Below are 57,186 nucleotides of genomic sequence, written 5' to 3' on the forward strand. Positions count from 1 at the left end.
CGCACGATGCGAGCGGCGGGCCTCCGGAGCGCTGACACGACGCGTCGTGTCAGCGAAGGATCACTTCGCGACGGCCTTCTTCAGCAGCGAGCCGGCGCTGATCTTCACACCGAAGCCGGCCGGGATCTGGATCTCCTCGCCCGTGCGCGGGTTGCGGCCGGTACGGGCCGCGCGCTCGACGCGCTCGACCGAGAGCAGACCGGTGACCTTGACCGCCTCACCCTTGGCGAGCGACTCCTCGAGCACCTCCTGGAAGGCGCTGAGGAACTTGTCCGCGTCCGCCTTGCTGAGCTCAGCCTTGCCGGCGATGGCCGAGACCAGCTCGGACTTGTTCAGCGACATGTGCATCCCTTCTCCGGTTCACGACGCGCGCGACCCGCGCGTCGTCACGTTCGTACGCCACCCCGGCTCGCGCCGGGAGGACGGGGAACACACTAGGGAACATCCGCGGATTCCTGCGACTTTTCCGCGCGTGGCGTGCCGGACACCTCGAAACGGGAACCTTTCGAGCACACGATCTGTCCCGGTATCTGCCCTCATGACGGGACAGACCGCGTGCGCGGCGGCACGTCTCAGGACGTCGGGCCGTCGCCGTCGGGGCCCGCGTCCGGTCCGTGCCGTTCGCCCGTCTCGTCCCCGCCGTCGGCGTCGCGCGCGCCGTCGTCGGCGCGCCGGCGCCGCTGCAGCAGGACGGCGGCCGCCACGCCGACCACCGCGAGCACGGCGACGGGGAACAGCCACGCCGTCGCCCACCCCGCCTCGCCGTCGGCGTTCAGGTCCACGCCGGGCGTGCCGCCGCCGTGCGCGTGCCCGGCCGTCGTCGTGGCGTCCGGCGACGCCGTCGGGCTCGGGGAGGCGCTGGGCATCGTCGGGCTGGACGTCGGGCTGGACGACGGGCTCGCGCTCGGCGACGGCGTCGCGGCGCTCGCCACCGTGAACGCCAGCTCGCCCTCGATCGGGTGGCCGTCGGAGGAGACGACGCGCCACGACACGTCCCAGTCGCCGCCGGGCAGGTCGTCGGGCAGCGCGGCGACGGCCTCGTCGCCGTCGACGGTGACCTCCGCCGGGACCGTGCCGTCCGCAGTCGTGACCGCCACCTGGGCCCCCGCCGCGAGGACGTCGGCGCTGAACACGAGGGTGAGCTCGGCGGGCGTCTCGTCCACGGTGGCGCCGTCCGCGGGGTCCGACGAGAGGAGCCGGTCGTGCGCGCTGGCGGGCTGCGCGAGGGCGAGGCCGAGCACGGGGACCGCCGCGGCGGCGAGCAGGACGGCGAGGGCGCGACGACGGCGCGCGGGTCGAAGGTGCACGGCCCGACCCTAGCGACCCGCCCGCCCGAGCTGTCAGGAGCCTGGCGAGCTGTCAGGGCGAGCGCGAGGTAGACGTGGCGCTGGTCCTGACAAGTCTCGCGGGGACGGGCGGCGTTCCTACACTCGGGGGGTGGACTTCACCTCGGCCTATGCCCACGGCTTCGCCCGCGTGGCGGCCTGCACCGTCCCCGTCACCGTCGCCGACCCCCGCGCGAACGCCGCCGCGATCCTCGCCGAGGCGCGCGCGTGCCACGACGACGGAGTCACGGTCGCCGTCTTCCCCGAGCTGTGCGTCTCCGGGTACGCGATCGACGACCTGCACCTCGCGGACACGCTGCTGGAGGCGACGTCGGACGCGCTCGCGGCGATCGTCGAGGCCAGCGCCGACCTGCGCCCGCTGCTCGTCGTCGGGGCGCCGCTGGAGGTGGGGAACCGCCTGCTGAACTGCGCGGTCGTCGTGCAGGGCGGGCGGGTGCTGGGCGTCGCGCCCAAGTCGTACCTGCCGAACTACCGCGAGTTCTACGAGAAGCGCTGGTTCGCCCCCGGCGACGACCGCCGCGGCTCCACGGTGACGCTGCCGTTCGCCGACGGGCCCGTGCCGTTCGGGCCGGACCTGCTGTTCGCCGCCGACGACGTCGCCGGGCTCGTGGTGCACGTCGAGGTGTGCGAGGACCTGTGGGTGCCGGTGCCCCCGTCGGCCGAGGCCGCGCTGGCGGGCGCGACGGTGCTGCTCAACCTGTCCGCGAGCCCCATCACGGTGGCGCGCGCGGAGGACCGGCGGCTCATGGTCCGCTCCGCGTCGCACCGCGGGCTCGCGGCCTACGCGTACGCGGCGGCGCAGGGCGAGTCGAGCACGGACCTGTCCTGGGACGGCCAGACGATGGTCTACGAGGTGGGCGACCTGCTCGCCGAGACGGAGCGCTTCCCCGACGGCGCGCGACGCTCCGTGGCCGACGTCGACCTGGACCGGCTGCGCCAGGAGCGGCTGCGGCAGGGGTCGTTCGACGACAACCGGCGCGCGCTCGGCGCGCGTGTCGAGGGGTTCCGCACCGTCGGCTGGACCGCCGACCCGCCGTCGGGCGACGTCGGCCTGCGGCGCAAGGTGGACCGCTTCCCGTTCGTCCCGGACGACCCGGAGCGCCTGGCGCAGGACTGCTACGAGGCGTACTCGATCCAGGTGGCCGGGCTGGAGCAGCGGCTGCGGTCGATCGGGCAGCCGAAGATCGTCATCGGCGTCTCGGGCGGCCTGGACTCGACGCACGCGCTGATCGTCGCGGCCCGCGCGATGGACCGGCTCGGCCGGCCCCGCACCGACATCCACGCGATCACGATGCCCGGCTTCGCGACGTCGTCGGAGACGAAGGACCGCGCCACGCGGCTCGCGACGTCGCTCGGCGTGCACTTCGAGGAGCTCGACATCCGGCCCGCCGCGGAGCAGATGCTGCGCGACCTCGGCCACCCGTACGGCGCGGGCGAGAAGGTCTACGACGTCACGTTCGAGAACGTGCAGGCCGGGCTGCGCACCGACTACCTGTTCCGGCTCGCGAACCACCGCGGCGGCATCGTGCTGGGCACGGGCGACCTGTCCGAGCTGGCGCTGGGCTGGTGCACGTACGGCGTGGGCGACCAGATGTCGCACTACGCGGTGAACACCGGCGTGCCGAAGACGCTCATCCAGCACCTCATCCGCTGGGTCGCGGATTCCGGCCAGTTCGAGGCGGACACGAACGCCCTGCTCCTGGAGATCCTGGGGCAGGAGATCTCCCCCGAGCTGGTGCCGGCCGGCGAGGGCGAGGCTCCCCAGTCCACCGAGGCGGCGATCGGCCCGTACGCGCTGCAGGACTTCACCCTGTTCTGGACGCTGCGACACGGCCTGCGGCCGTCGAAGATCGCGTTCCTCGCGTGGCACGCCTGGCGCGACCCGGACTCCGGCGCCTGGCCGCCGAACTTCCCCCACGACGAGCGGTCCGCCTACGACCTGGCGACCATCCGGAAATGGGAGGTCGTCTTCTTCCGGCGGTACTTCTCGTCGCAGTTCAAGCGCTCCGCCATCCCGAACGGCCCCAAGGTCGCCGCCGGCGGCTCGCTCTCGCCCCGCGGGGACTGGCGGATGCCGTCCGACGCGTCCGCCGCCGCCTGGCTCGCCGAGCTGGAGGAGAACGTCCCGACGACGGTCTGAGTCCCGTGCGCGTCAGGGGCGGGCGGCGGGGCCGAACCCGGTCCAGCGCAGCTCGGGCGTCAGGTGGCCCATGTCGTTGTAGACGATCAGGGAGGCGCTGCGGTCGTCGCGGTACTCGATCGTCGTGAGTGCGGCGTTGCCGTAGGGCAGCCCCAGCCAGCTCGCGGGCGGCGCGGCGAGGGCGTCGCGCACCAGCCACGCGACCTGGAACGCGTGGGTGATCAGCACGTCGTGGGTCTCGACGTCGGCGGCGCGGGCGAAGCGGGTGGTGAGCGCGGCGGCGAGCCGCTCGCCCTCGGCCGCGTGGGCGACGTCGTACCCGTCGAAGAACCCGACCCACGCGGCGGGCATCGGGTCGGGCAGGTAGGGCACGTGGTCGATCAGCTCGGCCGCCTCGCGCACCCGCACGCCCGGCAGCTGCCCGCCCAGGACCTGCGCCGACCGCACCGCGCGCGACAGCGGCGAGTGCCAGACGGTGTCGACCGGCACGGCGGCCAGGCGTCGGCCGGCCAGCTCCATCTGCCGCTCCCCGACCTCCGTCAGCTCACCGAACGGGTCCGCAAGACCGTGGCGGAGCACGTGCAGGTGTCGGGTCGGCATCCGCCGACGTTATCGGCTCGGCCGGCGTCGATGCAGGCAGATAGGGTGCTGCGGGCCGTTCCGCCGGGGACGGCGGCGGGAAGCACGGGGAGCACCATGAGCGAGCGACAGCCTTCGGGGACGACGACGGACGGCGTCGCGACGCCCGAGGAGCAGCAGGGCAGGCTCCTGTGGCCGAAGCTCGGCCCGTACCCGACGGAGGTCCGCCAGACGATCCGCGTGCTCGCGGAGATCCTCGGCGCCCCGCGCAAGAAGAAGAAGGGCACCCCGACGTCGAGCTCGGGCTGGGCGGCGCGCAAGCTCGGCGTGAAGAAGTCCCGGATGTCTGAGGTGAAGCGCGCCGTCTCCGACACGCAGCTGCTGCTGCACGGGCACGTCCTGGCCCGGTGGATGGCCGAGCACGAGGGCAGCTACCAGATCCTCGGGCCGCAGGGCCGCACGCCCGAGTGGCGGCCGCTGAGCCTGGGCGAGGACCACACACTCTCCGTGCCCTACCACCTGTCGGCGTTCTTCCCCGCCGGCACCCTGCGCGACGAGCCGGTCGCGATCCACCTGTGCGGCGGGCACCCCGCGGACGTCACCGTCTACACGGGCGAGGGCCGCCGCGACCTCGCCGAGTCGGTGCTCGACGACTTCCTCACCTCCCTCAAGGGCGAGGGGAACCCGTACCGCGGCCGCATCCTGCAGGTGTCGGTGACCAGCTACGGCAACCAGGTCGGCTTCGAGCCCGTGCCAGCGACCCATGAGACGCGCGCCGACCTCGTCCTCGCCGACGCCGTCTGGGGCGAGGTGGACCTGTTCCTGTCGTCGGGCACCACGCGCCGCGACGACCTGCTCTCCCTCGGGCTCCCGACCACGCGCGGGCTGCTGCTCGCGGGCAAGCCCGGCGTCGGCAAGACGAAGCTGGGCCGGATCCTCGCGGCGGAGGTCGCGGGCGCGATGACGGTGATGATCGTGGAGCCGGACGTGCTGCGGCAGGCGTCGGAGAACCTCTACAAGGAGGTCGAGCGGCTCGGCCCCACCCTCGTCGTCATGGAGGACATCGACGGCGTCGCGAACGCGGAGATGCGCAGCTCGTCGGGCTTCTCGGAGTTCCTCAACGCCCTCGACGGCGCACGGGTGCGCAACGACGTCCTCACCCTCGCGACCACCAACGACCCCGGCTCCCTGGACCCGGCGGTGAAGCGGCCCGGGCGGTTCGACACCATCCTCGAGGTGCCGCTGCCGAGCCACGAGGGCCGCGTCGCCATCCTCAAGATCTACCTGCCGCGCCAGGGTGACGGCCTCGACCTCGCCGCCATCGCCGGCAGCCTCGACGGCGCGACGGGCGCGGAGATCCGCGAGGTCGCGCGCCGCGCCGTCCTCGAGCACGGCATCGAGGGCATGACGACGCGCCGCATCCTCGACATCACGTCGACCGGCCGCTGGAAGCCGTCCCCCTCCGTCGGGCACTACCTGTAGCACCCGGCCCCGCCCCACAGGCAGTTGACACCGGTATGACGCCCGCCAGGCCGCCATACCGGTGTCAGGCGTCTGTTCGGCATCCCCGGGCGGCGGCATGATGGCGGGCATGACCTCTCCGATCCGCACCGCCCGCTCGTCCGTCGCGATCACGAACGGCTACGTCGTCCCGGTCGACGGGCTGCCGATCGAGAACGGCACCGTCCTCGTCACGGACGGCGTGATCACCGCCGTGGGCGCGGACGTCGAGGTCCCCGCCGGCGTGCGCACGGTGGACGCGGGGGGCCGGTGGGTGCTGCCGGGCTTCGTCGAGTCGCACGGGCACGTGGGCGTGCACGAGGAGGCCGAGGGCTGGGCCGGCGACGACACCAACGAGAAGACCGGGCCCGACGGGTCGCACCTGCGCGCGCTGGACGCGATCAACGTCGAGGACGAGGGCTTCCGCGACGCGCTCGCGGGCGGCGTGACGTCCGTCGTCGTGAAGCCGGGCTCGGCGAACCCGATCGGCGGCCAGACGGTCGCGATCAAGACGTGGGGCGGGCGCACCGTCGACGAGCAGGTGATCAGCGACGCGGTCTCCGTGAAGTCCGCGCTCGGCGAGAACCCCAAGCGCGTGTACGGCGAGCAGAAGAAGCAGCCGTCCACCCGCCTCGGCGTGGCCGCCGTCATCCGGCAGGCGTTCCTCGACGCGCAGCACTACGCGGCCCAGCGCGACGCCGCCGAGGAGAAGGGCGAGCCGTTCGCCCGCGACCTCGGCAAGGAGACCCTCGCGCGGGTGCTGGCCGGCGAGCTCGCCTGGGATCAGCACACCCACCGGGCCGACGACATCGCCACCGCGCTGCGGCTGGCCGACGAGTTCGGCTACCGGCTCGTCGTCAACCACGGCACGGACGGCGTCGCGATCGCCGACGTCCTCGCCGAGCGCGACGTGCCGGTCATCTACGGCCCGATGCTCACGTCCCGCTCCAAGGTGGAGCTGCGCGACCGCGACGTCGCGAACCTCGCCCGGCTCGCCGAGGCGGGCGTGCGCGTCGCCATCACGACCGACCACCCGGTGGTGCCGATCAACTTCCTCGTGCACCAGGCGTCGTTCGCCGTGAAGGAGGGCCTGGACCCGCAGGTCGCGCTCGAGGCGCTCACCGTCAACCCGGCGTCGTTCCTCGGCCTCGACGACCGCGTCGGCGCGCTGGCGCCCGGCCTCGACGGCGACGTCGTCGTCTGGTCCGGCGACCCGCTCGACGTCGGCTCGCGCGCCGAGCACGTCTTCGTCACCGGCGTCGAGGTGTACACGTGGGACCGCGCCGCCGACGGCGGGCGCGGCGCGGGCCGCGTCGTCGAGCGCTCGGAGCGCTTCGCCCGCTGACCGGCCCGCCCGCCGTCGCCGGAGGGCAGGTCAGTGGATGAAGCCGGTGCGCTGGCCCTCCGAGGGCATCGGTCCGGAGAGGGCGTCGAGGTAGCGGGTCTCCTCCTCGAGGTCGGCGAGGAACGACGCCGCGAGGTCCCGGCTGAGCCCGCTGCGCACGACGACGCGCTGCACGGTGACGTCGGTGAGGTCGTCGGGCATGGGGTACGCCGGCACGAGCCAGCCGCGCGTGCGCAGCCGGTCGGACAGGTGGTAGAGGTTCCAGTTCTCCGTGTGCCCCGGCTTCAGGCGCCACGCGAAGACGGGGATGTCGGAGCCGTCGTTCCACAGCTCGAACGCGGGCAGCCTCCCGACGCCGTCGGCGAGGTACCGCGCGACGTCGGACGAGGCGTTCTGCACCGCCTCGTACCCCGCCCGCCCCAGCCGCAGGAACATGTAGTACTGCAGCAGCACCTGCGACCCCGGTCGGGAGAAGTTCAGCGCGAGGGTGGGCATGTCGCCGCCGAGATAGCTCACGCGGAACACGAGGCTCTCGGGAAGGGCCTCCTCATCGCGCCACACCACCCAGCCGAGGCCCGGGTACACGAGGCCGTACTTGTGGCCGGAGGTGTTGATCGACGCGACCCGCTCCACCTGGAAGTCCCACACCAGGTCGGGCTGCACGAACGGCGCGACCATCGCCCCCGACGCGCCGTCCACGTGGATGGGCACGTCGAGCCCGGTGGTCGCCTGGATGCGGTCGAGGGCGGCGGCGATCTCGGTGACCGGCTCGTACATCCCGGTGTACGTCACGCCGAGGATGGCGACGACGCCGATCGTGTCCTCGTCGACGTAGCTCTCCAGGTCGTGGCCGTCGAGCACCCGGTGCTCCTCGCTGATGGGCACGTACCGGGGCTCGACCTCGAAGTAGTTGCAGAACTTCTCCCAGCACACCTGCACCGCGCTCGACATCACGAGGTTGGGGGTGCCGACGGGCTTGCCGGCGTCGCGCCGGGCCTGCTGCCACCGCCGCTTGAGCGCGAGCCCGGCGAGCATGCACGCCTCGGACGAGCCGATCGTCGAGGTGCCCATCGCGTGGTGCGGGTCGGGGGCGTGCCACAGGTCGGCGAGCATGCGCCAGCACCGGTCCTCGACGGCGGCCGTGGCCGGGTACTCGTCCTTGTCGACCATGTTCTTGTCCGCCGCCTCGAGGTAGAGGCGGCTGGCGTGGTCGTCCATCCACGTGCCGACGAAGGTGGCGAGGTTGAGCCGGGCGTTGCCATCGAGCATCGCCTCGTCGTGGACGATCTGGAACGCCGTCTCCGGAAGTGACTGCCCGGCCGGGAGGCGGTCGCGCGGCACGGAGCGCGTCTCTCCCGGGCGGACGAAGACGGGGTTGAGCTCGACGTCCCCGTGGCGGACGCGGCGGCGGCCGCTCCCTCGGGTCCTGCTGACCATGGCGGTTCCCCTCGTCGGTGGCGGGTGCGGCACTTTCGAGCGTAGGTCGGCCCGTCGCCCCTCACCCGGCCGGCCCGGGTGAAGTGAATTAGGCGACAGGTGTTGCCTAACTCGTCGCCCCGGCGTAGCGTCGAGAGCACCGGACGGCGGAGGTGACAGGGCATGGACAAGCGGGTCGAGCGAACCGCGGAGGCCCTGCGCACCGCCGTCCTGGAGCTGGCCGCGGAGCAGGACGTCGCCGACCTCACCGCGTCCGCCGTCGCCGCCCGCGCCGGCATCAACCGGGCCACGTTCTACGACCACGCCGCCGGCCCGGCCGAGCTGCTGGCACGGGTCCTCGGCACCGAGCTCGACCGCATCCGCGCGGAGTTCGACGCCGCCGTGCGGGAGGTCGCCGGGCACGCCACCCACGGCGACGCCGAGCAGGTCGTCGCCCGGTACACCGGTGCGCTGCAGGCCCACGTCGAGGCGCACCTGCCCGTGTACGAGCGGGCCCTCGAGGGCGGCCTCAGCGCCCCGCTGGCCCGGCTGCTCGCCGACCACGTGGCCGGCACCCTCACCGACCACCTGCGCGCCCACCCCGGCCTCATGCCCCTGGACCCGGGCACCCCCGCCGACCAGGTCGACCGCTACGCCCGCGCGTTCGCGACGTACGTCGGGCTCGGCACCGTCGGCGCGCTCGAGGTCTGGCTCGCCGCTCCCCCGCCCCGCGACCCCGCGTTCTTCGCCCGGGTCGCCCACGACGCCCTGCCCGCCTGGTGGACCACACCGTCCCCCTGACGTCCCCTCCGTCCCGGGACGACCACGGTCCCGGGCGGGCAGGTGCACCCACTCACAGCAGAACCACGAAGGAGGCCAGCATGACCGCCAGCACGGCCGTCAGCACCGGGAACCGAGTCTTCAACAAGGTCGCGATCGTCACCGGCGGGACCGGCGGGATGGGCGTCACCCACGCCCGCGCGCTGGCCGCCGAGGGCGCCAAGGTCGTCGTCGCCGACCTCGACGACGCGAAGGGCGAGGCCCTCGTCGCCGAGCTGGGCGCCGACCGCACCGACGTCGCCCGCTACGTCCACCTCGACGTCACGAACGAGGACGACTGGGCGAAGGCCGTCGCGTTCACGCTCGAGGAGTTCGGACGGATCGACGTGCTCGTGAACAACGCGGGCATCGCGAACGGCGGCCCGATCACCGAGTACGACACCGACGCCTGGCGCCGGATCATCGACATCAACCTCACCGGGGTGTTCCTGGGGATCCGGGCCGTCGCGCCGGTCATGGTGAAGGCCGGCTCCGGGTCGATCATCAACATCTCGTCCGTCGAGGGGCTCCGCGGGAGCCGCGGCCTGCACGGCTACGTGGCCTCCAAGTTCGGCGTCCGCGGGCTCACGAAGTCGGTCGCGCTGGAGCTCGGGCCGCACGGCGTGCGGGTCAACTCCGTGCACCCCGGGTTCATCGAGACGCCGATGACCGCGGGCATCGACGCGGGCGACCTGCTCATCCCGCTCGGCCGCGGCGCGCGGCCGGAAGAGGTCTCCCAGACCATCGTCTTCCTCGCGAGCGACGAGTCCAGCTACTCCACCGGCGCCGAGTTCGTCGTCGACGGCGGGCTCGTGGCGGGCGTGCCGCACAAGCACGGCGCCTGACCGGTCACAGGCCCGCCAGGAAGTCCTTCATGAGCGGGCCCGCGGTGTCCGACCCGCGGTGGCCGTCCTCCACGAAGACGGCCACCGCGAGGTCGTCGACGATCGCGAGCATCCACACGTGCTGCTTCGACCCGTCGCCGTACTGCGCCGTGCCGGTCTTGGCACCGACGATGCCGGGCACTCCCTGCAGCATGTCCGCGCTGCCCTCGGTGACGACGCCGTGCATCAGGTCGCGCACCACCGCCGCCTCGTCGTCCGTCACCCCAGGCGTCGACGGCTTCTTCGGCGCCTCCGCCGACTCCTCGGCCGACGGCGAGGCGGACGCGTCGCCGTCGTCGCCCCCGGCCGGCTCGTCGCGCACCAGCACGGGCTGCACCCGGTGGCCGGCGGCGACGCTCGCCGCGACCGTCGCCATCCCCAGCGGCGACGCCTGCACCTTGGCCTGGCCGATCATCGACGCCGCGTGCTCCGTGCCGTCCGCCTTCGCGGGCACGGCGCCGAGGAAGGCGGGCACGCCCAGCACGGGCGCCGCCACCTCGTCGTCCACGAGCCCGAGGTCGGACGCCGCGGTCGCCAGGTCCGCCTGCGCCACCTTGTCGCGCTGCGCGATCATCGCCGTGTTGCACGAGTGCGCGAACGCCGTGCGCAGCGGCACCTCGCCGGTGGCCGACGACGGGTAGCCGGGGACGTTGCCGAACCTGCGGCCGTCCACGGTGATGGTGTCCGTGCAGGCGACCTTCGTGTCCGGGGTGATCCCCGCCCGCTGCATCGCCAGCGCGTCCACCACCTTGAACGTCGACCCCGGGGGGTACTGCCCCAGCGTCGCGGTGGACCAGCCCTCGCCGCCGGGCCCGCTCGCCGCGGCGAGCACCGCGCCGTCCGACGGCCGGATCGCGACGATCGCGCTGGCCGGGTCGACGTCCTCGAGCACGTTCTCCGCCTGCTTCTGGAGGTGCTGGTCGAGGGTGGTGGCCACCGCGACGCCGTCGACGGCGTCGACGCGGTACAGCTCACGCCCCTCGTCCCCGTCCTCCTCGGGCTCGCCGTCCAGGCCCACGTCACCGTCCCCGGCCGGGACCACGCTGACCAGGACGCCCGGCGAGCCGGTGAGCTGGTCGTCGTAGGCGCGCTGCACCCCCGACAGCCCCACCACGTCGCCGGCCTGCACCGCGCCGTCGGACTCCTCGACGACCTCCTTGGTCGCCTCCCCGACCCGGCCCAGGATCGGCGCGGCGAAGGTGCTCGTCGGTCCGAGCTCGAGGGAGTCCTCGACCGCACGCACGCCGATGATGTCCCGCGCGTCGTCCACCGTGAAGTCCACGCCCGGGTTCTTCTTGCGGATCGTGATCGCCTCGACGAACGCCTTCTCCCCGGCCGCGTCGACGCGCGCGAAGAACTCGTTCGGCTCGAGGCCCACGAGCTGCGCGAGGTCGCGCGCCGCGGACTCCTGCCCGAGCCCCTCGACCGCCGTCTTGTCCACCCCGATGTGCCACACGCCCCGCTCGGTCACCATCGGCTCGCCGTCGCCGTCCAGCAGGTCGCCGCGGTCCGCGTCGAGGGTCCTGACCTTCAGCCGCTCGCCCGGCTCCAGGTCGGGCACCAGCACGTCCGGCCGCCACACGGCGCGCCAGGCGCCCTCGCCGTCGCCGCTCTCCGGCGGCGCATAGGCGAGGTCGACGTCGGTGCTGTACTTCCACGTGACGTCGCGGCCCACCGGCCACGACCAGTCCAGCGTGGCCACCGCCGACGTCGTGCCGTCCTGGGTGACCGGCTTGCCGACGGAGGCCACCGTCACCGTGCGCTCGCGCTCGCCCGAGGCGTCGACGAGCGGCTCGAGCACCTCGGTGAGCTGCGTCTGCACGTCGACCGAGCCGGGCGCCTGCAGCGCCAGGTCGCTCACGTCGCCCGCCCGGAGCGCGGCCGCGAGCGCCTCGGCGGCCGGGTCGGCGGACGGCACGTCGGGCCCGGTGCACGCCACCAGGGACACCCCGACGACCGGGGTCAGCAGGACGGCGAGGGCGAGGCGGTAGCGTCGGCGCACCTTGGCGAGATTATCGGCTTCCTGGCAACCTGGTCGGCATGTCCCCCCGTGTCGTGGTCACGGTCCTGCATAGATTTCGTGGCGCCGTCGTCGCGGGCACCCTGGCGGGCGTCCTGACCGTCGCAGGGGCCGTCGTGCCGGCGGGTGCGGCGACCGCCGCGCTGCCCGACCCGCGGCCGGGCGGCACGTCGATCCTGGGCCGCACGTGGACCCCGGGGCACGACCCCGGGGACCTGACCGTGCTGGTGAACAAGGCCCACCCCGTCACCCCGGAGCGCTGGGCGCCGGACGACCTCGTGCGCCCCGACGTGCCCGCCCTCGGCGAGCACGACCGGCTGCGGGCCGAGGCGGCGCGGGCCCTGGAGCGCCTCGCCGCCGACGCGCAGGACGCCACCGGCCACGAGCTCGTCCTCGCCTCCGGCTTCCGGTCCGCGGACTACCAGCGGCGGCTGTACGCCCGGTACGTCGACGCGCACGGCCGCCGCGCCGCCGACACGTTCTCCGCCCGCCCGGGGTACTCCGAGCACCAGACGGGCCTCGCCGCCGACGTCGCCGAGGCCGGCACCCCGTACACCGACTTCGGGCGCACCAGGACCGGGCGCTGGGTGGACGCGCACGCGTGGCGGTACGGGTTCGTCGTGCGGTACCCGGAGGGCCGGCAGTCCGTCACGGGCTACTCGCCCGAGCCCTGGCACCTGCGCTACGTGGGCACCGGACTGACCGTCCCGATGCACCTCGCCGGCACCACCACCCTGGAGGAGGCCTTCGGCGCCGCCCCGGCGCCGGACTACGCCCCGCCGAAGTAGCACGGGTACTACCTCGGCACGGTCCGTGCTACCTCGGCACGGTCCGGTGCTACCTCGGCACGGCGAGCGCGCGGCCGAGGCGCTCCGCGGCCTCGGTGAGCACGGCCGTGGACGTCGCGAGGTTGAGCCGCAGCCACCCGGCCCCGCCGGCGCCGAACCGCACGCCGTCCTCGAGGGCGAGGCGGCCGCGCTCCAGCACGAGCGCGGCGGCGTCGGCCGCGGGGACGCCACCGGGCAGGGCACCGCGCAGGTCGAGCCAGGCCAGGTAGGTGGCGTCGGCGGGCTGGAGCCGCACGGCGGGGGCGTGCGCCGCCAGCAGGCGCGCGAGCAGCCCTCGGTTCGCGTGCACGCCCGCGAGCAGGGCGTCCAGCCACGGACCGCCGTCGCGGTAGGCCGCCGCGTGCGCCAGCACCGCGAGGTGGTTGACGGCGTGGCCCGCCTCCTCGGGGATCCGGCGCAGGTCGTCGGCCGCGCCCGGCCCGCCGAGCGCGACCGCGGCACGCAGCCCCGCGAGGTGGAACGCCTTGGACGCCGACTGCACGACGACCGCCCGCTCCGCGCCCGCCACCGACAGCAGCGGCACGAACGCGGGCGCGCCGTCGGCCACGCTCTCGAACGTGAACGGGGCGTGCACCTCGTCGGCCACCACCCGCACCCCGTACCGGTCGGCGAGCGTCAGCACCGCCTCGAGCTCCGCGCGGGTGTGCACGGTGCCGGTGGGGTTGTGCGGGTTGCACAGCAGCAGGACGGCGCGCCGGCCGGAGCCGGGCCCGGCGCCGTGGGCGGCGGCGCCCGTGACCCGCGCGAACGCGGCCTCGAGCGCGCCGAGGTCGAGCCGCAGGTCGGCGCCCAGGGGCGCCTCCACGACGTGTCGCCCCTCGTTGCCCGGAAAGCCGTAGAACGGCGGGTACACGGGCGGCGTGACGACGACGGCGTCGCCGGGGGCGGTGAGCACGCGCAGCACCTCGACGATCGCCACCATGACGTCCGGCATCGTGCGGCTGGACGCGACGTCCGGCGCCCACCCCCAGCGCTCCCGCGCGAACGGTGCGAGCGCCTCGGCATAGGCCGTGCCGACGTCGTACCCGGTGTCCCCGAGGGCCAGCGCCCCCTGCACCGCGTCGACGACGGCGGGCGCGACGGGCGTGTCCATCTCGGCGACGAACAGCGGCAGCACGTCCGGCGGGTAGGCCCGCCACTTCACGGACGTGCGACGGCGCAGGTCGTCGAGGGTGAGCTGCTCCAGCGGGTTGTCGGTCACGGCTCCGGTCTACCAGAGGCGCCCGCGTGCTACCTCGGCGCGAGGGGTGCTACCTCGGCGTGGGTCAGGCGGACGGGACCGTCTTCACCACCGGGGCCCACTGCTCCTCGACGAGCGCCGGGCGGTCCTCGTCGGTGTGGCCGGCCCAGCGCCGGGCATCCTCGATGGTGGCGGCGAGCAGGGTGCGCAGCCGGGCGTCCGTGTCGGGCACGAACGCCTCGCTGATGCCCTGCACCGCCGTGGACACGACGGACGGCGCGGCGTCGCGCACGAACCGCTTGGGCCGCACGCGCGTGCCCTCGCAGAACCGGTACGCCCACTCGGCCGTCTTCGGCGACGCGGCGAGCGCGTCGGCGCTGGCCGGGTCGAGCGTGCCCTCGGGGCGCCCGTCCAGGGCGTCGAGCATGCGCTCCGCACCGATGATCGCCACGGCCAGCGTCTGCTGCCGGTCGGCGGGCGCGACGGGCAGCGCCGTCTGCGCGGCGCGCAGCGCGATCTGCACGTCCCACCGCGGGTCGCTGCTGGTCAGCCCGATGACCGAGGGGATGAGCGGCGCGAGCTGCGGCCGGCTCCCGTCGGAGGTCAGGTCGTTCACGGCACGGGCCAGCATCGCGAGCAGCGGGTGCGTGCACTGCGGATGATCGCTCCAGCGTTCACCGGCCAGGAACGACGCCAGCTCCATGAAGCACGCGCCCTTCTTGGGGTTGCGGTGCTTGCCACGCCCGAGCATCGGCAGCGCGTCGAAGGCGCCTGCAACAGATCCAGCCACGAGTCCACCCCCGTATAGGTCCGGTCTTCCCCAGTGTGCGACCGCTGTGACCCAGGTCGCAACGGCTGGCGCGGGCGAAGGCCCGTCCAGCCCCGGCCTCGGTACCCCTCAGCCCCGCCGCGGGGGTACCTCAGACCGGCGGAGGCCCAGGTCGCGGCGTCGTCTGAGGTACCCCCGTCCCGGAAGACGGGGCAGTTGCCCGATGCCCGCCCGGGGGCCTCAGGACGAGCGTGGTCACCACGAGATCGAGGAGCCGGCGGTGGCCGGCACGCAGGGCCGGGGACCCCGGCCGGTGAGGGGACGAGGACATGAACGAGATGACGTCGCGGGACCTGGCCGTCCTGGCCGAGCTGGACTACCGGCGCGAGCGGATGGCCGAGACCTACCAGCGCGGGACGCCGGCGTGGGTGCGCACGGTGGGCCGCGTGGCCGGCGCGGCCGGTCGCGGGGTCCGGGACCTGGCCCGCCGTGCGCGGTCCCGGGCCGCGGACCGCGAGGCCGTGCAGCGGCTCGGCTCGACGCTCGACGCCGTCGCCGCGCGGACCGACGCCCGCGCGTGGGACCTCCAGGTGACCCGCCGGGCCGACCAGATCGCCCACGGGCTGGACGCGCTGCGTCCCCAGGACGGCGCCGGACGCCGGGCCGCCTGACCGTGCGCGGCACGGCGGTCGGCACGGCGGTCGGCACGGCGGCAGACACGGCGACGGCGCGGGTCGGCGAGCACGGAAAACCGGCGGCGGGTGTGGGCGGCCGGTGGGACGATCACCTCGTGCGACGTTCCAGCGAGGTGCCCCTGATCGCCCGCCAGGAGGAGGTCACCGCCTTCCGCGGCGCGCTGGAGCGCGCCGCGGAGGGCGAGCCCGGCGTCCTCCTGCTCGGCGGCGACGCCGGGGTGGGCAAGACGCGCCTGGTCACGCACCTCGCGGACGCCGCGCGCGACGCCGGGGCGCGCGTCGTCGTCGCGCACTGCGTGGACCTGGGTGACGTCGGCATCCCGTACCTGCCGTTCACGGAGGCGCTGACCGAGCTGCGCGGCGTGCCCGCGGTGGCCCAGGTGGTCGCCGAGCGCCCGGCCCTCGCCCGCCTGCTCGACCCGGCGGGCGGCGCCGACGGCGGTGCGGACCACGCGGAGCGGCTCCAGCTCCTCGACGGCGTCGCGGGCAGCCTCGCCGCCGCCGGCCGGGCGGGCTCACCGCTCGTGCTGATCGTCGAGGACGTGCACTGGGCGGACGAGTCCACGCGCGACGTGCTGCGGTTCGTCGTCGCCCGGCTGCGGTCCGAGCACCTGCTGCTCGTCGCCACGTACCGCAGCGACGACCTGCACCGCCGCCACCCCCTGCGCCCCGTCCTCGCGGAGCTGTACCGCCAGCGCCCGGTGACGCACGTCGAGCTGTCGCCCTTCACCCCCGACGAGCTGCGCGAGTTCACCACCGCCACCCGCGGCGAGCCCCTCGGCGAGGCCGAGTTCGACGCCGTGCGCAGCCGGTCGGACGGCAACGCCTTCTTCGCCGAGGAGCTGCTCGACGCGGGCCAGTCCTCGACCGGCCTGCCGTGGTCCCTGGCCGACGTGCTGCACGCCCGCCTGCAGCGCCTCGACCCGGCCGTGCAGCAGCTCGTGCGCCTCGCCGCCGTCGCCGGGCGGCAGGTGGACGAGGCGCTGCTGCGCGCCACCGCGCCCCGCCTGCCCGGGCTCGACGCGCCCGGCGCCACCGACGCCGCCCTGCGCGAGGCCGTGGCACAGCAGGTGCTGCGCGTCGAGGGCCAGCACGTCGCGTTCCGGCACGCCCTCGTCGCCGAGGCGCTCGTCCTCGACCTGCTGCCGGGCGAGCGCACCACCATGCACCGCGCCTACCTCGACGCCCTGACGGCCGACCCCGCCCTCGGGAAGGCGGCGAAGCGCGCCCACCACGCCCTGGAGGGCCACGACCTGCCCGCCGCGCTCGTCGCGTCCCGCGACGCCGCCCGCAGCGCGGCCACGATGCTCGCCCCGGCGGAGGAGGTGCGGCACCTGGAGCAGGTGCTCTCCCTGTGGGAGTCCGTGCCGGACGCCGCGGAGCTGCTCGGCACCGACCGGGTCACCGTCGCCCTCGACACCGCGGCCGCCGCGAGCTCCGCAGGCCAGGCGACGCGGGCGGAGCAGCTGGCCCGGCGTGCCGTCGAGGGGCTCGACGCCGACCCCGAGCGGCAGGCCCGCCTGCGGCACGTGCTGGTGCGGTACGTGCTGGACATGGAGGACCTCGTCGACGCCCTGACCCAGTCCACCCGCGCGCTCGACGTGCTGCTGCCCGGCGCGACCGACGCCGCCTCCGCCCTCGACGTCGAGGTGCCCGACGACGTCGCGACCCCCGAGCTCGCGTGGACGCTCGCCGTGCACTCCCGCGTGCTGCTCAACAACGACCGCGACGACGAGGCGGGCGCGTTCGCCCGGCAGGCGGTCGACGTCGCCCGCCGGGCCGACGCCCCCGACGCCGAGGCCGACGCCCTCACGACGCTCGCCATGCTGGAGGTCGGCACGCCGGACACCGCGGCCGACCTGCTCGAACGTGCCCGGGAGCGCGCCGTCGTGGCGGGCGACCTGCGCACCGAGATGCGCTGCTGGTACAACCTGGCCGCCACCCACTTCTACGCGGGCCACCTCGACCTGTCCGCCCAGGTGCTCGACGCCGGCATGGCGCGCGCCCGCTCGACCGGCGTCACGTGGGGCGCGTACGGCCTGGAGATGGTCGACCTCGCGCAGATCCGCGCCTACCTCACGGGTGACCTGTCCCGCTGGCCGGTGCCCGAGGGCGCCCCCGCGAGCGTGGTGCCGTACCTCGCCGCGGGCGGGCTGTACGCGCAGGTCGCCCGCGAGGGCGGCGACGCGATCGGCGCGGCGCAGGACATGCGCGTGCACTGGGGGAACGACGGGCAGATCGCCCTCATCGCCGGGGGCACCCACGCCGACGCGCTCACGTGGGCCGGCCGCTACGGCGAGGCGGTCACGACGGCCGAGGAGGTCGCCACCCACCTGGGCGCCACCTGGTCCGAGTTCTTCCTCGGCCGCATCTGGCTGTCCGCGCTGGCGCTGGCGGCGCTCGCGGAGGACGCGGAGGGCGGCCCCCACGCCGCCGACGCCGCGCAGGAGCTGCTCGACCGCGGCGACGCCCTCCTCGCCGTCGCGCAGGAGACCGCCCGGCGCGGGCGCCCCCGCGGCGGCCGTCTCGGCCCCGAGGGCCGGGCGTGGCTGAGCCGCGCGGCGGCGGAGCACTCCCGGCTGCGGGCCGCGCTCACCGACGCCCCCGCCGACCCCGGGCTGTGGGAGGCGACGGTCAAGGAGTTCGACTTCGGGTACCGCTACGAGGTGGCGCGGTCCCGGTTCCGCTGGGCGCAGGCGCTGCGGGCGTCCGGCGACGTGCCGGCGGCCGAGGTCGAGGCCGCCGAGGCGCTCGGCGAGGCCGTCGACATGGGCGCCGCACCCCTCGCCGACGCGATCCACGCGTGGGGCCGCCGCACCCGCGTGCCGCTGCCCGGCGGCCGCCGCACGTCCTCGGTCCTCACGGAGCGCGAGGAGGAGGTGCTGGTGCTGGTGGCGCAGGGGCTGAGCAACCGGCAGATCGGAGAACGGCTGTACATCTCCACGAAGACGGTCAGCGTGCACGTGTCGAACCTGCTCGCGAAGCTGGGCGTGTCCGGGCGGGCGGAGGCGGTCGCGGTCGCGCACCGGCGCGGGCTGATCGGCGTCTGACCGTTCGAGGTCCATACTGGGCCCGTGCCGGAAGCCCAGGCTGTCGGCTCCCTGTCCGGCCCGTCGCCCGGCCCCGTGCCCGGTCCCGCCTCCGACCGCGTGCCCGGCCCGTCGCCCGGCCCGGCCAACGGTGAGCCCGTCGCAGACGAGGTGTTCGACCGCATCGCGCGGCTCGTGCACCGACAGCTCGGCGTGCCCGCGGCCGCCGTCGTCATGCTCACCGACGACGGCGACGTCAAGACGCTCCCCGGCGCCGTCGGGTTCCCCGCGGACGCGCAGCGCAGCCGCCGCCTCGAGCTCCCCCGGCCCCTGACGGCGACCGTCGCGCGCACCCGCACCCCCCTCGTCGTGGGCGACGCCGACGACGACCCGCGCGTGGCCGGCCGGCACACGATCGGCGACCTGGTGCTCGCCGCGTACGCGGGCTACCCGATCGAGGACGCCCGCGGACACGTGGTGGGCGCGCTGTGGGCGGTGTCGTCCGTGCCGCGGACCTGGACCGAGACGGATCTCGCCACCCTCGCCGACCTGTCCGCCGCGGCGTCGGGCGAGCTGCGGCTGCGCGCGGAGCGGGAGCGCGCACGGCTGGCCGAGCAGGTGGCGTTCCGCGCGCACCGCCGGTCGCGGTTCCTGCTCGGGCTGTCGGAGCGGTTCGCGCGCGTCACCACGCTGGACGAGGTCGAGGACGCCATCGCGCACGTCATCGGCACCGGCACGGGCGCCCGCTGGGTGTCGCTGGCGCTGGTCGACGCCGACCGGCGGCACCTGTCGTTCTTCACCGTGGGGCACCACCACCCCGGCGAGCCGGCCCTGCGCAGCACGCGTCTCGACGCGCCCCGGCCCGACACGCACGTCGTGCGCAGCCGCGCCGCCCTGCGGTTCCGCGACCACGCCGAGATGGTCGCGACGTACCCCGAGATGGGTCCCGTGGGCTCCGTGTCGGAGGGCGCGCGGTCGTTCCTGCCCGTGATGTCGAACGGCATGGTCGTGGGCGTCATCGCCTGCGTGTGGGACCAGGCCCGCGAGCACGACGCCGAGACGGCGGCCCTCGAGTCGACGATCAGCAGGTACGTGGCGCTCGCGCTCGAGCGGGTGGCGCTGCTGGAGGCACGGCGGCGGGTCGCGACCACGCTGCAGGAGTCGATGCTCACCGCGCCGCCCACGGTGGCGCACCTCGACATCGCGACCACCTACTCCCCCGCCGCGCGCACCGACCAGGTGGGCGGCGACTGGTACGACGCGGTGGTGCGCGACGACGGCACCGCGATCGTCATGATCGGCGACGTCGCGGGCCACGACGTGCACGCCGCCGCCCAGATGGGCCAGCTGCGCTCCATGCTGCGGGCGCTCGCGTGGAGCCACGACGAGTCGCCGGCCGGGCTGCTGACCCGCCTCGACAAGGCGAACGCGCGGCTCGGCCCGCGGGCGATGGCGACCGCCGTCGTCGCGCGCCTGGACCGCGACCCGGCGCCGTGCCCGAAGGAGGCCCTCGAGGGTTCCCCGCCGGCCGAGCGGCCCGAGCGCGCCTACACGCTCACGTGGTCGGTGGCGGGGCACCCGCCGCCGATGGTGCTGCGCCGCGACGGCCGGGTCGAGCGCCTGTCCGAGACCCCCGACCTGCTGCTGGGCGTGGTGCCCACGACGCCCCGCGTGGACCGCACCTCCCGCCTCCTGCCGGGCGACACCCTCGTGCTCTACACGGACGGGCTGGTGGAGCGCCGCGGCGTCCCGAGCGACGAGCGGCTGTCCGACCTGGAGACGGTGCTGCGCTCCGCGCACGGCGAGGCGACGTCCGCCGTCCCCCGCGCTCTGGTGCGCGGCCTCGTGGGCGACGCGCAGCGCGACGACGTCGCGGTGCTGGCCCTGCGCGTGCGCGTCCCCGCCCCGTCCGGGCCGCCGTCGTCGGCCGGGCCCGCGAAGGCGGAGCGGCGCGTCGCCGACGACGACCTCAGCGACCTCGGCCCGGCGCGCCGGTGGGTGGACGACGTGCTCGAGTCGTGCGACGTGTCGGACGAGCAGCGGCGGACCGCGATGCTCCTGACCAGCGAGGTGCTGACCAACGCGCTGGAGCACGGCGACGGGCCGATCACGGCGACGGTCGAGGTGGACGGCCGCCGCCTGCGCGTGGGCGTCCGCGACGGCAGCATCGCCGAGCCGGAGCTGCAGTCCCCCCGGCCGCAGGACCTGTCGGGCCGCGGCGTGCTCTTCCTGGACCGCCTCGCGTCCCGGTGGGGCGTGCAGCTGCACGACGGCTCCGACGCCGTGGGGCGGCACTCGGGCGTCGTCGAGGGCAAGACGGTGTGGTTCGAGATCGACCGCGAGGCCCGGCCGCTCACCGGCACGGTGTCGCGCGTGCGCCCGCCGACACCCGCCACCGGCGCCGTCCCCCTGGTCGAGCGCGTGCTGCGCGACGACCGGCGCTGAGCGAGCCCCCGCCCGCCGTCCCTGGGCCGCTCGGTCGCCCCGGGCGACACCCCTCCCGGGTGTCGGCGGTCCGTCGTACGGTGTGAGACGTGACACACACCGCCCAGCGCTCCGACGCGCCGCCCCGACCCCGGGCGACGGCGACCGGTGCCCCCACCCCGTCCACGTCCGGCGGCGAGGGCGAGGACGTCGGCGCCCTGCTCGAGCCGTACCGGCGCGAGCTCACCGGCTACTGCTACCGCATGCTCGGCGGCGCGTTCGAGGCCGACGACGCGGTGCAGGAGACGCTGCTGCGCGCCTGGCGCTCGTACGACCGGTTCGAGGGCCGGTCGTCGCTGCGGTCGTGGCTGTACCGCATCGCGACCAACGTGTGCTTCGACCACCTCGGGTCGTCCAAGCGGCGGGAGCGCCCGATGGGGCTGGGCGGGCCGCAGCCCGCGGAGGAGCAGTACTTCGGCGACGTGCTCGCCGAGGACCGGTGGCTCGAGCCCGTGCCGGACGACGCCGTCCTGCCGCGCGAGGGCGACCCGGCCGACGTCGCGGTGGGCCGCGAGTCGATCCGCCTGGCGTTCGTGGCCGCGCTCCAGCACCTGCCGGCCAGGCAGCGCGCCGTCCTGGTGCTGCGCGAGGTGCTGCGCTGGTCGGCGGCGGAGGTCGCCGCGCTCCTCGACACCACGGTCGCGTCCGTGAACAGCGCCCTGCAGCGGGCCCGTGCCACCCTCGGCAGCAAGGGCCTGCGCCGGGCGGGCGGCCACGGCGAGGGTGCGGACCTCCCGGAGCCGCAGTGGGCCGAGATCGACCAGCAGCTGCTCGAGCGGTACCTGGACGCGTTCGAGCGCTACGACATGGACGCCCTGGTGGCGCTGCTGCACGAGGACGCCGTCCTCAACATGCCGCCGTACACGATGTGGGTGCACGGGCGCTCCGAGGTGATCCGCTGGATGACGGGCCCCGGCGCCGGCTGCCGGGGGTCCCGCTGCGTGCCCGTGCAGGCGAACGGCTCGATGGCGTACGGCCAGTACCGGCGCGACCCGACCGGCGGCTGGTCGCCGTGGGGGCTCGCCGTGCTGGAGGACGACGGCAGCGGCCGCATCACCGGCATCACGACGTTCCTCGACACCGCCACCTGGTTCCCCCGGTTCGGCCTGCCCGACCGGCTGCCCGCCCTCTGACCTGCGGCCCAGCGCGCCCTGCGGGCCGCGCTGGGCTACGTTGCCCGCATGACCACGGACGCCCCGCACCCCGAGGGCGTGCCCCCCACCGGGACGCCCGCGCCCCCGCCGGACGATCGCGTCGACCGCGAGGTCGACGACGAGGTCGATGACGAGGTCGACGACTCCGTCCGTCCCGTCCAGCACGACAGCAAGAACCCGCCGCGGTGGCTGCCGCGGGCGCTGGCGATGGTCGTGGTGGCCGTGTTCGTCGCCACCTTCCTCTCGTACGCGTTCGGCCAGCTCGGCGGGCTGGCCGTCAACGTGCTCATCTCCTTCTTCGTCGCGCTCGCGCTCGAGCCGATCGTCGTGTGGCTGGTGCGGCACGGGTGGCGCCGCGGCGCGGCCGCGGGCGTGTCGCTGGGCGGGGCGATCGTCGTCGTGCTCGGGGTGTTCGCGCTGTTCGGCAACCTGTTCGTGCAGCAGCTGATCCAGCTCGTCGCGTCGCTGCCCGACCTCTACACGAGCATCCAGCAGGGCATCGAGGCGCGCTGGGACGTCACGGTCCCCGACTCGGACGACCTCGTCGCGCAGGCTCTCGACCAGTGGGGGCAGGACGTCGCCACGGGTGCCCTCAGCATCGGGGCGTCGATCGTGGGGGTCCTGTTCGCGATCACCACGATCCTGCTGATCACGTACTACGTCATGGCGGCGGGCCCCAAGTTCCGCGCCGCGATCTGCGCGTGGCTGCGGCCCGACCGGCAGCAGGAGGTGCTGACCCTGTGGGAGATCACGCAGGTGAAGGTCTCCGACTTCATCAGCTCCCGCGTCGTGCTTGCCGCCCTGTCGAGCGTCTTCACGTTCGTCTTTCTGCTGATCGTGCAGACGCCGTACGCGCTGCCGCTGGCCGTCTTCACCGGCGTCGTGTCGCAGTTCGTGCCCACCATCGGCACGTACATCGGCGGCGCGCTGCCCGTGGCGGTCGCGCTCGCCGCGCAGGGGCTGCCGCAGGCGATCGCCGTGCTGGTCTTCATCGTCGCGTACCAGCAGGTGGAGAACCTCATCTTCTCCCCGAAGGTCAGCGCCCGGGCGCTGGAGATGAACCCGGCCGTGTCGTTCGTCGGCGTCCTCGGGTTCGGCGCCGTCTTCGGCGCCCTCGGCGCCTTCCTCGCCCTGCCGATCCTCGCGACCGTGCAGGCCCTCGGGAACACCTACCTGCAGCGGCACGAGCTCGTGGACTCGACGCTGCTGCACGACCCTGACGAACCGTCCGGCCGCGGCGAGGGCGTGTGGTCGTCGCGGCGTCGACGCAACCTCGAGGCCGGCGAGCGCGCCGCCCGCGAGGCCGAGGCCCGCCGGCGCGACGGCGCGGAGGAGTGAGCATGGACCTCGTCGGAGGGATCGCGCTGGTCGTCGCCGTGGGCGTGGCCGGCCAGGTCGCGGCCAAGCGCCTGCGGGTGCCGTCCATCCTGCTGCTGCTCGTGCTGGGCCTCCTCGTGGGACCCGTGCTCGGGTGGCTCGACCCGGACGAGGTCTTCGGCGACTCCCTCTTCCCCCTGGTCTCGATGGCCGTGGGCCTGCTGCTCTTCGAGGAGTCGCTCAAGCTCGACTTCGCCCGTCTGCGGGGCGGCGCGCGCCGCCCCGTCCTCGGGCTCGTCACCACCGGCGCGCTGCTCACCGGCCTGGGCGCGACGGTGATCGCCCACCTGTTCCTCGACCTGTCGTGGGGACGGTCCGCGGTGATCGGCGCCATCCTCATCGTCTCCGGGCCCACCGTCGTCGGGCCGCTGCTCGCGATCATCCGCCCCAAGCAGCCCGCGGAGTCGGTGCTCGCGTTCGAGGGCATCTTCATCGACCCCATCGGGGCGACCGTCGCGCTCGCCGTGGCGAACGTCGTCCTGCACGCCGAGACCACCAGCCTGCTGCTGACGTCCGCGTGGGGGCTCGTCGTCGGCGGCGTCGCGGCAGCGCTGCTCGTGCTGCTCATCCGCTTCGGCAGGGTCCCGAAGGAGACCGAGGTGGTGCTCGCGGTCGCGTTCGCGCTCGGGGCCTACGCGCTCGCCGAGGCCGGGCAGGACGAGGCGGGGCTGTTCGCCACCACCGCACTCGGCGCCGCCCTGGCGAACCAGCGGGTGGCGCGCACCGAGCCGCTGCACGAGTTCGGCACCCACGTCGGGCTGCTGCTCATCGGCTCGTTGTTCGTGGTGCTGTCGGCACGGATCGACCTGGACGCCCTGGCGCGGTACGCGCTGCCGACCATCGGGATCGTCGCGCTGCTGGTGCTGGTGCTGCGACCGCTCGTGGCATCGGTGTCCACGCTGGGCACCAGCCTCCCCTGGTCGCAGCGCGCGATGATCGGCTGGATGGCGCCGCGCGGCATCGTCGCCGCGTCCACCGCCTCCGTGTTCGCGCTGCGGTTCGAGGACGCCGACGAGCCGTTCCCCCAGCTCGTGCCCGTGATCTTCGGCGTCGTGCTGCTCACCGCGATCGTCTACGGGTTCACCGGCACGCCCGTGGCGAAGCTCCTCGGCGTGCGCTCCGACGACCTGGAGCGGCTGGACGACGACGGGCTGCCGGTCCTGGACCGGTCGGGCTGACCGCCCGCACGCTGCCTACGATGGCGGCATGACCGGTCCGGTGCTGGTGGGGGTGCCCCACGACCACCATCCGAGCGTGCCCCGGCGCGCCGCCGACCTGGCGGCCGCGCTCGGCACGGAGCTGGTGTGCGTGGCCGTGGACGAGGCGTCGGTGCGCCAGCCGTCCGGCGCCGTCGTGCCGGTGGACCCCGACGCCGGCTCCCCCGCCGACGACGGCGAGCTGAGCGCCGCCGTCGCCGCCGCGCTGGCCGACAGCCCCGTGCGCTGGCGGCTCGAGCGCACCGCCGGCGACCCCGCTGCCGAGCTGGCCCGGCTCGCGGCCGCCCACGACGCCGTCCTGATCGTCGTGGGCGCCCGGCGGCCCGGCGTGCGCGGCTGGGCCACGCACCTGGTCGGCGGCACCGTCGCGGGGCACCTCGTCCACGACCAGCCGCGGCCGGTGGTCGTGCTGCCCGACCAGCACGCGGGCGACGCGTCGTGACGGCGGGCAGCCCGCCCGCCCGCACCAGGCCCGCGCACCGGCGGCCCGGGCTGGTCGCGCTGGTCGCGGCCGGAGGCGCCGTCGGCACCGCGGCCCGGTTCGGCCTGTCGCAGGCGTGGCCCGCCGTCGACGGGTGGCCGGTCGCGACCTTCGCCGCCAACGTGCTCGGCGCCTTCGTGCTGGGCTGGCTGCTGGAGTCCCTCGCCGCCCGCGGGCCGGAGACGCCCGCCGTGCAGCGGGTCCGCCTGGCCGTGGGCACCGGCGTGCTGGGCGGGTTCACGACCTTCTCGTCGCTCGCGCTCGAGACGGAGCGTCTGCTCGCCGCCGGCGACGTCGCCCAGGGGTTCGCGTACGCGGGCGGCACGCTCGTGCTCGGGTACCTCGCCTGCCTCGGCGGCGTGCTGCTCGGCTCGGGCCGGCGCTCGGGTCGGAGCTCGCGATGAGCGCCGCCGTGACCCTGCTGCTCGTCGCCGTGGCGGGCGGGCTGGGCGCGGCCGCCCGGTTCGTCGTCGACGGCGCGGTGCGAGCCCGGACCCCCGGTGCCGCGTTCCCGTGGGCCACGGTGGTGGTGAACGTGTCCGGCTCGCTGCTCATCGGGCTGGTCACCGGCGTGCTGCTCGGCGCCGGCGACCCGGAGCACCTCGAACCCTGGCGCCTCGGCGTCGCGACCGGGTTCTGCGGCGGCTACACCACCTTCTCGACGGCGATGGTCGAGACCGTCCGCCTCGCCCGCTCCGGCCGGCGTCGGCTGGCCGTGGCCAACGCGCTCGGCACCATGGCGCTCACGCTCGCCGCCGTCGTCGTCGGCATCGGCCTCGGCCTCCTGCTCTGAGGCGTCGCGGTCGGGGGCCTGTGGCACGCTGACCCGGTGAGCCTCATGCTGCTGGACTCCGCGAGGGAGGACTTCCCTCAAACCCAACCTAGATCCACCTGATGACGAGGACCATACACTAGACCAATGGCTACAACTAGCCCGCGAGTCGTCGGCTACGCCCGACTCTCCCGGTACAGCGACGAGTCCGCATCGATCGCCAAACAACGCAAGATCATCTCGGACACCGTCGCCAACCGTGACTGGACCCTCGTGGAGATCGTCGAAGACGTCGATGTCTCAGCGACCAAGCGACGGCTCGACCGACCTGGGCTCGACCGGGTACGGCGGCTCGTCGCGGACGGGATCGCGGATCACGTCGTCGTCTGGAAGCTCGACCGACTCGCACGCTCGGTTGCCGACTTCAGCACGCTCCTCGACGAGGGCATCTCCGTCGTCTCCGCCACCGAGCCGATCGACGCCAGCAACAGCATGGGGCGCGCCATGGCTGAGATGGTCCAGGTCTTCGCAGGCCTCGAGGCGCGCACCATCGCCGAACGGACCGCATCCGGCATCGCGTACCGAGTGAGCCAAGGCGACCGCTGGCGCGGCGGACCCACACCGTACGGCTACCGGTCGATCCCCCACCCCTCCGGTGACGGCCGGACGCTCGAGATCGAACCGTCAGAAGCAGAACACGTACGCAACGCCGTCCGAATCGTTCTCGACGGCGGATCCCTCTACCGAGCGATGCAAGTGATCGATGCTGCCGGCTCGCGCCCGCGCCGTGCGGCCGCGTGGTCACTCTCGTCTCTTCGGGTCGTCCTTACCGGCGACGCGATCCTCGGTCGTCAGACGCGGCAAGGCGACGTCCTGCGGGACTCGAACGGCCTCGCCCTCACTCCCTGGGAGCCGATCGTGACCCTCGACGAGTCGTCCCGGCTCCGTGAGGCTCTCGCAGCGAAGCCCCTTGGCCACAGCCGGCGGAAGGCGGCACGCCTGCTGTCTGGCCTCCTTCAATGCGATGGTTGCGGCCGCGCCCTGCGAGTGAACTCCCGACGCACGAAGACGGCGTCCGTCGAGTCCTATGGATGCCGTGCCAACGGCGACGGTGCCCGTTGCGAGAAGCCCGTAAGCGTCGCCGCCGCGAAGATCGAAGCCTGGGTCTCGACCAGCTTCATCGACAACTTCGGCGACGTCATGTTCTACCGCACGATCGCTGAAACTGATCCCGATGCTGTCGACCAGCTCGCGGCCATCCAGGAGGCCCTAGAGCAGATATCTGGGGGACTGACCGACGCAGAGCCCGGCTCAGAGGCACAGGCCTCCCTCCTTGAGCGGCACCGCACGCTGTACCGCCTCCGAGAGGACGCGCGCACCATTGCGGACACCGCTAGCACGCGGCGCGAACCGCTCGGCTTGGTCCGCGACCTCTGGGAAGCCGCTTCGATCGAGCAACGGCGCACCCTCCTGACGGCGTATGTCGAGCGGATCAGGGTGAGAAAGGGAGTTCGCGGAAGCAGGACCTTTGATCCTGCAAGATTCACGATCACCTGGGCTGAGCCGGTCATCCCTGCCAGCGGCTCCGCCCGTGCGGCAGCACCCTCTTTCGGGTTCACGAGCATTGACATGGAGCGCGCGATCGAAGAGGCAGGACTTCAGAGAGCGCTGCGGCCTGTGAACCCCTGGCAGCCCGGCGACTGATGCCGGAGCCGAGAGGACCCCGCGCAGCCGCGCCGGGGTCCTCTCGAGCCGCCTACATGCCGACCTTGGCGGCTTCGCCCGTCGCCTTCTCGTATGCCTCGACAAGAGCGCGACTCGGCCGGCCACGGTCAGCCACGTCAAAGCCATTGGCACGGCCCCAGTCCTTCACTCGCCCGTAGACGCCAAGGTTCCCGGCGGAGCCCTTGCGGTTGAGTCGGGACGAGGGAACGCTGCGCGACGCACGTCGGGAGGTCTTGCGGCCGGCCTTGACGTAAGGGTCGAGCAGACGGAACAGCTCGGCGGCTTCGTCCTTCGTCAGGTCGACCTCATAGGACGAGCCCAGTATGGCGAAGGTGTACTGCTCAGCATCTTCAGCGCCGGAAAGGTCGCTGAAGATTGTGGTCTCGATCCGTTGGGCCATGACACAAAGGCTAACCGAGGCATAGGGCCATCCTCGCTGGGAGTGCGCGAGGCCTGAGCTTTCAGCGCATGCCAGACGCTCGCTGTCCGGGTCAGTTGCCTGTCGGCACGAACAGCGACGGCTGCGGGCGAAATTTGCCCTACCCGCCCGGCAGCGTCAAGGGACCTGGCACGCGGCATTCGCCACATTCCGATTCCCGCACGCGCCCCGTCGACTAGGTGTAGGGTCAGGCGTCGCCCAGAACCGACTGGTTACATCAACTAGTTCTGGGGTTAGCCAAGCCCGCCGACAACGAATGTCGTGCGATTCATCGAAGAGAAGAACACGAGGAAACCATGCACCCCGCACCGGCCGGGAGCCAGCGCAACGTTCGCGCTGCCTTTCTTTCCCCTGGAGCTTCTGCATGGACTCTGTCTCGCCTGTTCTTGGCAACTGGGCAGCCCTTGGCGACGTCGCGCCCTGGATCACGCACGTCCCACTCGTAACGCCCACTGATGCGGCGAAGCCGCACGTCCTTCGGTCTCGGCTCACGCGACTGTCGCGTGGAACGCGCAGTGCCCCGAGCGACCCGGCCGCCGTACGGGAGCGGCTGAGCCTGGCGATCCTGGCGAGAGTGCCCGTGGTGCGCATGCGCGGCACCGACCTCGCAACGGAGGTGGGCATCTCCTCTGAGACGCTAATGGGCTGGCTCGATCTGCTACGTCAGGAGGGATGGATCGCCGAGCACTCGACGGCTCAGCGCATCGACGTCCTGGGATCGAAGGTGCTCGACACGTTCGGTGCCGCCGCTGGCTGGGGGACACCCAATCCTCGGCTTGCCGCGTGAGGAAGCCCCGTCAGGGTGTGAACTTCGGTGCCGGTGTTCCTTGGCGTGGCGTCAGCGCTGTTGCGGACGAGAAGCTCGCGAACAACGTCGAGGCGTCCATGGACGTCCGAATCGTGGCGTTCGCCCGTGCCCGCCTGGAGTTCTCTGGCCACGCCCACTTCGGTCGCGGCGAGCTACGCGAGGTTCTGGCGTACGTCGTGAAGTCCGGGCCGGGCGCGGGTGAGATTCGCAAGCCGACACGTCACGGGGTCACGAAGGCGATCCAACGGCTCACCGACTGGGGCGTCTTTGCCCCGGGGTCGTGGAGCGAGTGCATCGCCTTCCCTGGGATGAGTGTGCAGAACGGCAGCAAGGTCCAGGGCGAGACGCCGTGCCCTGGCCGCCCACCCGGTTCCTGACATTCACCGATCCCGCGTGTTCGGTGACCGAGAGTTGCCGAGCCAGCGGATTCGGTGACCGTCCGTCACCACCCTGACTCTCTGACCTGCACAAACAGGTCGCAACCTTTCTTTCTTTCCACGGGGAAGAAGGAAGGGGAACAAGATCTAGGAATCAAGGTCCAAGGAGCATGCCCAGATCCAGGACCTCTGTTCGAGATCACTCGTCAACTGCCGCGCGTCCGCGCGGCCACCACCACACAACATCAATGCAAGGAGATTCATCCAAGTGCCCATCAAGGCTAAGAACACCAAGGCCGCAGCCATCGCCCAGCACGAGGCGAAGGTTGCAGCCACTGAGCAGACCATCCAGCACCGGACCGCCGCCCACGAGGAGGCGGAACAGCAGCACGAGAAGTTCCAGACGCGACTGGGGGCCGGCGACGAGGGCGTGACGACGGAGCAGTTCGCTACGTCGCAGGCGAACATCGAGCGTGCCCGGATTCTGCTCGAGGGAGCTCAGGAGGAGCTTAAGCGACTCAAGGCGGGTGCACCGTTCCTGCCGATCGTGGCGGACGCGATGGCCGAAGCCCTCAGGGACGAACTGGGCGTGACGGTGAAGGTCGTCGACGACCTGCCTGACGACCCGGGCAAGGAGCTCCCCGTTCTGTACCTCCTCCAGCCTCACGCTGCGGAGCCTGCCCGACACCCCCAGCCCTGGGGATCGCTCGCGGGCACGGTCAAGGCACACTTCCACCGGCCACGTTTCATGCGAACGCCGATCAACGCGAACGACGTCAAGAGTGCTCTGACCTCCGCCGCAGTCCAGGGAAGTTTCAACGTCCACCCCGTGGCGACGTCGGGACAGCGGGACGCCTTCACGATCGTGGCCACCGGCGTCTGGCCTGCGATGCCGACCCTGCCCGGCAAGGTGCAGGACCACATGGTTCGCAGCTTCGCAGAAGGGCTCCTGTTCACCATGCTGGCGAACACCAAGGAACCCGAGCGCCAGGTCATCATGGGAGCCGACGGGTACAAGGCTGTCGACGTGAACGGGCTTGGAGCCAAGGTGATCTGCTCTGCCGTTACCGAGAGCACCGTCGCCGCCGGCATCCGTACGGTCACGATCCAGGTTCGCTTCGACGCATGGGTCACGCCCGGGTACGAGCACCGCATCCCGGCCACGTACCCGGAGCGCTGCGCCGAAACTGTCGTCAAGGGGCGGGTCGGGAAGGTCATCGAGGGGATCGGGCGCATCCGCGCTGCCAACCTCACCCGCGAGTCCATGAACGTCGGGGACGTCCTCCAGCAGACAAGCACCGGCTACCACCGCACGAGGGACCGGGGCACGGTCAGCATCTTCCTGGCCACCTTCACCTTCGAGGCTGCCGCATGATCGCAGCGGATCCGATCCTCAACGGCAGCAGGTTCGGCAAGCGCACGGTCCTTGGGGAGCCCGAGCAGGGAAACGATGGACGCCGCTACGTCCAAGTCATCTGCGACTGCGGCAGCGAGTCGCGAGTCCAACTCGCACACCTCAAGGCTGGTCGCGCCAACCAGTGTCGAATTTGCTCCGGGAAGTTCGTGCGCCACTCCGATGACACTCTGACGTACGACGCCATGCACCAAAGGCTTCGTAAGTCTCTTGGCAGCGCTGGCGTGCATGAGTGCTACGACTGCGGGAAGAGGGCCAGCCAGTGGTCGTACGCCCACTACAGCGGCGATCGTGAGCGACTCGAAGCCCGTGGTGGGTATCTGCTGCGATACAGCGTCGACCTGACCGACTACTACCCACGTTGCCCTGGATGCCACCGGAGATACGACGCGGAGATCTCAGCCGAACGAGGACTATCTGCCCTAGCGGCCGAGCATCCGCGTAGCAGGTAAGTGCGGTTCCGCGCACCGTCCAGCAACGATCACGAAGCAGTTGGACGGTGCGCATGCCCGGTGGGCGCCACTGCGCATGCGAGATAACGCTGAAACCTCCAAACGCGAGCGGCGATCCGGACGCGCAGCCCTGCCGAAGGCGAGCGGATCCAGTAGAGTCGCCGCACGACTGTACGAGCCAAGGAGACACGAACATGACGAATCCCGGCAAGTCTCCGGATTTCGTGTATCGAAACCTCGCTCCAAATTTCGACCTGGACCCGCTGCCGCCTGTATACGATGGCCCCGTATATCACTACACCCATGCAGCCTCCGCCGCACTAATCGCAGAGTCCGGTGTGATGCACGCGCTAGACGTGAGCGTGATGAACGATCCCTCGGAGCGGCTTTTTGGCTGGGAGATCATCCGGCAGAGCATTCTCGATCTTCGAAGCGAGTTCAGTCCGCGAGCCGAGAGAGAACTCACGAGTCTAACCAGCTCAGACCTTGAGTCGTTGAACGTGCTGCCCATCGCCTACGTCGTTTGTGGTTCTGAACTGCCGGACTCGCTAAACCAGTACCGCCTTTACGGTGACATTCAGCTCGAACTAGCGAATCCCGGAGCATGGCTCCAGCAAGCGAGAGAAGGCTGGCAATGGATCGCTGACCACGCATCGTGGGACAACGATTATCTGCAACGCTTTGGATTCGTTGGCGCATGGCGCCGCGTCCAGTATGGTATCGAGGATTGTCGTCGCGCGGCCGAATCCATGGTTCGCGCAACGGCGAGAATGATTGAGGCGATTGATCCGTCCGAGTATGCCGATGAAACCCTGATCGCGGCGCACATGCTTGAGGTCGCTTCGCTATATATGAAGCACCAGGCGTACGCCGAGGAGAAGGAAGTGCGCCTCGTCTTTCAAGACGGCTTCACCACGCAGGCAAGCCCTAAGATCAGAAGCCGGGGCCGAGGCCTGACGACCTACGTAGAGACGGCTCCTCTATTCAGCCCGCTGGTCAAAGCGGCGTGCCTTGGCCCGCTGGCGGGCGGTGAGGCATCGGCCAGGGCAATGCAGAAGCTGATAAGTGAACAAATGCCAATGCTCGCCGACCCGTCCGGTGTTCCTGATTGGCAGAACCAACCGACCGTCACAGCAAGCACCGTTCCTTATCGGGATTTTTCCTAGCCCGCCCCGCCTCGCGATCGATCGCGATGATGCGGGACAAAACTTCGAAACCCGTACAGGACCTCGTCTGCTATACGCTGGCGGACCACGTGGGTCTGGAGCGGGGTCATACCCCCACGTTGACGTAGGCAAGCTGGCATCCGTTCGCCGCTGTACTATGTCCCGCAGGTATCAGATCTAAGGGGGCACAATGGGATTCATGGCAGCCGTGCTGCCTGGGGTACGGGAGTTTAGAACCCCGTTCGTGGCAGGCTGTCTTTGGACGGCCGTGGTTCTCGTGTTCGTTCAGGCGTTTGCGCCTTCAGCATTCTCGGAGTGGCGCCTGGTGTCCGAGTTGGGTGAGATCGTTAAGCATCTACCGGGCGCCGCCACGCTTGGGGTACTTGCCTTCGCAATATATCTCTTCGGTGTGTTTGCGACTTCGCTTTCCGCATTTTCCACCAACTTCGGTTATAGGGCTTTCTGGCGGCGCACCGGCAAGCCGCACAAGAGAAGCCATAGCGACGTCGATCTCCTCGGGGCTACTTACTTGCGGGACGCGGTGCGCGAGCAGCTCAGCAGCTACCCCGTTGTCGTGCGAGAAGTCGCCTTGAACTTGGTGCTTGCCGAGTACCGAATCGCCGACGTGAGCCTCGCGTCGAAGTCTGCTGAGCAGTTTCAGGAGTACGACCGCGTACGAAGTGAGGCCGAGTTTCGGCGCGTTGCCTGGCTGCCAATCTCGATTCTGGCAGTCGGACTGTCTTTGCTTGCGCCTTCCTACGGTTCGTTCGCGGCTACGCTAGTTGGCCTACTCATCGGAGCCGTTCTCTATCTTCAGGCGCGCCAGAAGCAGAATGAGGCTAACGACAGGCTAGCAAGCGCGATCTATTTTGGTTTGGCAACGACGCCTCTCTTCGATTCCCTGGTGCGCGAGCTACTTGAAAAGAGTGCGGCGGCGGCGAACGGGAAAGGGGTAATCGGGATGGCGGATCACCACGCTTGGCTGATTGACTTTCTTGTGATTCGGGAACTCTGGCGCGAGATGCCCAGAGTCATGGCTCGTGTTGAGGACGAGGAGATGCTGACGGCATCTCTAGACCGAGTTGCTCCCGCGGTCTGGAGAGTGCTGGTAAGGCGAGAGGACCTGACCCATTTCCTAGCTGTTGCCTACGCGAATCTTGAGGCCATAACCGAGGGCATTGGAAAAGCGGGCAACGCTGATGAGCTACGAGGGTTCCTCAGCCCGCGGGAGGTTGTGGAGAGTGTCCGGCGAATCGACAAATTCCTGTCGGTCGAGGTTGAGATCGGCAACATCGCCGCGGGGGAGATTGAGCAGCGTGGCGTTTTGGCGGCTATTGGACAAAAGAAGCAGAGCGAGTTGCAGGGCGGCCTGTCGGACACGAGTTGGAGGGTTGCATCGGAGATTCTTGACGGCTGGCGCGATGCGCATCGCCTGTAGAGGAGCGGCGAGGGTGATACTCGAGTCTGACGGTGGTGGACGGCGGTGCTCGCAACTAGAATCCTGGGCATGGGAAGTGTCGTCGAAGACCTGACCGTAGTGAGTGCCACCAGTCGCCACGGCGCGGACGACTCGTCGTACTGGTTCGAGGTAAGCTGCCATGCGTGTGGTCGGGCTCAACATCTCGTGATCGCCGCGGCAGAGAGTTTGGATGACCGATACCGTGGCTTTGTGACGCTGTGGCTCCGATGCGTAAGCTGCCGCCAGGGTAGTGTGGTGAACCAGGGTGTGCTTTCTCCTGGAGGGACGCCTCTCGGAGCTGTCGGTGGCCTTCCGGACGACATCGAGAGCGCGTGGAACGAGGTACGCAATTGCCATGCCAATGGCGCCTACACTTCGTCCGTGTTGATGTGCCGCAAGATCCTCCTTCACGTCGCTGTGGAGCGCGGTCTGCCTGCAAAGGACGGCGGCGGTCGTGCGCCGTCGTTTGAGCAGGCAGTGAGGCACCTTCAAGACAACGGCCTCATCTCAGGAGAGATGCAGCCGTGGGTGGACCAAATTCGGAAGTCCGGGAACGGTGCAACGCACGACCTACCAGCTATCGAGAAGGATATGGCTACAATGATTGGTACGTTTACGTACCTTCTTTTGCAGGTCGCGTACGAGGCTCGGGCTACTATGGCGAAGATGCTTGGCCAGGTTCCACCTTCGGATTCGGCCTCCTAGGGGGCGGCCCGAGGGGTGTGGCAAGCCGGGCTGTAGCCTGAGTGGCTGGTGGGCTGGCTGCTCGTATTCGACAGTCGGAGTCTGCGCCGAGCCTCGCCTAGATATAGTCTGCTCACTCCCGCTCCCCACTCATGCGGCGGAGAACGCCGGTGCGAACGTCTCCCCACCATAGCTGGGCTCGCTCTCGGCGGCTGACGCTTCTCGCGATCGGGATGCCGGCCAGCTCGTCTGACATGACCTGCGCCATGCGTCTCGCGTAGGCTCGATGGAGGTCGTAAAGCCGAAGCCATTCGTCGTCCGGATTTACGTCCGCAGTGTTTGGGCTTTCGATGCGCCGCAAGGTTGCTCGCGCCGTGTCGGCCAGCGCGTCCTGGAAGCCTGTGGCCAATTCGTTCACGTGCGCCGAGGCATAGGCCGCGAGCCCGACCTGAATTTCAAGAGGGAACGGTGCGTCGTGATCGAGAAATCCCTGGATTGCCTCGGGGACGTCGTCGTCGACGGCGTCCTGGGCGATACATACAAACTTTTCGCGGGCCTCGCCAGACCATCGGAGGATCTCTTCGTAGAGCGCTGCGCGCTTGATCCATAGGCGTTCGTCATTTGCCATCTGGCGCTGGGCGGAGAGGGTGCGTCGCTGTGTGCGAGCGTTCACGAACGGCCCGGTGAGTCCTACCAGCAACGCAACTCCCGCCGCGGCGAGGGCAACCCAGGTCTCTGGCTCAAGGTCAGGCACGTCCATCACCACAGGATGAAGCACCGGGGGCGCGGGGCCGCTGCCTCGGCGGCTTTGAGCCCAGGTTTGCCCTGGCGAGTGGGTGGGGGCATCGTCAGTACGGACCTATGAGACCTTGCCATAGCTAGCGCCACCGCGGTGGAACCGTTCACGTCGCGCTTGGCGTTCAGCTGCCGTCATAGTGAGTCCATTCGGTCGCGTAGAGACGTCTCCTGCTGAGGCAATCGGATCGAGGTTCCAACCAACAATCTTGGCGATATGTTCTCCGACTGCACGCGCGAGTGGCGGGGGCACCGCGTTACCGACTTGTCGGTACTGCTGAAGCCGCGAAAGCGAGTCGGGCCAGATGAAATCATCCGAGAAGCCCTGGATGCGAGCGGATTCACGGACCGTGATCACGCGATCGTGCTCGTAATGCACGGGGCGAAGCGGAGAGAAATTGCCGGAGCCAGCTCGGAGCGTGTAACTGGGGCGATCTGGGTGGAGGCGGTCGTGAAACGATCCCTTTTCCCGCTTGCCGGGCACGAGAGTTGCAAAGCGCTTGAGCATCTGATCTGTGTGATTTGTAGGCTCATGATTTGGCACGTCGTGACTTTCTGGCTGATCCACATTAGGCAGATCTCCGATTGCCATTCGCGAGGTGATTATAGGCTGGGTGAGCAGCGTGTCGTCGCCGTGAGTGGGCATCGGTGGAAAGTCGAACGGATCCACACCCTTAATGCCTACGATGATCAACCGACGACGATTCTGCGGTACTCCGTAATGTGCGCCATTCAGGATCGCAGATCGAGTGGTGTAACCAAGCTCTGACAGCGTCGATTCGATTGTACGAAGGACATAGCCATCATGGCTCGTCGCGAGTGCGGGGACGTTCTCGATAAGGACGGCCCGTGGATCAGATTCCTTCACCAAACGCAGGAACTCTTGGACGAGGAACCCTCTGGGGTCGTTCAAGCCCTGCCGCTTACCTGCAACGCTGAACGGCTGACACGGTGGGCCGCCTACCAGCAGGTCCACGCGGTCGACACCCGCAATTTCGAGAAGTTCGTTCCCATTCAAAACGGATACATCTCCGACGACGCCTTTAGAACCGCGATACTCGTGGTTGTGCCTAAACGCGACGATGCTCGGCGCGTCGAAATCGACCCCGAGTCGGACATCGAATCCCGCATCGAGCAATCCGGTGCTCGTGCCGCCACATCCAGAGAAAAGCTCGATAGCGATCGGTCGATCGCTCATAGCACGACCGACTTGGTATCGCGAACGAGTGCAAGTTGCGCGTCGGACAACTTTAAACGATAGGATTCCGCTCTGGTCACCGATACCTCACTTGGCTCCGTGGTTACATTGAACTCCAAGAAGTGGAGTATCCCGCGCTCGTCGACCTTGATGGCAAGTGGCCGCACCTCATGCCTGGGGAAGTAGTGCTTGCAGAATGCGACCTGAGTTGCAATTTGAACACGGTTCACCGGATCCGCGACTGCCTTTGCTTCGATCGGGATCACCACGGGCAACTCATCGTCGCGAACGGCGACGCCCACGTCGAGTTCATCAAGTTCGGCCTGGCCGATCTGGTTGACGCTCTTGCGGACGTGGGAGCGCAGGCGGAACACTCGCAGTGCGGTGAAGTGATCGAGAAGTTGACAGTATGTGACGACGGATAGCAATGCTTGCTCGTCAACGTCGGCTAAGTTCTCGGGTAGAAGTCGACGCACCGGTAGAGGCGTCAAGTCGAGCGCCTCGGTCGGGATCGTGTCGGGCAGTTCGATAATCGCGCTGCTGGCCTTTTCGAGGCTGTAACTACCTCGGCCGATCTGGCGGATGATGTAGAAGCCGTGGGCGGTTATTTCGGCCGGAATTACCGTTCGTGAGCGCATCCTGTAAACAAGGTCAGCCGGATTGCGGACGGTAATGTCAAGTGCGAGCGCTGCGTCCCGGACGTCGTCGAGTGTGAATGGGATGGCCCGCATTCCCTCTGCGTACTTGGCGCGGAAAATGTGGAGAAGGATTGGGACGTAGACGCGGCTCGACAAGCCATGTGACTGGAGACTTCTACGTGGCGCAGCGGGCATGGCGCCAGGGTACCGGGAGGGGCGGACATGGCCCGGTCTGTCGCGGCGCGGGGCTAGCTCTCGCCCGTTGCACGTGGCAGCGCGCTCGCGGGGAACATGCGTGTGGGGTGGCTCCTTGGCGGCGGTCGGGCGGGATCTCTTGTCGCTCACGGCTGTCATGCCGCGCGCACCAGCCCTACCGCCTGCATGTCACGCACTGCCCGGTCGACGAGAGTTCTGGACATGCCCACGGCCCTCGCGATGCTCTGGTGGCGTTCGCCGCGCCTGTGCATGTCGAGGATGACGGCGAGGTTGTCGCGTGTGCGCTTGGACTGGGGATGGGGGCTGGCGAGGGTGCCGAGAATGTCGAGCTCGTTGGCCTCGGTCGCGGTCAGCTCGCGGAGCATGACCATATTGTCCGTGTGCTGCACGTCGCCGTCCACGCTAGCCGCAGGGATTGTCCGGGCGTCAGGGCGCGCTACGACCAGGCCTGCGAGGTTCTCAAGGGCTGCAAGTGCGGCGACCGGAGCCATGGCCGCGACGACTGTGCCGACGAACGGCTGAGCGGCCTCAGAGACACCGAGCGAATGCGCAGCGTTTCCCAGGAGCGAGACCAGCGTGAACGCGGCGAGCAGGCACCAGGAGAACCAAGCCGACTGTCCACGAGCCCGCCTCACGAGCGCTGAGAGGCTGTAGACGACTAGGGCGACGTCGAGCATGACGGGGACGGCCCAGGCGAGCCCCTGCGGGACATGCGCCCATCCCGCCACGTCGTAGAGTGCGACGGACGACAGGGCAAAAGACGCGAGGAAGACGATGGTGGTGCCCATCGCGATGGTCCACAGGACGGGCCGCGAGTCTGGGTTGAGGCGCTGGCTGCTCACTCGTCGTCCTTCCGCGCTGAGCTGATGGCGACGTGGGTGGCAACAACCCACGTCGTAGTGGTGGAGACCGTGAGTTCCGCGAGGACGGCTGCGAGCTGGCGGGCGGCGAGGTGCGCCGGCACGTCGGCAAGGATGCGCTCGTAGGCCTTCTCCGCGCGCCTCACGATCCTGTCCGAGGCGTGCTGGGCGGCGTCGCGGTCGATGACGCCGGAGTTGAGGCTGGCAAACGTGATCTCGCGGACGGCGCTGCTCATGATCTCGTCGAGATGGATGAACGCAGCGTTGACCTCGTCAGTAAACGTCCGGGTCTGATGGGTGCTCATATGGCTGCTCCTTGTTGTTGGTTGGTCAGGCAGGGATGCCACGGCGGCAGAGGGCGCAGTAGGCGGAGCCACGCGGCTCGCCGTGCGAGCACTCGTGGTGAGGAGAAGCGTCACGACGGGGAATCGTCGGGAGACTTCCCCGTGAGGGCGAGGAGGCTTGCAGCGAGTTCCGGATGGCAGAGCGACGACGTTTGCCGAGCACGAACGACACGCCCTCAACACGACGTTGTGTCACTGCCCGTCGCGCGTCGACGGCGGCGTCCTTCATCGAGCGAGCCAGGCCCACGAGAGCCAGGACCGCGCCTTTGGCGATGCGCACGTGCGATGGGACGCATTTACCGGCGACGACGCCGCCACGGCGCCAGATGATGAGCCCTCGCGCCTCGAGCTCGGACAGGCGGGACCGGACCCAGCGCTCGGAGTAGCCGGAGGCGTCCGCGAGTTGTGGAGCGGTCACCAGCCCCTCGCCGGAGCCGTATGGGAGCAGGTCAACCAGGGCGCGCAGCATCGCCCGCGTGCCCTTGTGCTCGGAACCGGAAATGTCACCCCAGCCCGCACGGGCGAGGCTCGTCAGGATGTCGCGCGTTGGCGCGTGTGCAGTGAGGGTCACGCAGCACCACCGAGAACGGGCACGAGCGCGAGAACGGCGACATCCTCAGGAGTGCTCTGCCCATCGACCCGCCATCGCGCGGCGACCTCTTCGGCCTCGGCCAGCGTCGTGCAGGTGCGAGACCATTCATCTCCGATGATCCAGTTGCGGTTCCCGGTCCAGGGCCGGCGCTCCGCGACCATGTACGCGATGGGGGCCGTGCGAGTAGGGTTCTTCAACGTCGGGGCTCCATCCCGGCCATGCCCCGGACCTGTTGCAGCAGGTGCCGGGGCGTACTCGTGGCTAGGGTGTGGGCGTGAGTTCTCGGAGCGGCAAGTTGCTTTTACTCGACACCGCGAGCCTGTACTTCCGTGCCTTCTACGGCCTGCCCGACTCGCTGCGCTCCCCCGACGGCAAGCCCGTCAACGCGGTGCGCGGCCTGCTCGACATGATCGCGTTCCTCGTCACGGAGCACGGGCCGGACCGGCTCGTGGCGTGCTGGGACGAGGACTGGCGGCCGGCGTTCCGCGTCGACGCGATCGGGTCCTACAAGGAGCACCGGGTCGCCGCGGTCACGCCCGCCGGCGAGCCGGACGTCGAGGAGGTGCCCGACGCGCTCACCCCGCAGGTCCCCGTGATCGTCGACGTGCTGGCCGCGCTCGGCATCGCCCGCGTGGGCGCGCCGGGCTTCGAGGCCGACGACGTCATCGGCACCCTGGTCACCCGCGAGGTGGCCCGCAGCGCCGCGACCGCGCTTCCCGTGGCGGGCGCCGTCGGGATGGTGATGCCCGCCAGCGTCGACATCGTCACCGGCGACCGCGACCTGTTCCAGCTCGTCGACGACGCGGCCGGCGTGCGCGTGCTGTACCCAGCGCGGGGCGTGCGCGACCCCGACGTCGTCGACCAGGCGAGGCTCGCCGAGAAGTACGGCGTGCCGAGCGGGCAGGCGTACGCCGACATGGCGACGCTGCGCGGCGACCCGTCCGACGGCCTACCCGGCGTGCCCGGCATCGGGGAGAAGACGGCCGCCAAGCTGCTCGCCGCGTTCGGCGACCTGGCCGGCCTCCGCGCCGCCGCCGAGCACGGCGCGAAGGGGATCACCCCGACCCAGCGGCAGAAGCTGCTCGACGCCGCGGCCTACCTCGACGTCGCCCCCACGGTGGTGCAGGTCGCGCACGACGCCCCCGTCGGCGAGGTCGACGACACCCTGCCGCGGGAGCCGAAGGACCCCGAGGCGCTGGACGCCCTCGCCGAGCGGTGGGGCATCCGGTCCAGCGTGGACCGCGTGCTCACCGCGCTCGCCGCGCGCCCCTGACGCCCGTCCCGGACCTCACGAGCACCAGGCGGCGGTCGCGGCGGTCCGCACGTCGGCGGCGAGGGTCGACGGGTCGGCGTGCCACAGCAGCACGGACACCCCGAGCGACCCCGACGCTCCCTCGTGGGTCCTGGTCGCCGCACGACGCACGTGCACAAGCCGCCCGCTCGTCGTCGCCGGCGTGCGGCGGTACCGTTCGCCGGGCATCACGGGGATCCATACCCAGGCGGCCTGCGTGCCCGTCGGGCCCGCCTCCGGGACGGGGAGCCCGGCCTGCAACGCCAGGTTGGCCCGTTCCAGGTGCACGGCCGCGTGCAGGCGGGCCAGCTCGGAGACCAGGGCACCCGGTGCCCTGGCGGCGACCTCGATGACGACCAGCTCGTCGTCGGTGGTGCGGGCGAACTCCGTGTGGACGACGAACGCGCCCTCGCCCCCGAGGGCGGCGACCACGGCGGCGTCGAGCGCATGGGCCCGCCGCGCGAGCTCGTCGTCGTGCGGGACGGTCCAGCCCCCGAGGCGGCGTCCCGACGGCAGGTCGAGCAGCGGACCAAGGTAGGTGCCGGCCTGCACCGGGGTGACCTCGCCGTCCCGGACGAGGGCGTTGACGTGGTGGAACGTGCCGTCCAGGTACTCCTCGACCTGCCAGCCGTGGTCTCCCTCGTGGTCGGCGAGCCAGGCCCGCAGGTCGGCCTCCTCGCGCAGGACGCGCACGCCGCGGGAGTTGGCCTCCGTCCGTGGCTTGGCCACGACCGGGAGACCCACGCGTCCGACGATCCACGGGACGCCGTGCTCCGGTCCCGGCACGCCGTCGCGCAGCGCCTCGAACCGCGGCACGCGCACCCCCGCCGCGGCGAGGCGCTCCTTTGTCACGACCTTGTCGAGGTAGTGCTCCGGCCGGGAGGGGTGCCGCTGCGGCAGCCCGAACTGCTCACGCAGCCGGGCGCACGCCGCGACGCAGTACTCGTCGTTGGCGACGATCTGGACCGGCCGACCCGCCGCCAGGCCCCGGATCGTGCCGGCCCAGGCCTCCCGCGAGGCCCGGAGCACCTGCGGCGTCTCCGCGTCGACGTCCTCGCGCAGCACGTCGCCGGCCTCGGCGTCGGTGAGGACGACGACGTCCCAGGCCGCCGGGTCGAACGTGTCCGCGGGGTCCGTCGTCAGCGGCTGGCGCGAGTGGAGGACGACGGCCAGCGGCCGCACCGGCACGCCGTCAGCGGGCACGGTCGAACACGCAGAACTCGTTGCCCTCGGGGTCGGCCATGACGGTCCAGCCGATCTCGTCGTCCTGCGCGCGCAGCACGCGCGCGCCGCGGGCGACGAGGTCGTCGAGGGTGGCCCCGTCGTCCAGCGTGACGTCCCAGTGCCAGCGGTTCTTGGCCGTCTTGGCCTCGGGCACGGGGACGAAGTCGAACGACTCGAACGGGACGCCCGCCCCCTCGTCGAGGTAGGCGTAGTCCATGTCGTCGTCCTGCGTGAGCGTGCCGCCCAGCAGCTCGTGCCAGAACGCCGCGACCCTCCGGTAGTCCGCGCAGTCGACGACGACGTCCTTGAGCCGGTAGTCCGGCACCTCGTCGTCCGTGAAGACGCAGAACTCGCCGCCCTCGGGGTCGGCCAGCGTCGTGTAGTGGTACCGACCGGGCTCGGTCAGGCGCGGCTGGTCGGGGAGCTCGTCGAGCGACCGGGCCCGCACGTCGGGGTGCACGCGGTGCTTCACCGACTTCGCCTCCGGCACGGTGTTGACCCAGATCGTCCGCGCCGGCACGGGGTCGGGGCCTGGGTCGCGCAGGACAACGTCACCGTTGTCCAGAGGCTCCGCCCGCAGCCCCAGGGTGCCGGCCCAGAACGCCCCCAGCGTGGCCGCGTCCACGGCGTCGACGCACAGGTCCTTGAACGTCACCAGGCTCATGACCGGCAGCGTAGCCGCGCCTCAGCCCAGCGCGGACTCGACGAGGTCGGCGGCCCGCCGGGTGCCGCCCTCGGCCCGTGCGTCCGCCTGCAGCGCGGCCGAGCGGCGCGCGACCTCGGGGTCGGAGGTGAGCTCGAGCAGGGCGGCGCGCAGCTCGTCGGCGGTCGAGTCGGCGGAGCTCAGCCGGCGAGCGACACCGAGCTCGACCAGCCGGTCCGCGTTCATGAACTGGTCGACCGCCTGCGGCACCGCGATCATCGGCACCCCGGCGAGCAGCCCCTCGCTGCTGCCGCCCATCCCGGCATGGGTGACGAAGGCGTCGGCCTGCTCCAGGATCGCCCGCTGCGGCACCCAGGCGTGGACCTCGACGTGCGGCGGGAGCTCGCCGAGGTCGGCCGGGTCCACGTGCTTCCCCACCTGCAGCACGACGTGCCAGCCGGGCAGGTCGCCGAAGGCCACGAGGCACCGGCGGTAGAACTCCGGCTGCCGCGTGTAGGCGGAGCCGAGGGAGACCAGCAGCACCTTCTCCGCGCCCGCCGGCCGGCTCCACCCGGCGCCGTCGTCGCGGATGTCGAAGCACGGTCCGACGAACGTGACCACGCCGGTGTCGACCCGGTCCGCCTGCGGCTGCATCGCCTTCGGGATCGTCGCGAGCACCGTGCCGGGCGCGCCCGGGAAGGCATCGACGTCGGTGGTGGTGGCCCCGTTCGTCGCGAGCCAGCGGGCGAGCTTCTCCCGGTACGCGTCCGCGCCGGGAAGCTGCCACAGCGGCGCCGCGACCTCCTCGGCGTAGCCGTCCCACGCGACGAACGTCGGCGACACCTGGATCACGGGCCGCCCCTGGGACTCGCCGAGCGCCCGCGCCGAGTACCCGCCGATGTCGTACAGGTAGAGGTCGGCCGGGTCGTCGTCGTAGAAGGCGTGCAGCTGCGGCAGCACCTGGATCTGGTCGTCGAGGAACGTCTCCATCGCGCCGATGGCGTCCTCGGGCCAGTCGTTGTCGGCGACCGGCAGCGTGGACGTGACGGGCACCAGCTCCGCGCCCGTGGCCACGACGAGGTCGGCCACCGGGGCGTCGTTCGCGTACGTCACCCGGTGCCCGCGCGCCACCAGCTCGCGGATGACCTCCAGGCTCGGGAGGACGTGGCTGACGGCGGGGACACCGACCATCGCGATGTGGGCAGGGCGGCGAGACATGCAGGAATCACTCCAGGTCGGTGGGGGCGTGCTGCCCATCGTGACCGGGCGCGGGGCCGCCGTGCCAGCGCATTTCCCGACGTCTCGGTCGGTCAGCCCGTGTTCTGCAGACCGGCGGAGACGCCGTTCACGGTGAGCAGCAGCAGGTGCTGCCAGCGGTCCTTGTGGCCGCCGTCCACCCACTCGCCGTCGTCCACCGTGAGGCCCTCGCTGACGCCCTGGCTGCGCAGCGCGCGCAGGGCGCGGACCTGGAGCAGCGACAGCGCGTCGACGTACGGCGAGCGCAGCTGCACCGCGCGGCCGAGGACACGGCGGTTGGCGAGCGGCCACTCGTTGCCGGTGACGCGCAGCACCCACTCGCGGGTGAGCCGCAGCTCGCCGAGCACGAGCTCCGCGAGGTCGTCACGGTCGCCGAGGCCCAGGTACTGCGCGGCGATGTCCTCCTGCGTCTTGGCGAGGCCCATCTCCACGGTGTCGAGCAGCGTGGTGAACAGGGGCCACTCGCGGTACGCGGCCTGGAGCTCCTCCAGCCCGCCCGGCTGCTCGCCGGCCGAGCGCAGCGCCGTGCCGAGGCCGAACCAGCCCGCGAGGTTGATGCGCGCCTGCGACCAGGAGAACACCCACGGGATGGCGCGCAGGTCGTCGAGCGAGTTGACCGACAGGCCGCGCTTGGCGGGACGGGAGCCGATCGGCAGCAGGCCGACCTCCTCCAGCGGCGTGACCTGCGAGAACCACTGCGGGAAGCCCTCGGACTTCACGAGGCCGTGGAACGCGGCGCGCGACGTCTCGTCGAGGGTGGCGGCCAGGGGCGCGAACCGCTCCCGGGCGTCGGCGTTGCGCTTCTCCACCGTCGGCGCCGAGGCGAGCAGCGTCGCCGCGGCGACCTGCTCGATGTGGCGCGCGGCGATGGTCGGGTCGCCGTAGCGGGCGAGGATGACCTCGCCCTGCTCCGTGAGCTTGAACCGGCCGTCCACCGAGTGCGGCGGCTGCGCGAGCACCGCGCGGTTGGCGGGGCCGCCGCCGCGGCCGAGCGAGCCGCCGCGGCCGTGGAACTGGGTGAGCGTGATGTCGTGGCGCTGGGCCCACTCGGCGATCCGCGACTGCGCCTTGTGCAGGGCGAGGGTCGCGGCGACCGGGCCGACGTCCTTCGACGAGTCGGAGTAGCCGAGCATGACCTCGACGCGGCGACCGTTCTCCGCGAGGCGGCGCTGCACCTCGGGGAACTCCAGGATCGCCTCGAGGATGTCGACCGAGTTCTCCAGGTCGTCGAAGGTCTCGAACAGCGGGACGGCGTCGACGACGGGGGCGTCGTCGGAGCCCTCGAACGCGAGCGCGGCGAGCCGGTAGACGGCGGCCAGGTGCTCGGGCGCCTGGGTGAAGGACACGATGTAGCGGCGCGCGGCGCGGATGCCGAACCGCTTCTGCACGGCGCCGAGGGCGCGGTAGGTGTCGAGCACCTCGACCGTGCGCTCGGAGAGGTCGCCGTGGATGCCCTTCTCGTCGATCTCGGCGAGGGCGGCGGCGTGCACCTGCGAGTGCTGGCGCACCTCCAGCTCGGCGAGGTGGAACCCGAAGGTCTGCACCTGCCACACGAGCTTCTGCAGGTCGCCGTACGCGGCGCGCGGGGCGCCGGCCTCGACGAGCGAGCGCTGCACGACCTCCAGGTCGGCGACGAGCTCCTCCGGCTCCCGGTACCCGAGGTCGGCGTCGCGGCGGCGGGTCGCGGCGACCCGACCGGCGATCGCGAGGACGGCGGCCCGGTGCGGCTCGTTGGGCGAGTCGGCGGCCGCGCGGGTGACGAGCTCGTCGGAGAGCTGCCGCATCCGCTGCCACAGCGACCTGAGCTCGGCCGACGCCGGCGTGCCCTCCTCGTCGAGCGTGAGCTTGCGCCCCGTCTCGACCGCCGCCTTCTCGAGCGCGCCGAGCGCGTGCTCGGCGGCGAGGGTCGCGGCCTGGCGGGTGACCTCGGCGGTGACGTTCGGGTTGCCGTCGCGGTCGCCGCCGATCCAGGAACCGAGGTGGACGAACGGGCGGGCGACGGGCGGGACGCTGCCGGCCTCGCCGTCGAGCAGCCAGTCGTCGAGGCGGCGGTACACCTCGGGGAAGGTGGAGAACATCGTGGCGTCGAAGACGCCCATCGCGGTCTTCACCTCGTCCAGCACGGACGGCTTGTGGGCGCGGATCGGCGACGTGCGCCACATGGTGTCGATCTCGGCGAGCAGGCGGCGCTCGTTCTCGGCGAGCGTGGTGCCGCCGGGGCGCATCGTGTCGCGGTCCGCGACCAGCGCGGAGATGCGGCGGACGGCGCCCGAGACGGCGCGGCGGCGGGCCTCGGTGGGGTGCGCGGTCAGCACGGGGCGGAACTCGATCTCGCCCAGGCGCCGCAGCGCCTCGTCGCGGCCGACCTCCTCCGCGAGCTGGGTGAACGCCTGCGGCAGGGAGTCCTCGATGACGACGCCCGACGCGGCGTCCGACTCCCGCGCCCGCAGCACGCGGACCCGGTGGTACTCCTCCGCGAGGTTCGCCAGGTGGAAGTAGCAGGTGAAGGCACGCGCCACCTGCTCGGCGCGCTCCGGCGTGAAGCCGGCCACGACCTCGGCCGCCTCCGCCAGCGTCGCGCCGCCGTCGTCCGCCCCGTAGGCGCGGATGGTCAGGCCGCGGAGACGCTCGACGTCGTCGAGCAGGCTCTGCCCGCCCGCCTCCTTCAGCACGGAACCGAGCAGCCCGCCCAGGAGGCGGATGTCGTCCCGCAGCGGGTCGGGCATCTCGTGGCGCGCCACCACGCGTTCGATCGAGCCGGTGGATCCCAGGTTCTCGCTCACGGGACTAGAGGGTAAGCCGTCTCGCCGACCGGGCGCCCGGCCGTCCGGCAGGTGACCCCCTGGAGTGTGGCTCAGCCCACCCACGACGGGTCGCCGAGGAGGTCCTGCAGCTCGTTCACCAGGCGCGCCGTGTGGAAGCCGTCGGCGGCCGCATGGTGGACCTGCACCGCGACGGGCAGCAGCAGCCGGCCGTCCCGCTCGACGTACCGGCCCAGGGTGACGATCGGCGCGAGGTGGTTCCAGGCGTCCCGGATGTTCAGGGTGAAGCCGGTGAACGACGCCCACGGCAGGCTGGACACGTCGAACGCGTTCGGCGGCGGCGCGCCCTGCGGGAAGAGCTCCGTCGAGTCCCCGTGCTCGGCCAGCACCGCGGCCGCCGCGTCGTGGAACGCGCCGAAGTCGGCGTCGTAGGGCGCCCAGACGCACGAGAACGTCTCCCGTTCCACGTGGAACACCGTGAACGCCGGGTGCACCGTCGGCCAGACCGCGGGCGCGCCGTCGTCCGTGAGGACCAGGCGGAACTCGTCGTGCCGGTTCACGACCGACGCCAGCGCCCACACCTGAGCGAGGTACGTCCGGCGCGACGACGCGCGCAGCTCCGCCGCGAACGCCGTCACGTCCAGCTCCACCGTCATCGCGTACGTGCACGGCGACGCCCGGTAGTGCTCGAAGTGCTGTCGGCGCGGCCAGGTGTCCAGGTCGATCGGCGCGGGGGTCTCCATGCGCCCAGCGTCTCAGCGGGGCCGCCCTGCGGCGCAGGTCTTTTCGCGGGCGCCCGGCCTACAGCTCGACGACGACCTTGCCCTTGGCACGCCCGCGCTCCAGGTAGGCGAACGCGCGGGCGATGTCGGCGAACGGGAAGGTCCGGTCGACGACGGGGCGCACGTGGCCGCCGTCGACCAGGTCGGCCAGGGTGGCGAGGTCCGCACCGCTCGGGTGCATGAAGAGATAGCGGTAGCGCACGCCCGCGTGCCGGGCCCGGCGGCGGATCGCGGTGCTGGCCGCCCACAGGAGGGCCGCCTTGAGGGGTCCGGCGTCCAGGTCGACGCGCGCCGTCGTCGCGTCCGGGAGGCCGGCGACCGAGACGACCGTGCGGCCCGGCCGGAGGATGGTGAAGGCGTCGGTGAGGTCCTGGCCGCCGCTGAGGTCGAGCACGCCGTCGTAGTCGTGCAGGACGTCGGCGAACCGCTCGGCGCGGTAGTCCACCACCCGTGCGGCGCCGAGCGAGCGCACGAGGGCCGCGCCGCGGGCGGACGCCGTCGTCGTCACCTCGGCGCCGAGCCATACCGCGAGCTGGATCGCGAGGGTGCCGACGCCGCCCGCCCCGCCGGTGACGAGCACCCGGTCGCCGGGCGCCACCTTCAGCTCGTCACGCAGGGCCTGCAACGCGGTCAGCCCCGCGAGGGGCAGCGACGCGGCCTCGACGAACCCGAGCGACGCGGGCATCGCCGCCACCAGGCTCTCGTGCACGGCGGCGTACTCGGCGAACGCGCCCAGCCGCCGCTTGTCGACCCGCGCGAAGACCCGGTCCCCCACCGCGAACCGGGTGACCCTGGCGCCCACGGCCGCCACCTCACCGGCCAGCTCGCTGCCCGCCACCAGAGGCAGGCGGAGCCGGGTGATGACCCGCAGGCCGCCGTCGCGCGTCTTGAAGTCGATCGGGTTCAGGCCCGCGGCGCGCACCCGGACCAGCACCTCGCCGGGCCCTGCGACCGGGCGCGGCACCTCGCGCATCTCCATCACGCCCGGGTGGCCGTAGCGCCTCAGCACGTACCCCTGCATCCTTCGTCCCCCTCCGTCGGTGGCCCGGCCCTCGCCACCGGGCGACCGCCCCCGGCGTCCGGCGCGCGCCGCGGGCCGCGCCCCCATAGCGTGACACCGCGACCAGGCAGCGCCACCTGCGGCGGGGCCCGGCCGTCGTGACGCACCCCACGTCCCGCAGCTCCCCGCGGGACGTCGCCCGCACCCCCGAGGAGGTACGGCCATGGCCGTCCAGGTCAGCATCGACAACTTCGCCCGCGCGGAGACGGACACGATGATCGCGAGGATGCTGCCGATGGTGGGCGGCCTCGGCATCTTCCACCACGACCGCGCCCTCGCTCCGCTCGACGAGCAGCCGGTGATCCGGCAGAACCGGGACACGCTGTACTCGGTGGCGGTCGTCGACCTGGGCGCGGGAGACGCGACGCTGACGGTGCCCGAGGTCGGCGACCGGTACCTGTCGGTGATGGTGATCAACCAGGACCACTACATCAACCGGGTTTTTCACAAGGCTGGCTCGTCCGTCCTCTCCCGTGACGAGTTCGGCACGGACTACGTGGTCGTGGCGGCGCGGACGCTCTTCGACCCGACGAGCCCCGCCGACGTCGAGGAGGTGCACCGCCTCCAGGACGGGCTCGCCCTCGCCACCGCCGAGCAGCGCGAGTTCGTGCGCCCCGACTACGACCCGGCCAGCCATCAGGAGGTGCGCGGGGCCCTGCTCACCCTCGGCCGCACGATGGGCGGCCTCGAGCACTGCTTCGGCCGGGCGGAGGACGTCGACCCGGTGCGGCACCTCGTCGGCACGGCGCTCGGGTGGGGCGGCCTGCCCGACGCCGAGGCGTCGTACCTGAACGTCGAGCCGCGGCTCCCGGTGGGCCGGTACACGATCATGTTCGACGACGTCCCCGCCGATGCGTTCTGGTCCCTCAGCGTCTACAACGCCGACGGCTACTTCGAGCCCGGCCCGAGCGGCCTGACCAACGTGAACTCCGTCTTCGCGACGCCGGACCCGGACGGCCGCGTCACGATCCACCTCGGCGACTGGCCCGACGACACGCCCCACCGCATCCCGCTGCCCGAGGGGTGGAACTTCACCGTCCGCCTGTACCGGCCGCGGCTCGACGAGCTCGCCACCTGGACGGTCCCGCCCGTCGTGCCCGCCTGACTCCCGCCGAGGCCCGCGGTCCGGGTCGGCCGCTCAGCCGACCCGGACCCGGCCGTAGCCGACGGCGATGGCGGCGCCGGCGAGCGCGAACCCCGCCCACGCCCAGCCGCCGTGGGAGAGCGGCCCGGCGAGCAGCGCACCCACGACGGACGACCCGACGACGCCGCCCACGGCGAGCGCCAGGCCGTTGACGCCGAACCGGGTGGCGACGGACGCGGCGGGCGCGCCCGCGGCGACGACCGCGCTCATCGCGGGCTGGAACACCATCTGCCCGAGCGTGAACACGACCATCCCCGCGACGAGCGACGCGACGCCCGGGCCGCCGCCGAGCACGGCGATGCCCGTCCCCATCGTCGCGACCCCGAGCGCGAGCACCAGGGGCAGCCGCAGCCGCGCCTGCAGCCATCGCGTGACGGGCACGGTGAGGACCAGGACGAGGACGGCCGCCGCCGCGTAGACCGCGCCGACCCCGACGCTGCTGCCGAGCACGGCGTCCAGCCGCAGCGGCACGACGAGCTGGAGCTGCGTGAAGACCGCCCACGCGGCGGCGTTGAGCAGGCACAGCGCGACGAGCGCGCGCCGCGCCTCGCGGCGCATCCCGCCGGTGGCCGGCGCGGGGGCGGCGTCGGGCTCGGCGGCCCGCCCGAGCCCGAACCAGGTGAGCGGCGCGGCGGCGAGGAACAGGCCCGCCGCGACCCAGCACACGACGTCGAACCCGGTGGCCACGAGCAGCCCGCCGAGCAGCGGCCCGACGACGAACCCGGCGTTGCTCAACGCCTCGCGCCGAGCGAAGACGTCGGGCCGGGCGCCGCCGAGCCGCGCGTACGCGGCGTACGACGCGGGATGGAACAGCGCGCCCCCGAGGCCGACGGCGACCCCCGCGGCGCCCACCGCGAGCGGCGTCGTCGCGAGGGCCAGCGCGCCGAAGCCGGCGGCCCGCACGAGCACGCCCGCCACGATGGTGCGGCGCACGCCCCACCGGTCCGCGAGGATCCCGGCCGGGAGCTGGAGCCCCTGCTGGGCACCGGCGCGGATCCCGGCGAGCAGCCCGACGAGGGCCAGGCCGAAACCCAGCCCGTCGGCCAGGTGCACGGCGAGCAGCGGCACGAGCACGTAGAAGCCCGTCGCCATGACGAACGTGTTGCCGTACAGGGCGAGCATCGCGCCCCGGGGAGGTGTCACCGCGGGCCGAGCACCCCCGCGAGCGCCGCGAGCTTGCGCGGCATGTCGTACGCCGCGCCGCCCTCGTGCCCGTTGTACGGGAAGACCTCGATCTCCGCCGGGCCGCCGTAGCGGTGGTAGGCCGCGAACACGGTGGACGGCGGGCAGATCTTGTCCATGAGCGCGACGGAGAACCAGCCGGGGCAGCGGGCGCGCGCGGCGAAGTTGGTGGCGTCGAAGTACGAGAGCGTGCGCATCACGTCCTCGACCTCGAACCGGTGCCCCTTGAGGTAGCGGGCGATCTCGGAGTACGGGCCCTCGTCGGTGATCTGCGACGCCCGCCGGTAGTGGCTGAGGAAGGGGACGTCGGCGATCACCCCGGCGAGGTCGTCGCGCAGGCCGGCGACGGCGAGCGCGAGCCCGCCCCCCTGGCTGCCGCCGAGCACCGCGACCCGGGTGGGGTCGACCTCGGGCAGCGCCTTGACGGCGTCGACGGCGCGCACGGCGTCGGTGATGAGGCGCCGGTAGAAGTGCTTGGCCGGGTCCTCGATGCCGCGGGTGAGGAAGCCGGGCGACGACGACCCGTGCCCCTCGGGCGCGACGTCCGCGGTGTCGGCGGTCGTCTTGCCGCCGCCCCCCTGGCCCCGGTTGTCCATGACCAGGTGCGCGTACCCGGCCGCGGACCACGTGAGCCACTCCCACGGGACGCCGCGCCCGCCGTTGTACCCGATGTACTGCACGACGGCGGGCAGCGGCCCGGAGCGCTCGCGCGGGAGCAGCAGCCACGCCTTGACCGGCTGGCCCGCCCACCCGGAGAACGTCACGTCGCGCACCTCGACGGTGGCGAGCCCGGCGTCGAACGGCACCTGCTCCGGCGCGGTGGCGGCGGCCGCCGCGGTATCGAGCGTCTGCTTCCAGAACGCGTCGAAGTCCGCGGGCTCCTCGGGCTCCGGGCGGTAGGCACGCAGGTCGTCGAGGGGCTTGTCGAAGAAGGCCATGCGGGTGCTCCTGGGTCGTGGTGGTGCGGGTCGTGGCTGGTGCGGGTCGGCGCGGCGGTTCCGGCGTCAGGGGGCGGCGGGGCCGACGTCGGACCGCTCGAGGGGCGTCCGGGTGACCGGCGCGCCGGACACCTCGTCGGCGCCGACGTCGGGCCGCCGGTCGCGGGGCTGGCCGTCCATGTCCTCGGTGAGGAACGGGTACGAGCCGACCGCCGTGTTCACGGCGGGGCCGGGGCGCAGCCGCCACAGCCCGTCGGCGCGCACGAGCCGAGGGTCGGCGACGCGGACCTCGCGCGGCCCGACGTCGAGCCCGACGGTCGCGGCACCGGTCGGGTACGCGAGGTTCCCGGAGTACGTGATCCCCGCGGGCTGCTTGTGCTCCACGAAGAGCGGGCCGGCCGAGCCGACGACGAGGTTGTCGGCCACGAGGGAGTCGACCGGCGGGTAGAGGTAGTTCGCGCCGACCTCGATGGTCGCGGCGTTGTCCACGAAGGTGTTGTGGACGACGGTCGCGCGGTGCACCCGCCAGTGCGCCGACGTCGCGCCGGAGCCGTCCACGTCGCCGCCGTCGATCTGGAGGGCGGCCGTGTACCCGGACCCGCGGAGGCCCTCGAAGTAGTTGTCGAACACGAGCTGGTCGTCGCCGTACAGCCGCACACCGCCGGTGCCGGGCTTGCCCTCGCCGAGGAAGACGTTGCCCTGGATGACGTTGCGGTCGCCGCGCCGGGCGACGAACGCGCCGGCCGACCGGCGCACCGTGTTGAACCGCACGGTGTTGTCGTCGCTCTTGATCGAGACGATCTCCGGGTCGGAGTCGGTGTTCTCGAACAGGTTGTGCTCGACGACGGCGAACGAGCTGGAGTCCGACAGCGCGGAGACGCCGAGCCGGATCGCCTCGCCGCCGTTGACCGGCTGCGCGGGGCTGTCCCCGAACCAGTTGTGGTCGATGCGGTCGTGCTGGGAGATCTGCGTGGCCCCGCCGTACACGGTGACGTAGTTGCCCATCAGCGTCTTGTCGTGGAAGGAGTTGTGGTCGATGCGGTGGTAGCCGCTGCCCTCCCCCGAGATCTGCAGCCAGTGCCGCGACGACGTCGGGTCGGCCGGCGGCTCGAACGTCAGCGCGACGTCGTTGCGCGTGAACCGCACGTGGGTGGACGCCGTGATCTTCAGCGTGGTGGCGTTCCGGAAGGTCAGCCCGCGCACCACGACGTGGCTGGACCGCGCGACCTCCAGCTGGCCGCTCGTGACGACCGCGCCGCCGAGGGCGGCGGCCTCCACGACGACCGGCGCGTCGGCGGTGCCCGCCTTGTCGGCCAGCTTGACCATCGTGTACTCGCCGTCGGCCAGCACGATGCGGTCGCCGGGCAGGGCCGCCTTGAACGCGGCCGCCAGCTCGGCGCTGGTGCCCACGCGGACGGTGCGCAGCGGCGCGGGGTCGGCGTCGTCCGCGGCTGCGGGCGAGGAGCCCGCGCCGACGGCGGGGGCCGGGGTCTCGGCGAGCGCGGGCGCCGCGCAGCCGAGGGAGAGCCCGAGCGCGAGGGCGAGAGGCAGCGCGAGGTGCTTCTTCATGGTTCCTCCAGGAGTCTCGGGACGGTCAGACGAACGAGGCGGTGACGGTGGCGCCGGCCAGGCCGGCGGTGGCGGCGGCGATCCGCCATCCCGCGCCGCGCCGGGTGACGGTCACGCCCGGGTCGGCGGACACGAACCGCAGCCCGCCGCGGTTGAGGTCGACGACGACCTGGTCGCGGGTCTGGGTGGGGTCGCTCAGCGCGACGGTCGTGGGCCGGGTCCACTCGGTGCCGCCCGTCTCGTGCACGACGACGGAGGCGGGGCCGTCGGCGTGCAGCGACCCGCCCTCCCCCGGCACTCCCGCGCCGACCGGCACCGACGCGGGGGCCCAGAAGTTGGCGGCGATGGTGCCGCCGAGCGCGAGGGCGTGCACGTCGTCGTCCTGCCCGAGGATCCGCAGCCCTGGGGCGGTGCCGCAGGCCTCCGCGAACGCGCGGGTGCCGTCGGCGTCGGCCGCGGGGAGCATGACGTAGGCGTACGCGGCGTCCGCGGGCGCGGCGCCGTGGTCGAGCCACGCCGTGACGTACGGGCGGGTCACCGGGGTGTCCGTGCCGTACTTGATGTTGATCTCGCGCCAGGTGTGCGTGCGGTCCTCGCGCAGGGCGTGCAGCCGGGCGCCGCCGGGGAACACGTAGCCCGCCGTGCCGGACAGGTGGCACCAGCGCACGTCGTCGAGCGTCACCGACCACCCGTTGCCGATCGGCTGGGCCGCGCCGTCGATCACCAGCGCGGCCCCGTCGCGGACCTTGCGGTTCTCGACGACCGTCTCGACGCCGCCCGCCGCGGGCGCCGTGATGCCGGAGCCGACGCAGACCACGACGTCGTCGATGAGGAACCAGCTCTTGAGGGCCCGCAGGTCGGAGCCGCGGGCGCGCAGGTCCTGCCCGTACGCGCCGACCGTGGCGCCCGGCACGGCGGCCCCGCCCACCCAGGTGGCCTCGCTCGTCTCGCGGAAGTTCGCGCTGTTCGCGAGGCGCGCCGTGTCGACGGTGGTGCCGGGCAGGCGGTACGGGTCGACGGTGGGCCAGTAGTCCTCGCTGTAGTGGCCGAGGTCGTCGGTGTACAGCAGCACCATGCCGTCGGACAGGTGCCAGCCGTGCAGGTTCTCGTTCTGGATGGACTCGTAGTTGTACACGCGGGCCGAGTACGCGCTGACGCTCAGCGCGAAGCCCGGCCGGTGGTGCACCGCCTTGTCCATCGCGGGGTACTGCCGGTGCGCCACCAGCGCGCCGCGCGGCGTCGGCGACGCCGCGAGCAGCGCGTTCGCGGCGACGACGGACGCGGGCGTCGTGGCGGCGAGGAAGTCGCGGTAGGTGTCCTCGGCGATCCACTGCGCCACCAGCGACGTGAGGGTCGCGGCCTGCGCCGCGGGCGCGGAGGGGATGAGCCGCAGCGTGCCCTCGACGACGGTCTGCGTGGCCGCGTGCCCCTGCTTGCTGGGCCGCGCGATCTCGCGCCCGCAGACCGACGCGACCATGTCGCCGCGCACCATCAGCGGGTCGAAGGCGTCGGTGACCCACGCGTAGACGTTGTCCAGCGCCGGGTCGGTGACCTGCCAGGGCGAGTCACCGAGCAGGTGCAGCAGCGACGACAGCGTGCCCAGCAGCTCCTTGCCGTAGCCGCCGTTGTACGGATGCTTCCAGTGCTGGAGGAACGAGCCGTCGCGGAAGAAGCCCTCCCCCGTGCCCTCGCCCTCGGCGGTGCCGCCGTCGACGAACGCCAGCACGCTGTTGGCGCCGCCGCCCTCGACGTCGCTGAGCGCGTCGCGCACGCGCCCGAGGGCCGTCTCGTCGCCGTCGAGGCTCGCCCGGACGGCGACGACGGTCGCGATCCACACCCGGTTGGCGCCCGTGGCGATCTGCCGGTCCGCGCGCCACAGGTTCGGGTCGGGCGTGTAGTGGTCGATGGCGGCGGTGCTGCGGGCCAGCGCGTCGCCCAGGTGCCCGCGCAGCACGACGAGCGCGTCGGCGAGCGCCGACGCCGAGCCGATCTCCCAGTCCCAGTCGTTGTCGAAGCGCGGGATGCCGGGCCCGTAGACGTGGTCGTGCATCCAGGAGATGCCGTCGGCGACGGCGTCCGCCACGGCGGCGTCGCCCGCGACCGACGTCCCCGGCGTCGCCCACGCGACCGCGATCGATCGCAGCCGCTTGAACGTCGTGGTGACGGTGTTGGACCTCGTCCAGTCCGCCAGGTCGGGCCACAGGGACGCGCGGCCGGCGGAGCGGTCGAGCGTCGCGAGGACGGTCGTGGCCGCCCGGTCGACGCGGCGTACGGCGGCCTTGACGTGCGCGTCCGCCAGGTCGAGGCCCGGGCCGCCGGTCTGCAGCGCCGCCCAGCGCTCGACGAGTTCCGTGGTGGTCGAGGCGGGCACGGCGCGGGCGGGCAGGGGCAGCGCGGGGGCCAGCGCGGCGGCCCCGGCGAGGGCGCCGAAGCCGCGCAGCACCGACCGGCGGCTGGGTGCGGGCGCCCGGTGGGCAGGCGTGGTCACGGTGTCGTTCTCCATCACGGTCCCTCTCGTCGTCGAGCAGGTGGGTGGAACGGCGGTGCGGGTGGGTGGTGCAGAGAAGGTCGGGCGTCAGGTCGGGCGTCAGCCCAGGAGGGCGCGGTGGGTGACGGTGGCGGCCATCGCCGCGGCACCCGCGGAGGTGGGGTGCAGTCCGTCGCCGCTGTCGAAGGCGGACGCGAGGCGCGCCGCGTCGGCGGGGTCGGCGAGCGCGGAGGCCAGGTCGGCGACGGCGTCGAAGGCGCCCGCGCCGCGGCCCGCCTCGGCGAGGAGGGTCGCGTTGACGACCCGGCGCTCGTCCTCGAGCGCCGGGGTCCAGCGCTGCCAGCCGCCGAACGGCGTGATGGTCGTGCCGACCACGCGCAGCCCCCGGTCGCGGGCGCGCAGCACGAGCTGGCGGTACCCGGCGAGGAGCACCGCGGGGTCGGTCTGGCTGGGCGGCTGCTGCAGGTCGTTGACGCCGAGCACCACGAGCAGCGTGTCGACCCCGGGCAGGGCCAGGGCGTCGCGGTCCAGGCGGGCCTGCCCGCTCGGGCCGAACCGCTCGTCGTCGAGCAGCACGCGGTTGCCGCTGATGCCGAGGTTCGCGACGCCCACCGGGCCGCCGCGCTCCGCGAGACGCCGGGCGAGGTGGTCGGTGAACCGCTCGTCGGCGTCGTCGGGCGTGCCCACGCCCTCCGTGATCGAGTCGCCCAGCACGGCGACGCCGGGCACGCCGGGCCGCTCGACGTCCACGCCGACCAGCAGCACGGCCGACCGCGTCGTCTCCGCGCCGTCGTAGCCCGGGCCCGGGTCGCCGGTGAGGTCGCCCGGGCCGACGTACCCCGTCGCGTGCGTGTTGCGGTGGAAGCTGAGCGGGCCGGTGGGGCCGGGCAGGTGCACGCTGACGACCAGGTCGCCGCCGTCCGGGACGGCGATCCGCGCCGGGTCGCTGACGAGCGTCGCGCCCGCGGCGAGCAGCGCGCCGGGCTCTCCGCCGAAGGTGAGCGTGGTGACGGTGGCCGGGTCGACGGCGGCGCCCGGTCCCGTGAGGCCCGCCGCACGACGCGCGACGGTCACCGCCCCGATCCGCACCGGCGCCGTGGAGAAGGTGCCGGCGAGGCGCACGCGCAGCGCACCCGTCCGGCGGGTGCCGGCGCTGAGCCGCAGCACGTGCCGCACGGTGCGGTCGGTGACGCCGCCCAGCACGAGCGGGTCGGTCGCCGTGGGGCGGGTGTGCGCGGTGGTCCACGACGGCACCCACGTCGTCGTGCGCGGCCGGGCCGCGGCGGTGTCCGCGAGCGCGGCGACGCCGTCGAGCGCCGTGGCGCGCGGCGCGAGGAGCAGCGCGCCGGTGGTGGCGAGCGCGCCGGCGAGCAGCGAGCGCCGGGCGACGGCGCCGGGGCGAGGAACGGCCTGGGCGGTGGTGCCGGTCATGCGTCGTCCTCCGTCTGGTCGAGGATCACGAGCCCCACCAGGACGGGGACGCTCGCGCACAGCAGCAGGGGGCCCGCGGGGACCACGAGCGAGAACACGGGCGTCGCGACGGCGGCGCCCAGCAGGGCGGTGCCGCGCGGCACCGAGGCGAACGCGAACCACAGCGCGCCGGGCACCCAGGTGCGGACGCTGC

The 57,186-nt window shown here is 72.2% G+C and carries 50 protein-coding genes (1 of these 50 only partly in view); 24 read left to right on the top strand and 26 right to left on the bottom strand.

Features of this window, described 5'->3' with window-relative positions:
* Positions 1-60: 60 nt before the first annotated feature.
* Together ACFQ8E_RS02725 and ACFQ8E_RS02730 are read right to left on the bottom strand one after the other, a co-directional pair.
* On the bottom strand, positions 61-342 hold the full coding sequence (locus tag ACFQ8E_RS02725) for an HU family DNA-binding protein (protein ID WP_430549040.1): 282 nt from the start codon (positions 340-342) through the stop codon (positions 61-63).
* A 230-nt stretch (positions 343-572) separates the two neighbouring features.
* Positions 573-1,307: a copper resistance protein CopC gene (locus ACFQ8E_RS02730; RefSeq protein ID WP_430549041.1), complete on the bottom strand. Its 735-nt coding sequence runs from the start codon at positions 1,305-1,307 to the stop codon at positions 573-575.
* 130 nt (positions 1,308-1,437) lie between these two features.
* Here ACFQ8E_RS02730 and ACFQ8E_RS02735 point away from each other — a divergent pair, with 130 nt between their 5' ends.
* Positions 1,438-3,486, top strand: coding sequence for an NAD(+) synthase (locus ACFQ8E_RS02735; RefSeq protein ID WP_430549042.1), 2,049 nt, complete (start codon positions 1,438-1,440; stop codon positions 3,484-3,486).
* Between the two features lie 12 nt (positions 3,487-3,498).
* Here the strand turns inward: ACFQ8E_RS02735 and ACFQ8E_RS02740 are convergent, their stop codons facing one another.
* Entirely contained in the window at positions 3,499-4,086 is a 588-nt protein-coding gene (locus ACFQ8E_RS02740; protein ID WP_430549043.1) for a histidine phosphatase family protein, read from the bottom strand.
* A gap of 96 nt (positions 4,087-4,182) precedes the next feature.
* Here ACFQ8E_RS02740 and ACFQ8E_RS02745 point away from each other — a divergent pair, with 96 nt between their 5' ends.
* Both ACFQ8E_RS02745 and ACFQ8E_RS02750 read left to right on the top strand, forming a co-directional pair.
* A complete protein-coding gene (locus ACFQ8E_RS02745) occupies positions 4,183-5,547 on the top strand; it encodes an AAA family ATPase (RefSeq protein WP_430549044.1) in 1,365 nt (454 codons plus the stop codon).
* 109 nt (positions 5,548-5,656) lie between these two features.
* On the top strand, positions 5,657-6,910 hold the full coding sequence (locus ACFQ8E_RS02750; RefSeq protein WP_430549045.1) for an amidohydrolase: 1,254 nt from the start codon (positions 5,657-5,659) through the stop codon (positions 6,908-6,910).
* A gap of 30 nt (positions 6,911-6,940) precedes the next feature.
* On the opposite strand, the gene ACFQ8E_RS02755 is transcribed toward ACFQ8E_RS02750, so the two are convergent.
* A complete protein-coding gene (locus ACFQ8E_RS02755) occupies positions 6,941-8,347 on the bottom strand; it encodes a glutamate decarboxylase (RefSeq protein WP_430549046.1) in 1,407 nt (468 codons plus the stop codon).
* Positions 8,348-8,509: 162 nt separating this feature from the next.
* On the opposite strand from ACFQ8E_RS02755, the gene ACFQ8E_RS02760 reads away from it, so the two are divergent.
* Together ACFQ8E_RS02760 and ACFQ8E_RS02765 are read left to right on the top strand one after the other, a co-directional pair.
* Positions 8,510-9,127, top strand: a complete 618-nt coding sequence (locus ACFQ8E_RS02760) for a TetR/AcrR family transcriptional regulator (protein ID WP_430549047.1) — start codon at positions 8,510-8,512, stop codon at positions 9,125-9,127.
* A gap of 80 nt (positions 9,128-9,207) precedes the next feature.
* Positions 9,208-9,990 (top strand): glucose 1-dehydrogenase, encoded by a 783-nt coding sequence (locus ACFQ8E_RS02765; RefSeq protein WP_430549048.1) that lies wholly within the window; start codon positions 9,208-9,210, stop codon positions 9,988-9,990.
* A 4-nt stretch (positions 9,991-9,994) separates the two neighbouring features.
* Here the strand turns inward: ACFQ8E_RS02765 and ACFQ8E_RS02770 are convergent, their stop codons facing one another.
* Entirely contained in the window at positions 9,995-12,031 is a 2,037-nt protein-coding gene (locus ACFQ8E_RS02770) for a penicillin-binding transpeptidase domain-containing protein (RefSeq protein ID WP_430549049.1), read from the bottom strand.
* 38 nt (positions 12,032-12,069) lie between these two features.
* Here ACFQ8E_RS02770 and ACFQ8E_RS02775 point away from each other — a divergent pair, with 38 nt between their 5' ends.
* The gene (locus ACFQ8E_RS02775; protein ID WP_430549050.1) at positions 12,070-12,837 is read left to right on the top strand and encodes a M15 family metallopeptidase; all 768 of its coding nucleotides are present in this window, start codon (positions 12,070-12,072) and stop codon (positions 12,835-12,837) included.
* A 49-nt stretch (positions 12,838-12,886) separates the two neighbouring features.
* On the opposite strand, the gene ACFQ8E_RS02780 is transcribed toward ACFQ8E_RS02775, so the two are convergent.
* Positions 12,887-14,098, bottom strand: a complete 1,212-nt coding sequence (locus tag ACFQ8E_RS02780; protein ID WP_430549051.1) for a MalY/PatB family protein — start codon at positions 14,096-14,098, stop codon at positions 12,887-12,889.
* 64 nt (positions 14,099-14,162) lie between these two features.
* Positions 14,163-14,867: a hypothetical protein gene (locus ACFQ8E_RS02785; RefSeq protein ID WP_430549052.1), complete on the bottom strand. Its 705-nt coding sequence runs from the start codon at positions 14,865-14,867 to the stop codon at positions 14,163-14,165.
* A gap of 308 nt (positions 14,868-15,175) precedes the next feature.
* On the opposite strand from ACFQ8E_RS02785, the gene ACFQ8E_RS02790 reads away from it, so the two are divergent.
* From ACFQ8E_RS02790 to ACFQ8E_RS02835, 10 genes are all read left to right on the top strand, one after another.
* Positions 15,176-15,517 carry a hypothetical protein gene (locus ACFQ8E_RS02790; RefSeq protein WP_430549053.1) on the top strand — a complete coding sequence of 114 codons (342 nt, stop codon included), beginning with the start codon at positions 15,176-15,178 and terminating at the stop codon, positions 15,515-15,517.
* 119 nt (positions 15,518-15,636) lie between these two features.
* Complete coding sequence (locus ACFQ8E_RS02795) at positions 15,637-18,591, top strand: AAA family ATPase (protein WP_430549054.1); 2,955 nt, start codon at positions 15,637-15,639, stop codon at positions 18,589-18,591.
* Between the two features lie 24 nt (positions 18,592-18,615).
* A complete protein-coding gene (locus tag ACFQ8E_RS02800; RefSeq protein WP_430549055.1) occupies positions 18,616-21,015 on the top strand; it encodes a SpoIIE family protein phosphatase in 2,400 nt (799 codons plus the stop codon).
* Between the two features lie 89 nt (positions 21,016-21,104).
* Positions 21,105-22,187 carry a sigma-70 family RNA polymerase sigma factor gene (locus ACFQ8E_RS02805; RefSeq protein WP_430549056.1) on the top strand — a complete coding sequence of 361 codons (1,083 nt, stop codon included), beginning with the start codon at positions 21,105-21,107 and terminating at the stop codon, positions 22,185-22,187.
* Between the two features lie 48 nt (positions 22,188-22,235).
* Positions 22,236-23,546, top strand: coding sequence for an AI-2E family transporter (locus ACFQ8E_RS02810; protein WP_430549057.1), 1,311 nt, complete (start codon positions 22,236-22,238; stop codon positions 23,544-23,546).
* Between the two features lie 2 nt (positions 23,547-23,548).
* Entirely contained in the window at positions 23,549-24,763 is a 1,215-nt protein-coding gene (locus ACFQ8E_RS02815; protein WP_430549058.1) for a cation:proton antiporter, read from the top strand.
* A 28-nt stretch (positions 24,764-24,791) separates the two neighbouring features.
* On the top strand, positions 24,792-25,244 hold the full coding sequence (locus tag ACFQ8E_RS02820; protein WP_430549059.1) for a universal stress protein: 453 nt from the start codon (positions 24,792-24,794) through the stop codon (positions 25,242-25,244).
* The gene (locus ACFQ8E_RS02825) at positions 25,241-25,687 is read left to right on the top strand and encodes a fluoride efflux transporter FluC (RefSeq protein WP_430549060.1); all 447 of its coding nucleotides are present in this window, start codon (positions 25,241-25,243) and stop codon (positions 25,685-25,687) included. Before ACFQ8E_RS02820 ends, ACFQ8E_RS02825 begins: the two co-directional genes overlap by 4 nt.
* Complete coding sequence (locus ACFQ8E_RS02830; protein ID WP_430549061.1) at positions 25,684-26,076, top strand: fluoride efflux transporter FluC; 393 nt, start codon at positions 25,684-25,686, stop codon at positions 26,074-26,076. Before ACFQ8E_RS02825 ends, ACFQ8E_RS02830 begins: the two co-directional genes overlap by 4 nt.
* Positions 26,077-26,202: 126 nt before the next feature.
* A complete protein-coding gene (locus ACFQ8E_RS02835; RefSeq protein ID WP_430549062.1) occupies positions 26,203-27,759 on the top strand; it encodes a recombinase family protein in 1,557 nt (518 codons plus the stop codon).
* Positions 27,760-27,811: 52 nt separating this feature from the next.
* Here the strand turns inward: ACFQ8E_RS02835 and ACFQ8E_RS02840 are convergent, their stop codons facing one another.
* Positions 27,812-28,180, bottom strand: coding sequence for an Lsr2 family protein (locus tag ACFQ8E_RS02840; protein ID WP_430549063.1), 369 nt, complete (start codon positions 28,178-28,180; stop codon positions 27,812-27,814).
* 628 nt (positions 28,181-28,808) lie between these two features.
* On the opposite strand from ACFQ8E_RS02840, the gene ACFQ8E_RS02845 reads away from it, so the two are divergent.
* The 6 genes from ACFQ8E_RS02845 (at position 28,809) to ACFQ8E_RS02870 (ending at position 34,600) form a co-directional block, all read left to right on the top strand.
* Positions 28,809-29,006 (top strand): hypothetical protein, encoded by a 198-nt coding sequence (locus ACFQ8E_RS02845; RefSeq protein WP_430549064.1) that lies wholly within the window; start codon positions 28,809-28,811, stop codon positions 29,004-29,006.
* The gene (locus ACFQ8E_RS02850) at positions 29,003-29,404 is read left to right on the top strand and encodes a hypothetical protein (protein ID WP_430549065.1); all 402 of its coding nucleotides are present in this window, start codon (positions 29,003-29,005) and stop codon (positions 29,402-29,404) included. Before ACFQ8E_RS02845 ends, ACFQ8E_RS02850 begins: the two co-directional genes overlap by 4 nt.
* 268 nt (positions 29,405-29,672) lie before the next feature.
* A complete protein-coding gene (locus tag ACFQ8E_RS02855) occupies positions 29,673-30,779 on the top strand; it encodes a hypothetical protein (protein WP_430549066.1) in 1,107 nt (368 codons plus the stop codon).
* A 685-nt stretch (positions 30,780-31,464) separates the two neighbouring features.
* The gene (locus tag ACFQ8E_RS02860; protein ID WP_430549067.1) at positions 31,465-32,436 is read left to right on the top strand and encodes a hypothetical protein; all 972 of its coding nucleotides are present in this window, start codon (positions 31,465-31,467) and stop codon (positions 32,434-32,436) included.
* Between the two features lie 199 nt (positions 32,437-32,635).
* On the top strand, positions 32,636-33,874 hold the full coding sequence (locus ACFQ8E_RS02865) for a hypothetical protein (RefSeq protein ID WP_430549068.1): 1,239 nt from the start codon (positions 32,636-32,638) through the stop codon (positions 33,872-33,874).
* A gap of 69 nt (positions 33,875-33,943) precedes the next feature.
* On the top strand, positions 33,944-34,600 hold the full coding sequence (locus tag ACFQ8E_RS02870) for a DUF4145 domain-containing protein (protein WP_430549069.1): 657 nt from the start codon (positions 33,944-33,946) through the stop codon (positions 34,598-34,600).
* Positions 34,601-34,712: 112 nt separating this feature from the next.
* Here the strand turns inward: ACFQ8E_RS02870 and ACFQ8E_RS02875 are convergent, their stop codons facing one another.
* From ACFQ8E_RS02875 to ACFQ8E_RS02900, 6 genes are all read right to left on the bottom strand, one after another.
* Positions 34,713-35,339: a hypothetical protein gene (locus ACFQ8E_RS02875; protein ID WP_430549070.1), complete on the bottom strand. Its 627-nt coding sequence runs from the start codon at positions 35,337-35,339 to the stop codon at positions 34,713-34,715.
* Between the two features lie 99 nt (positions 35,340-35,438).
* Positions 35,439-36,572: a DNA cytosine methyltransferase gene (locus ACFQ8E_RS02880; protein WP_430549071.1), complete on the bottom strand. Its 1,134-nt coding sequence runs from the start codon at positions 36,570-36,572 to the stop codon at positions 35,439-35,441.
* Positions 36,569-37,405, bottom strand: coding sequence for a hypothetical protein (locus tag ACFQ8E_RS02885; RefSeq protein WP_430549072.1), 837 nt, complete (start codon positions 37,403-37,405; stop codon positions 36,569-36,571). The genes ACFQ8E_RS02880 and ACFQ8E_RS02885 overlap by 4 nt, the downstream gene beginning before the upstream one ends.
* Before the next feature lie 155 nt (positions 37,406-37,560).
* Positions 37,561-38,268 carry a DUF2637 domain-containing protein gene (locus ACFQ8E_RS02890; protein WP_430549073.1) on the bottom strand — a complete coding sequence of 236 codons (708 nt, stop codon included), beginning with the start codon at positions 38,266-38,268 and terminating at the stop codon, positions 37,561-37,563.
* Complete coding sequence (locus ACFQ8E_RS02895) at positions 38,265-38,591, bottom strand: hypothetical protein (protein WP_430549074.1); 327 nt, start codon at positions 38,589-38,591, stop codon at positions 38,265-38,267. The genes ACFQ8E_RS02890 and ACFQ8E_RS02895 overlap by 4 nt, the downstream gene beginning before the upstream one ends.
* Positions 38,592-38,616: 25 nt before the next feature.
* The gene (locus tag ACFQ8E_RS02900) at positions 38,617-39,201 is read right to left on the bottom strand and encodes a hypothetical protein (protein ID WP_430549075.1); all 585 of its coding nucleotides are present in this window, start codon (positions 39,199-39,201) and stop codon (positions 38,617-38,619) included.
* Positions 39,202-39,496: 295 nt separating this feature from the next.
* Between ACFQ8E_RS02900 and ACFQ8E_RS02905 the strand changes: the two genes are divergently transcribed.
* Positions 39,497-40,495, top strand: coding sequence for a 5'-3' exonuclease H3TH domain-containing protein (locus tag ACFQ8E_RS02905; RefSeq protein ID WP_430549076.1), 999 nt, complete (start codon positions 39,497-39,499; stop codon positions 40,493-40,495).
* A 15-nt stretch (positions 40,496-40,510) separates the two neighbouring features.
* Here ACFQ8E_RS02905 and ACFQ8E_RS02910 read toward each other — a convergent pair whose 3' ends face one another.
* The 6 genes from ACFQ8E_RS02910 to ACFQ8E_RS02935 all read right to left on the bottom strand — a co-directional run bounded on the left by ACFQ8E_RS02910 (position 40,511) and on the right by ACFQ8E_RS02935 (position 48,190).
* Complete coding sequence (locus ACFQ8E_RS02910; protein ID WP_430549077.1) at positions 40,511-41,716, bottom strand: acetyl-CoA carboxylase biotin carboxylase subunit family protein; 1,206 nt, start codon at positions 41,714-41,716, stop codon at positions 40,511-40,513.
* Positions 41,706-42,401, bottom strand: a complete 696-nt coding sequence (locus ACFQ8E_RS02915) for a VOC family protein (protein WP_430549078.1) — start codon at positions 42,399-42,401, stop codon at positions 41,706-41,708. Before ACFQ8E_RS02915 ends, ACFQ8E_RS02910 begins: the two co-directional genes overlap by 11 nt.
* 21 nt (positions 42,402-42,422) lie before the next feature.
* Positions 42,423-43,598 (bottom strand): macrolide family glycosyltransferase, encoded by a 1,176-nt coding sequence (locus ACFQ8E_RS02920; RefSeq protein WP_430549079.1) that lies wholly within the window; start codon positions 43,596-43,598, stop codon positions 42,423-42,425.
* Positions 43,599-43,690: 92 nt separating this feature from the next.
* Entirely contained in the window at positions 43,691-46,363 is a 2,673-nt protein-coding gene (locus ACFQ8E_RS02925) for a phosphoenolpyruvate carboxylase (protein ID WP_430549494.1), read from the bottom strand.
* A 128-nt stretch (positions 46,364-46,491) separates the two neighbouring features.
* Positions 46,492-47,142: a type A chloramphenicol O-acetyltransferase gene (catA, locus tag ACFQ8E_RS02930; protein WP_430549080.1), complete on the bottom strand. Its 651-nt coding sequence runs from the start codon at positions 47,140-47,142 to the stop codon at positions 46,492-46,494.
* A gap of 58 nt (positions 47,143-47,200) precedes the next feature.
* Entirely contained in the window at positions 47,201-48,190 is a 990-nt protein-coding gene (locus tag ACFQ8E_RS02935; RefSeq protein ID WP_430549081.1) for an NADP-dependent oxidoreductase, read from the bottom strand.
* Positions 48,191-48,404: 214 nt separating this feature from the next.
* Between ACFQ8E_RS02935 and ACFQ8E_RS02940 the strand changes: the two genes are divergently transcribed.
* Positions 48,405-49,346, top strand: coding sequence for a DUF1254 domain-containing protein (locus ACFQ8E_RS02940; RefSeq protein WP_430549082.1), 942 nt, complete (start codon positions 48,405-48,407; stop codon positions 49,344-49,346).
* A gap of 33 nt (positions 49,347-49,379) precedes the next feature.
* On the opposite strand, the gene ACFQ8E_RS02945 is transcribed toward ACFQ8E_RS02940, so the two are convergent.
* The 6 genes from ACFQ8E_RS02945 to ACFQ8E_RS02970 form a co-directional block, all read right to left on the bottom strand.
* The gene (locus ACFQ8E_RS02945; RefSeq protein WP_430549083.1) at positions 49,380-50,528 is read right to left on the bottom strand and encodes an MFS transporter; all 1,149 of its coding nucleotides are present in this window, start codon (positions 50,526-50,528) and stop codon (positions 49,380-49,382) included.
* Entirely contained in the window at positions 50,525-51,505 is a 981-nt protein-coding gene (locus ACFQ8E_RS02950) for an acetylxylan esterase (protein ID WP_430549084.1), read from the bottom strand. The genes ACFQ8E_RS02945 and ACFQ8E_RS02950 overlap by 4 nt, the downstream gene beginning before the upstream one ends.
* Before the next feature lie 66 nt (positions 51,506-51,571).
* The gene (locus ACFQ8E_RS02955; RefSeq protein ID WP_430549085.1) at positions 51,572-53,074 is read right to left on the bottom strand and encodes a polysaccharide lyase 6 family protein; all 1,503 of its coding nucleotides are present in this window, start codon (positions 53,072-53,074) and stop codon (positions 51,572-51,574) included.
* A gap of 25 nt (positions 53,075-53,099) precedes the next feature.
* Complete coding sequence (locus ACFQ8E_RS02960; protein ID WP_430549086.1) at positions 53,100-55,562, bottom strand: polysaccharide lyase 8 family protein; 2,463 nt, start codon at positions 55,560-55,562, stop codon at positions 53,100-53,102.
* 99 nt (positions 55,563-55,661) lie between these two features.
* Positions 55,662-56,993: a GDSL-type esterase/lipase family protein gene (locus ACFQ8E_RS02965; protein WP_430549087.1), complete on the bottom strand. Its 1,332-nt coding sequence runs from the start codon at positions 56,991-56,993 to the stop codon at positions 55,662-55,664.
* On the bottom strand, positions 56,990-57,186 hold the 3' end of the coding sequence (locus ACFQ8E_RS02970) for a DUF624 domain-containing protein (RefSeq protein ID WP_430549088.1). Its footprint extends 430 nt past the window's final position; the window shows 197 of its 627 coding nt (coding positions 431-627); its start codon lies off the right edge, out of view; it ends in the stop codon at positions 56,990-56,992. The genes ACFQ8E_RS02965 and ACFQ8E_RS02970 overlap by 4 nt, the downstream gene beginning before the upstream one ends.

Source organism: Isoptericola sp. NPDC056573 (assembly GCF_042793335.1).
In the GTDB taxonomy this organism is placed as follows: Bacteria; Actinomycetota; Actinomycetes; order Actinomycetales; family Cellulomonadaceae; genus Isoptericola.

Bases quoted from the DNA above. Each gene is read 5' to 3' on its own strand.
- ACFQ8E_RS02725 (WP_430549040.1), bottom strand. From the start codon at position 342: ATGTCGCTGAACAAGTCCGAGCTGGTCTCGGCCATCGCCGGCAAGGCT.
- ACFQ8E_RS02740 (WP_430549043.1), bottom strand. From the start codon at position 4,086: ATGCCGACCCGACACCTGCACGTGCTCCGCCACGGTCTTGCGGACCCG.
- ACFQ8E_RS02745 (WP_430549044.1), top strand. From the start codon at position 4,183: ATGAGCGAGCGACAGCCTTCGGGGACGACGACGGACGGCGTCGCGACG.
- ACFQ8E_RS02750 (WP_430549045.1), top strand. From the start codon at position 5,657: ATGACCTCTCCGATCCGCACCGCCCGCTCGTCCGTCGCGATCACGAAC.
- ACFQ8E_RS02755 (WP_430549046.1), bottom strand. From the start codon at position 8,347: ATGGTCAGCAGGACCCGAGGGAGCGGCCGCCGCCGCGTCCGCCACGGG.
- ACFQ8E_RS02760 (WP_430549047.1), top strand. From the start codon at position 8,510: ATGGACAAGCGGGTCGAGCGAACCGCGGAGGCCCTGCGCACCGCCGTC.
- ACFQ8E_RS02765 (WP_430549048.1), top strand. From the start codon at position 9,208: ATGACCGCCAGCACGGCCGTCAGCACCGGGAACCGAGTCTTCAACAAG.
- ACFQ8E_RS02775 (WP_430549050.1), top strand. From the start codon at position 12,070: ATGTCCCCCCGTGTCGTGGTCACGGTCCTGCATAGATTTCGTGGCGCC.
- ACFQ8E_RS02790 (WP_430549053.1), top strand. From the start codon at position 15,176: ATGAACGAGATGACGTCGCGGGACCTGGCCGTCCTGGCCGAGCTGGAC.
- ACFQ8E_RS02810 (WP_430549057.1), top strand. From the start codon at position 22,236: ATGACCACGGACGCCCCGCACCCCGAGGGCGTGCCCCCCACCGGGACG.
- ACFQ8E_RS02815 (WP_430549058.1), top strand. From the start codon at position 23,549: ATGGACCTCGTCGGAGGGATCGCGCTGGTCGTCGCCGTGGGCGTGGCC.
- ACFQ8E_RS02820 (WP_430549059.1), top strand. From the start codon at position 24,792: ATGACCGGTCCGGTGCTGGTGGGGGTGCCCCACGACCACCATCCGAGC.
- ACFQ8E_RS02830 (WP_430549061.1), top strand. From the start codon at position 25,684: ATGAGCGCCGCCGTGACCCTGCTGCTCGTCGCCGTGGCGGGCGGGCTG.
- ACFQ8E_RS02835 (WP_430549062.1), top strand. From the start codon at position 26,203: ATGGCTACAACTAGCCCGCGAGTCGTCGGCTACGCCCGACTCTCCCGG.
- ACFQ8E_RS02840 (WP_430549063.1), bottom strand. From the start codon at position 28,180: ATGGCCCAACGGATCGAGACCACAATCTTCAGCGACCTTTCCGGCGCT.
- ACFQ8E_RS02845 (WP_430549064.1), top strand. From the start codon at position 28,809: ATGCGCGGCACCGACCTCGCAACGGAGGTGGGCATCTCCTCTGAGACG.
- ACFQ8E_RS02860 (WP_430549067.1), top strand. From the start codon at position 31,465: ATGACGAATCCCGGCAAGTCTCCGGATTTCGTGTATCGAAACCTCGCT.
- ACFQ8E_RS02865 (WP_430549068.1), top strand. From the start codon at position 32,636: ATGGCAGCCGTGCTGCCTGGGGTACGGGAGTTTAGAACCCCGTTCGTG.
- ACFQ8E_RS02870 (WP_430549069.1), top strand. From the start codon at position 33,944: ATGGGAAGTGTCGTCGAAGACCTGACCGTAGTGAGTGCCACCAGTCGC.
- ACFQ8E_RS02875 (WP_430549070.1), bottom strand. From the start codon at position 35,339: ATGGACGTGCCTGACCTTGAGCCAGAGACCTGGGTTGCCCTCGCCGCG.
- ACFQ8E_RS02880 (WP_430549071.1), bottom strand. From the start codon at position 36,572: ATGAGCGATCGACCGATCGCTATCGAGCTTTTCTCTGGATGTGGCGGC.
- ACFQ8E_RS02885 (WP_430549072.1), bottom strand. From the start codon at position 37,405: ATGCCCGCTGCGCCACGTAGAAGTCTCCAGTCACATGGCTTGTCGAGC.
- ACFQ8E_RS02895 (WP_430549074.1), bottom strand. From the start codon at position 38,591: ATGAGCACCCATCAGACCCGGACGTTTACTGACGAGGTCAACGCTGCG.
- ACFQ8E_RS02915 (WP_430549078.1), bottom strand. From the start codon at position 42,401: ATGAGCCTGGTGACGTTCAAGGACCTGTGCGTCGACGCCGTGGACGCG.
- ACFQ8E_RS02920 (WP_430549079.1), bottom strand. From the start codon at position 43,598: ATGTCTCGCCGCCCTGCCCACATCGCGATGGTCGGTGTCCCCGCCGTC.
- ACFQ8E_RS02925 (WP_430549494.1), bottom strand. From the start codon at position 46,363: ATGCCCGACCCGCTGCGGGACGACATCCGCCTCCTGGGCGGGCTGCTC.
- catA (WP_430549080.1), bottom strand. From the start codon at position 47,142: ATGGAGACCCCCGCGCCGATCGACCTGGACACCTGGCCGCGCCGACAG.
- ACFQ8E_RS02940 (WP_430549082.1), top strand. From the start codon at position 48,405: ATGGCCGTCCAGGTCAGCATCGACAACTTCGCCCGCGCGGAGACGGAC.
- ACFQ8E_RS02950 (WP_430549084.1), bottom strand. From the start codon at position 51,505: ATGGCCTTCTTCGACAAGCCCCTCGACGACCTGCGTGCCTACCGCCCG.
- ACFQ8E_RS02955 (WP_430549085.1), bottom strand. From the start codon at position 53,074: ATGAAGAAGCACCTCGCGCTGCCTCTCGCCCTCGCGCTCGGGCTCTCC.
- ACFQ8E_RS02965 (WP_430549087.1), bottom strand. From the start codon at position 56,993: ATGACCGGCACCACCGCCCAGGCCGTTCCTCGCCCCGGCGCCGTCGCC.